At 43.9% G+C, this 53,501-nt stretch carries 46 protein-coding genes and 1 pseudogene; 23 read left to right on the forward strand and 24 right to left on the reverse strand.

Going from position 1 to position 53,501, the window contains the following annotated elements; all coding sequences use genetic code 11:
* Nucleotides 1-279, reverse strand: a 279-nt coding sequence (locus PI95_RS35995; RefSeq protein ID WP_039752838.1) for a hypothetical protein, incomplete at its 3' end; no start/stop codon positions are given.
* Nucleotides 280-438: 159 nt separating this feature from the next.
* Here PI95_RS35995 and PI95_RS17515 point away from each other — a divergent pair.
* The 4 genes from PI95_RS17515 to PI95_RS17530 all read left to right on the forward strand — a co-directional run bounded on the left by PI95_RS17515 (nt 439) and on the right by PI95_RS17530 (nt 6,191).
* Complete coding sequence (locus PI95_RS17515) at nt 439-2,232, forward strand: bifunctional serine/threonine-protein kinase/formylglycine-generating enzyme family protein (protein WP_039752839.1); 1,794 nt, start codon at nt 439-441, stop codon at nt 2,230-2,232.
* 117 nt (nt 2,233-2,349) lie between these two features.
* Nucleotides 2,350-4,350, forward strand: coding sequence for an AAA family ATPase (locus PI95_RS17520; RefSeq protein ID WP_039752840.1), 2,001 nt, complete (start codon nt 2,350-2,352; stop codon nt 4,348-4,350).
* 65 nt (nt 4,351-4,415) lie between these two features.
* Nucleotides 4,416-5,624: a vWA domain-containing protein gene (locus PI95_RS17525; protein WP_039752841.1), complete on the forward strand. Its 1,209-nt coding sequence runs from the start codon at nt 4,416-4,418 to the stop codon at nt 5,622-5,624.
* A gap of 114 nt (nt 5,625-5,738) precedes the next feature.
* Entirely contained in the window at nt 5,739-6,191 is a 453-nt protein-coding gene (locus tag PI95_RS17530; RefSeq protein ID WP_201280498.1) for an FHA domain-containing protein, read from the forward strand.
* A 29-nt stretch (nt 6,192-6,220) separates the two neighbouring features.
* Here PI95_RS17530 and PI95_RS17535 read toward each other — a convergent pair whose 3' ends face one another.
* The 3 genes from PI95_RS17535 to PI95_RS17545 form a co-directional block, all read right to left on the reverse strand.
* Nucleotides 6,221-8,080, reverse strand: coding sequence for an AAA family ATPase (locus tag PI95_RS17535; RefSeq protein WP_039752842.1), 1,860 nt, complete (start codon nt 8,078-8,080; stop codon nt 6,221-6,223).
* Nucleotides 8,081-8,328: 248 nt separating this feature from the next.
* A complete protein-coding gene (locus tag PI95_RS17540; RefSeq protein ID WP_039754000.1) occupies nt 8,329-10,200 on the reverse strand; it encodes an ArsA family ATPase in 1,872 nt (623 codons plus the stop codon).
* A gap of 58 nt (nt 10,201-10,258) precedes the next feature.
* Nucleotides 10,259-12,589, reverse strand: coding sequence for a GvpL/GvpF family gas vesicle protein (locus tag PI95_RS17545; protein WP_163518972.1), 2,331 nt, complete (start codon nt 12,587-12,589; stop codon nt 10,259-10,261).
* A gap of 131 nt (nt 12,590-12,720) precedes the next feature.
* Here PI95_RS17545 and PI95_RS17550 point away from each other — a divergent pair, with 131 nt between their 5' ends.
* Nucleotides 12,721-13,068, forward strand: coding sequence for a hypothetical protein (locus tag PI95_RS17550; RefSeq protein ID WP_039752844.1), 348 nt, complete (start codon nt 12,721-12,723; stop codon nt 13,066-13,068).
* Nucleotides 13,069-13,117: 49 nt separating this feature from the next.
* On the opposite strand, the gene PI95_RS17555 is transcribed toward PI95_RS17550, so the two are convergent.
* Genes PI95_RS17555 through PI95_RS17570 form a run of 4 tightly spaced genes read right to left on the reverse strand, consistent with a single transcriptional unit; the run spans nt 13,118 to nt 15,050 of the window.
* Complete coding sequence (locus PI95_RS17555; RefSeq protein ID WP_039752845.1) at nt 13,118-13,363, reverse strand: gas vesicle protein GvpG; 246 nt, start codon at nt 13,361-13,363, stop codon at nt 13,118-13,120.
* A gap of 14 nt (nt 13,364-13,377) precedes the next feature.
* Nucleotides 13,378-14,112, reverse strand: coding sequence for a gas vesicle protein GvpF (gene gvpF / locus PI95_RS17560; protein WP_039752847.1), 735 nt, complete (start codon nt 14,110-14,112; stop codon nt 13,378-13,380).
* A 23-nt stretch (nt 14,113-14,135) separates the two neighbouring features.
* Entirely contained in the window at nt 14,136-14,606 is a 471-nt protein-coding gene (locus PI95_RS17565; RefSeq protein WP_039752848.1) for a gas vesicle protein K, read from the reverse strand.
* A gap of 12 nt (nt 14,607-14,618) precedes the next feature.
* Nucleotides 14,619-15,050 carry a gas vesicle protein GvpJ gene (locus PI95_RS17570; protein WP_052325761.1) on the reverse strand — a complete coding sequence of 144 codons (432 nt, stop codon included), beginning with the start codon at nt 15,048-15,050 and terminating at the stop codon, nt 14,619-14,621.
* 844 nt (nt 15,051-15,894) lie between these two features.
* On the opposite strand from PI95_RS17570, the gene gvpA reads away from it, so the two are divergent.
* The 10 genes from gvpA to PI95_RS17620 all read left to right on the forward strand — a co-directional run bounded on the left by gvpA (nt 15,895) and on the right by PI95_RS17620 (nt 26,748).
* Nucleotides 15,895-16,113, forward strand: a complete 219-nt coding sequence (gvpA, locus tag PI95_RS17575) for a gas vesicle structural protein GvpA (protein WP_039752851.1) — start codon at nt 15,895-15,897, stop codon at nt 16,111-16,113.
* 57 nt (nt 16,114-16,170) lie between these two features.
* Nucleotides 16,171-16,542 carry a hypothetical protein gene (locus PI95_RS17580; protein ID WP_039752852.1) on the forward strand — a complete coding sequence of 124 codons (372 nt, stop codon included), beginning with the start codon at nt 16,171-16,173 and terminating at the stop codon, nt 16,540-16,542.
* Between the two features lie 2 nt (nt 16,543-16,544).
* Nucleotides 16,545-17,459, forward strand: coding sequence for a gas vesicle protein GvpN (gene gvpN, locus PI95_RS17585; RefSeq protein ID WP_039752853.1), 915 nt, complete (start codon nt 16,545-16,547; stop codon nt 17,457-17,459).
* 4 nt (nt 17,460-17,463) lie between these two features.
* A complete protein-coding gene (locus PI95_RS17590) occupies nt 17,464-17,655 on the forward strand; it encodes a hypothetical protein (RefSeq protein WP_039752854.1) in 192 nt (63 codons plus the stop codon).
* 244 nt (nt 17,656-17,899) lie between these two features.
* On the forward strand, nt 17,900-18,115 hold the full coding sequence (locus PI95_RS17595) for a hypothetical protein (protein ID WP_163518969.1): 216 nt from the start codon (nt 17,900-17,902) through the stop codon (nt 18,113-18,115).
* A 96-nt stretch (nt 18,116-18,211) separates the two neighbouring features.
* On the forward strand, nt 18,212-18,880 hold the full coding sequence (locus PI95_RS17600; RefSeq protein ID WP_052325762.1) for a 4Fe-4S single cluster domain-containing protein: 669 nt from the start codon (nt 18,212-18,214) through the stop codon (nt 18,878-18,880).
* 51 nt (nt 18,881-18,931) lie between these two features.
* Nucleotides 18,932-21,904, forward strand: a complete 2,973-nt coding sequence (locus PI95_RS17605; RefSeq protein ID WP_052325763.1) for a LamG-like jellyroll fold domain-containing protein — start codon at nt 18,932-18,934, stop codon at nt 21,902-21,904.
* A gap of 337 nt (nt 21,905-22,241) precedes the next feature.
* On the forward strand, nt 22,242-23,591 hold the full coding sequence (locus tag PI95_RS17610; RefSeq protein ID WP_039752856.1) for an RNA-guided endonuclease InsQ/TnpB family protein: 1,350 nt from the start codon (nt 22,242-22,244) through the stop codon (nt 23,589-23,591).
* Between the two features lie 15 nt (nt 23,592-23,606).
* Complete coding sequence (locus PI95_RS17615) at nt 23,607-25,427, forward strand: AAA family ATPase (RefSeq protein ID WP_052325863.1); 1,821 nt, start codon at nt 23,607-23,609, stop codon at nt 25,425-25,427.
* Between the two features lie 34 nt (nt 25,428-25,461).
* The gene (locus PI95_RS17620; RefSeq protein WP_039752857.1) at nt 25,462-26,748 is read left to right on the forward strand and encodes a hypothetical protein; all 1,287 of its coding nucleotides are present in this window, start codon (nt 25,462-25,464) and stop codon (nt 26,746-26,748) included.
* Here PI95_RS17620 and PI95_RS17625 read toward each other — a convergent pair.
* From PI95_RS17625 to PI95_RS17645, 5 genes are read right to left on the reverse strand one after another with little or no spacing between them, the layout of a single operon-like run.
* A complete protein-coding gene (locus PI95_RS17625) occupies nt 26,745-27,248 on the reverse strand; it encodes a hypothetical protein (RefSeq protein WP_039752858.1) in 504 nt (167 codons plus the stop codon). The two genes, PI95_RS17620 and PI95_RS17625, sit on opposite strands and share 4 nt — an antisense overlap.
* A 39-nt stretch (nt 27,249-27,287) precedes the next feature.
* Complete coding sequence (locus PI95_RS17630) at nt 27,288-27,887, reverse strand: hypothetical protein (RefSeq protein WP_039752860.1); 600 nt, start codon at nt 27,885-27,887, stop codon at nt 27,288-27,290.
* Nucleotides 27,888-27,929: 42 nt separating this feature from the next.
* On the reverse strand, nt 27,930-29,159 hold the full coding sequence (locus PI95_RS17635) for a glycosyltransferase family 4 protein (RefSeq protein WP_052325764.1): 1,230 nt from the start codon (nt 29,157-29,159) through the stop codon (nt 27,930-27,932).
* Nucleotides 29,160-29,176: 17 nt separating this feature from the next.
* Nucleotides 29,177-29,518, reverse strand: coding sequence for a sugar transferase (locus tag PI95_RS17640; protein WP_039752861.1), 342 nt, complete (start codon nt 29,516-29,518; stop codon nt 29,177-29,179).
* 36 nt (nt 29,519-29,554) lie between these two features.
* Nucleotides 29,555-29,716: a hypothetical protein gene (locus PI95_RS17645; RefSeq protein WP_163518974.1), complete on the reverse strand. Its 162-nt coding sequence runs from the start codon at nt 29,714-29,716 to the stop codon at nt 29,555-29,557.
* A 57-nt stretch (nt 29,717-29,773) separates the two neighbouring features.
* Here PI95_RS17645 and PI95_RS36000 point away from each other — a divergent pair, with 57 nt between their 5' ends.
* From PI95_RS36000 to PI95_RS36005, 3 genes are read left to right on the forward strand one after another with little or no spacing between them, the layout of a single operon-like run.
* Nucleotides 29,774-30,106: a glycosyltransferase gene (locus PI95_RS36000; protein WP_373695711.1), complete on the forward strand. Its 333-nt coding sequence runs from the start codon at nt 29,774-29,776 to the stop codon at nt 30,104-30,106.
* Entirely contained in the window at nt 30,009-31,604 is a 1,596-nt protein-coding gene (gene hepA / locus PI95_RS17655) for a heterocyst formation ABC transporter subunit HepA (protein WP_236117090.1), read from the forward strand. Before PI95_RS36000 ends, hepA begins: the two co-directional genes overlap by 98 nt.
* Nucleotides 31,558-31,731, forward strand: coding sequence for a hypothetical protein (locus PI95_RS36005; RefSeq protein ID WP_236117091.1), 174 nt, complete (start codon nt 31,558-31,560; stop codon nt 31,729-31,731). Before hepA ends, PI95_RS36005 begins: the two co-directional genes overlap by 47 nt.
* Nucleotides 31,732-31,840: 109 nt before the next feature.
* Here PI95_RS36005 and PI95_RS17660 read toward each other — a convergent pair whose 3' ends face one another.
* A complete protein-coding gene (locus PI95_RS17660) occupies nt 31,841-32,770 on the reverse strand; it encodes a GT-B fold glycosyltransferase domain-containing protein (RefSeq protein WP_052325765.1) in 930 nt (309 codons plus the stop codon).
* Between the two features lie 449 nt (nt 32,771-33,219).
* On the opposite strand from PI95_RS17660, the gene PI95_RS17665 reads away from it, so the two are divergent.
* From PI95_RS17665 to PI95_RS17680, 4 genes are all read left to right on the forward strand, one after another.
* Nucleotides 33,220-33,606: a hypothetical protein gene (locus PI95_RS17665; protein WP_039752863.1), complete on the forward strand. Its 387-nt coding sequence runs from the start codon at nt 33,220-33,222 to the stop codon at nt 33,604-33,606.
* A 126-nt stretch (nt 33,607-33,732) separates the two neighbouring features.
* Nucleotides 33,733-35,205, forward strand: a complete 1,473-nt coding sequence (locus PI95_RS17670) for an MBOAT family O-acyltransferase (protein ID WP_039752864.1) — start codon at nt 33,733-33,735, stop codon at nt 35,203-35,205.
* Between the two features lie 12 nt (nt 35,206-35,217).
* A complete protein-coding gene (locus tag PI95_RS17675; RefSeq protein ID WP_063842448.1) occupies nt 35,218-38,406 on the forward strand; it encodes an AMP-binding protein in 3,189 nt (1,062 codons plus the stop codon).
* Nucleotides 38,407-38,591: 185 nt separating this feature from the next.
* A complete protein-coding gene (locus PI95_RS17680; protein WP_039752865.1) occupies nt 38,592-40,154 on the forward strand; it encodes an FAD-dependent oxidoreductase in 1,563 nt (520 codons plus the stop codon).
* Here the strand turns inward: PI95_RS17680 and PI95_RS17685 are convergent.
* The 9 genes and pseudogenes from PI95_RS17685 to cysC all read right to left on the reverse strand — a co-directional run bounded on the left by PI95_RS17685 (nt 40,138) and on the right by cysC (nt 49,665).
* Nucleotides 40,138-41,283 (reverse strand): sulfotransferase family protein, encoded by a 1,146-nt coding sequence (locus PI95_RS17685; RefSeq protein ID WP_039752866.1) that lies wholly within the window; start codon nt 41,281-41,283, stop codon nt 40,138-40,140. The genes PI95_RS17680 and PI95_RS17685 overlap by 17 nt on opposite strands.
* Nucleotides 41,284-41,378: 95 nt before the next feature.
* Nucleotides 41,379-43,019, reverse strand: a complete 1,641-nt coding sequence (locus tag PI95_RS17690; protein WP_039752867.1) for a glycosyltransferase family 39 protein — start codon at nt 43,017-43,019, stop codon at nt 41,379-41,381.
* Between the two features lie 56 nt (nt 43,020-43,075).
* Nucleotides 43,076-44,374: an MFS transporter gene (locus tag PI95_RS36010; RefSeq protein ID WP_268896788.1), complete on the reverse strand. Its 1,299-nt coding sequence runs from the start codon at nt 44,372-44,374 to the stop codon at nt 43,076-43,078.
* Nucleotides 44,360-45,331: pseudogene (locus tag PI95_RS36015) on the reverse strand (chlorophyll a/b binding light-harvesting protein); the annotation flags it as partial. The pseudogene PI95_RS36015 and the gene PI95_RS36010, both read right to left, overlap by 15 nt.
* Complete coding sequence (locus PI95_RS17700; protein WP_039752868.1) at nt 45,318-45,983, reverse strand: methyltransferase; 666 nt, start codon at nt 45,981-45,983, stop codon at nt 45,318-45,320. The pseudogene PI95_RS36015 and the gene PI95_RS17700, both read right to left, overlap by 14 nt.
* Before the next feature lie 268 nt (nt 45,984-46,251).
* The gene (locus PI95_RS17705; protein WP_039754016.1) at nt 46,252-46,788 is read right to left on the reverse strand and encodes a nucleotidyltransferase family protein; all 537 of its coding nucleotides are present in this window, start codon (nt 46,786-46,788) and stop codon (nt 46,252-46,254) included.
* A 20-nt stretch (nt 46,789-46,808) separates the two neighbouring features.
* Nucleotides 46,809-48,032 carry a DegT/DnrJ/EryC1/StrS family aminotransferase gene (locus PI95_RS17710; protein ID WP_052325766.1) on the reverse strand — a complete coding sequence of 408 codons (1,224 nt, stop codon included), beginning with the start codon at nt 48,030-48,032 and terminating at the stop codon, nt 46,809-46,811.
* Nucleotides 48,033-48,114: 82 nt separating this feature from the next.
* On the reverse strand, nt 48,115-49,059 hold the full coding sequence (locus tag PI95_RS17715) for a radical SAM protein (protein WP_163518975.1): 945 nt from the start codon (nt 49,057-49,059) through the stop codon (nt 48,115-48,117).
* 48 nt (nt 49,060-49,107) lie between these two features.
* Nucleotides 49,108-49,665, reverse strand: coding sequence for an adenylyl-sulfate kinase (gene cysC, locus PI95_RS17720; RefSeq protein WP_039752870.1), 558 nt, complete (start codon nt 49,663-49,665; stop codon nt 49,108-49,110).
* 645 nt (nt 49,666-50,310) lie between these two features.
* Here cysC and PI95_RS17725 point away from each other — a divergent pair.
* The gene (locus PI95_RS17725; RefSeq protein ID WP_336507243.1) at nt 50,311-52,536 is read left to right on the forward strand and encodes a GumC family protein; all 2,226 of its coding nucleotides are present in this window, start codon (nt 50,311-50,313) and stop codon (nt 52,534-52,536) included.
* Nucleotides 52,537-52,641: 105 nt separating this feature from the next.
* Here the strand turns inward: PI95_RS17725 and PI95_RS17730 are convergent.
* Nucleotides 52,642-53,501 (reverse strand): calcium-binding protein (locus PI95_RS17730; RefSeq protein WP_163518976.1); only part of this gene is annotated, 860 nt, incomplete at its 5' end.

Genomic DNA, 53,501 nt, shown 5'->3' on the forward strand with positions numbered 1-53,501 from the left:
CCAGACGCGAAGCGCGAACATCCTTTGTGACTCGCTATCGTGTTGAGGATCTTTAAAACAAGCCTGTCCATTTTTGTCTACATGAGTGTGAAACCCCCATTTTTTCAGCCTTGCCTTTGACCTCCCGCTCGGTATGAAGTGAAGTTCCAAGGGCGTGTAACGTATATAGGTAAAAGGTTGCTCGTTTTTCTCTCTTTTTTTCCACGGCGTATTTCCGCCCAAGTCTACTAGTGCTTTTGATGAGGCGATCGCGCACCCGTGTAGAAAATTCTCACCCATGTGGAAGTTGCAAAAAAGCGCAAATCTTCAAATATTCCTGGAAAAAAAATGCTTTCGGGTCTTATAGGGCAAACGCATCAAAATAGGATCTAAAGATGAGGTATAGTAGGGGGTTGTATTTTTGCCAGCATTTCAGGCGATCGCAAAGGAAGTAGATTAATGAACCCGAATCAGTTCTGGCGAATGTTTGAAGACGAGTGGTTTACTCCTAAGTATCGGCTGAAGAAGCTGTTAGGCGCGGGATCGTTTGGTGCTGTATTTCTTGCAGACGATGTGGTTGCCGATCGCATCATCAGAGAAGTTGCGATCAAAATTTTTTCCAATGAAAGCGGACAGCAAGAGCGTCAAATTGCGGAGTTGCAAACTGCTATCTCTCTCAAACATCCTAGCTTACTTGAGGGTTTCAGTCCCGAACAGGGTTGGCTCAAAGGGATTGAGTGTCTCGGTTTAGTCATGGAACTGGCTCAAGAGTCACTGGCGCTGCGGTTGCAACGGGGCAGTTTACCCTTAGCAGAAGTCAAAGCTATGGTGAAGAACTTGGCGGGTGCTTTGGATTATTTGCACGGTCGCGGCATTGTCCATCGAGACCTGAAACCTGCCAATATCATGCAAGTGGGCGGACAATGGAAGCTGACAGATTTTGGGATTTCCCGGCTCTTGGAAAACCACAACGGCAGTGAAACCGCCCCCAGTCATCAAGTGGGGACGATCGCTTATGCACCCCCAGAATCATATACTGGTAAAATTAGTCTGACGTGGGACTTGTGGTCATTGGGGGTGGTCATTGCCGAAACGCTGACAGGCAAACATCCCTTTGCAAGCAATACCATCGAAGAGATGATGCAGCGGGTGACAATTGAAAATTATTACCTCCCTTCAGAACTGCCTGCTCCCTTTGGTTCAATTGTCCAGGGTTGCTTGGTCAAAGACTACACAAAGCGCTGGACGGCTGCTCAGGTTCTCGCTGCTCTCGACCCCACTTCAGATTTAGGCAGAGTAACGGTGTTATTGCCTCTTTCGCCCAGCTTTCGCAAAATTCTCCCTACAGGAGCAGGAGCGCAGGGATACGTCTCAATCCCAAACTCAGGAATTCGGATTGAAGTTGAGGAGTCGCCCAATACTGAGTTAACAGAAGATGTCAGTGTACACAAGCAGGGCAAACAGAAGAGTCAAGCTCGCGCCCTGCCAAGGCGACAAATCAACTACCAAGAACGGCTTCCTGGTGGCGCAATGCTGGATATGATTGCCATTCCTGCTGGGAGTTTTTTAATGGGAACCGCCACAGAAGACATTGAGCAGGTTTTACGCCTGGAAACCTGGTTTAAACGCTCTCTTGTGGAAAAGTGGTTGCGCCCGGAAATGCCCCAGCATCGGGTTAATGTACCTGACTTTTCCATCAGTAAGACACCGATTACCCAAGAGCAATGGCAGGCTGTAATGCAAACCAATCCTTCGCAATTTAGCAGTCCTTTGCGCCCGGTGGAAAATGTCTCTTGGTGGGATGCACTTGAGTTTTGCGATCGCCTTTCTCAACTCACAGGCAAACTTTATTGCCTGCCCACCGAAGCGGAGTGGGAATATGCTTGCCGCGCCGGAACCCAAACCCTCTACAGTTTCGGTAACCGTAAACAGCTGCTCCCAAACTATGCCTGGTACACCTGGAACGCCCGGAACAAAACTCAACAGGTAGGACAAAAGAAGCCAAATGCTTGGGGGCTGCACGATCTGCACGGCTTAGTCTGGGAGTGGTGTGAAGATACCTGGCACGAGAGCCACAATGGTGCACCCACGGATGGCAGCGCTTGGAGCGACGAAGCAGGGCATTCGACGAAGCACGTAGTACGAGGTGGCTCTTGGTACAGCTTGGCAGATGATTGTCGCTGTGCCTACCGTTTTTGTTTTGATGCCAGTTTCCGATACCCTAGCATTGGAGTTCGCGTGGTGGCATCTTAACCTTTACCTATTACCTTATATATAGTAGTAACAATCACATTGGATTTCCGCCCCTGCTTAAAAGACCGAGGAATTATTAGAGAAGACTATCCTTGTCGTATTTTCTGTGTGTTTGCCATGTTCCCAATTTCTGCCCGTTGGATTCAAGAGTTTGAAAAGCACCTGTATCGCCGCCAGCATTTGATTCTATATAGCAACATTCACGATCAATTTCTCTGGGAGGGCACTTATCAGGGCATGGCAGAATTCCTCAATGCCTATTTCCTCAACCTGGGATTTGACCTGATTATTCGTTACGATCCGGTGGATGGCTTGACCTTTCCTCAGTCAGAAATGCGGCAACTGTTTGATGAACTGGCACGGCAGCGATTGGCAGAAAGCAACAAAGAACGCCTGGGACAGTCCTCTACTCCGACGGCACCTGCAATTGCAGATCCCATGCAGCTTCCATCTCGTGCCAATCCAGGAGCAGTGGTGCAACGGCTGACCAGCACTTACTTGTCGCCAGATGTAGCATTTGGTCATCTGCGGGCAGTGATTTCCCAGCCCTTAACCTCAGTGGTGGCGATCGCCGATTTGGGGGATATGCTGACTGCCGATCCAGAACGCTACCTGGTAGATGAACGCCATCTACTCATGTTGCTGAAAAAATGTACCCTGGAAGGAGCGGTAATTCGTGAAGGACATCTCACCGGCTATCGCAACACCCTCATCCTTTTGGCAAGCGATCTCCGGCGAGTGCCTGCCTGGTTTTACACTAGCAATCCCTTTGTCGCCTTAGTGCAGGTTTCCCGCCCCAATAAGGAAGAACGCCTTCAGTTTATCCTACGCTTTGGTCAAAAGGGATTTTATGGAGGAGACCAGATCAATGTCCAACGTTCCAGCCCTCAGCAACTATGCGATCTCGAACTTGCCGCTGAGGAATTTGCTGCCTTAACTGAGGGTTTTCAAACGATGGATCTAGAAGCTATCCGGCACACATCGTGGCGAGAACGCATTCCCTTGGGTCCCAAAACAGTGTTGCGCTTGGTAGACTTCTACAAATTTGGACAACGGGATGAACCCTTTGAGAAGATCAGTGCAGATAAAATTGCTTATGCTAGGGAGGAACTATCCGAATCTGTCATCGGTCAACCTCGCGCTATAGAAGCCGTAACCAATCTACTTACTAGCGCCAAAGTGGGTATCAGCCTGAGTAATGTCAGCGGTCGTAACAGCAAGCCAAAAGGAATTTTCTTTTTCGTTGGACCTACTGGTGTTGGTAAAACCGAGTTAGCAAAATCACTCACGCGCCTGATCTTTGGAGATGAGCAGGCGTTTGCCCGCTTTGATATGAGCGAGTACAAAGAAGAACACGCGGCTGAGAAATTAGCGGGTGCCCCACCTGGTTTTGTCGGTTATGAAGAGGGAGGAATACTCACTAACCGCATCTTGGAGCGTCCTTACAGCATTCTGCTGTTTGATGAAATTGAAAAAGCTCATCCCAAAGTCCTGGATAAGTTTCTCCAAATTTTGGAGGATGGTCGCCTTACTGATGGTAAAGGTCAGACAGCTTATTTCAATCAGACCGTAATTATTTTCACCAGTAACATTGGCGCTTCTGACTTAAGCGATCCTCAAACGGGAGCCATTATCCGTAATGGCATTATGACCGAGGTGCAACGGCAAGGCGTTAATTCCTTCAATTATGGTCAGGTCGAAGCGCATTTTCGCTCGGAAGTTCACTGGCACTTCACCAGCCGTATTGGTCGTGCTGAACTCCTGAATCGTCTGGGTGACAGTATTGTGGTGTTTGACTTGCTCCGTCCGGAGTTTGTCTGGAAAATTGGCGAGAAGTTTCTTCGGCAGTTGGCTGAATCTGCCTGGGACAAATATCAGCTAATGGTGCTGTTTCAAACTTCGGTGCTGGAAGTCCTGAGTATTAATATGCAGGAAGCTGATAATTTACTGTTTGGCGGTCGGCGGATTAAAACTTTACTAGAAACCCTGATTGAACGCCCTCTTAACCGCTGGATTTTTGAGAACTATCCTGATTTCAACGTCCTGGCAGGAAAGCGGTTAATTGTCGGTCTCGGACACAACAGTGTACTATCGGTAACAGAGAGTCTGTCTGGATAAACTATCTGATTTTAGATATTTATTATAATCTAAAATCCAAAATTTAAAATAAAAATCTTATTGATATGTTCAACTTGCAACTTGCCTGGGATCGTCCTGCCAAAATAAATTCGCAATCGGAACACATTTTACGGGTACGGATCGTACCTTCGGGCGTAAGCACCCAAACCTTACCTTTGCAATTGGCAGTTGCTCTAGATACTAGCGCTTCGATGCAAGGTGAAAAGTGGGAACGAGCGAAAGCAGCCTGTCAAGAATTAGTCGCGCAGCTACGACCAGGCGATCGCCTCTCCTTATCAGGATTTGCCGACTGGGTGACTCCTGTTGTGCAAAATCTTCAACACAACCAAGGCGAACTCCAAGCTGTTCTGGACACGCTGGTTGCCGAAGGAGTCACCCGAACTGACTTGGCGCTGAACTGGATAAAGTCTGCTTTGCCGCCATCAAGCAAAGCAAGGGTAGGAATTATAATTACAGACGGGCATCCAACCACTGACTCTGGAGAAATTCTGGAGGATATAAGCCCACTGGTTGAGCAAGCCGAGACGATGGCAGCCGAGGGCATTACCCTTTGTACGGTAGGATTAGGGGATGCTGGCGACTTTAATTCACCGCTTCTGATCGGACTTAGCGATCGCTCTGCTGGCGCATTTATATATGCCGATAACCCTACATTGCTCGCAACCCAACTGCAAGACCGTTTACAGGCATTACAGACGATTGCAGTTGAAGATGTAACCATAAAACTGGACTTAGCTGCGTTCGTCAAATTAAAAAGCTGCTGCCAGTTTCGTCCTGATTACCTCCCTTTGGCAGAAACTGCTACGGGGGAAATTTTTCTGCGAAACTTGCGAGCAGATATCTCAACAGATGTGCTGTTGGCGTTAGAAGTATCTGCCCAGAAACCAGGTCAACTAAGCGGTAGTTACACAATTGCACAGATTCAATTGCAGACATCAGAATTTTCTCTCACGGCTAGTGCAGCGCTGCAATTCACTTCCTCTTATCGAGAGGCACAACAAATTAATCTGGAAGTAGATCGCGATCGCCTAGTATGGGACATCAATCGCTTCAGCACAGAACTAGCTTATGTAAACGATCCTCTGCAAACTGGGGAACTACTCAGCCACATCCAAGCAGCAGCGCTCAAATCCGGGCAAATAGCCATTGCGGCTGAGGTAACGCAGCAACTGGATGACTTGTATAAAACGGGCAAACTGACCGCCCACCAAGCAACAGGCTTGCTCAGAGCAACTCGTCAATATAATTCATAATTAATAATTAATAATTCATAATTGCACTTTCTTTGGAGCTTGAACTCTCCATTTAAAAAGTTGACCACAGCGAGTTGAAGAATGGCTGGGGAACGCAAGTACCCTTTTTTAATTATGAATTATGAATTAATAATTATTTGGTCAATTGGGAGATGTATGATGTTTGGTGGCTTTGGTTGCGATCCGATTCCTGGTTTAGCTCAACTTAAACCTGAAACAACTTATCTGCTTGTCCTAAATGGTCCTAAAGCGAACGAATCCTTTTCTCTGAATCGGTTGCGATCGCTGCTTGGGCGTAACCATCCCCCTCACTTTACTGTCGATATTGACCTGAGTACCTATGAGTTAAGCTTTCCTGCTACAATCTCGCGTCATCATGCGGTTATCCAGTGGGCTAACAGTAAACTTCAGATTATCGACCTCAAAAGTCGCAATGGTACGTTTGTCAATGAGCAGCAACTGACTCCTCAATCAGCCAATCAGCCCTCAGCTTCCGTTGTACTCACAGTGGGTAGTAAAATCAGACTTGGCGATCTGGAGTTTGCAATTGTTGTTGCTGGATTTTGACGCTTATAAGAATCTCCTCTGCGATCGCTCTAATCAGCAACTGAGGCAGGACGTTGTTGGCTCAAAACCAGGTAAGCATAGCTAAAATCGTCAGTAGTAATGCGAATTGCAGCCGGATCGCTCATCCCATTAGAGCGATAGCGACGGATAGCTTCCACAGCAGAGCGATCGCCTAGCAATGCCAAATCTGCGCCGTTCCAACCCTCAGTTAATGCCGCCCAGTATGCTAAATTCACATCCTGCAATGGACGGTCTTGGTTGTGGACTTGCAGAATTGCCAAGCGGCTTTCTAAATTTGGTAAATCCACTAACAACTGTAAATCTAACCGTCCAGCCCTGAGTATAGCTGAGTCTAAGGCATTAGGACGATTGGTGGCAGCAATCACCAGGATGGTAGCGCCTGTTTGCAAACCGTCCAATTCTGTGAGCAATTGTCCCACGACGCGATCGCTCACTCCAGAATCGCCATTGTAACGCCCTCTGGCTGGTGCTAAAGTATCGATTTCGTCTATAAATATAACGCACGGAGCTGCAAGTCTAGCTTTGGCGAACAATTCCCGCACTGCTTGTTCGCTCGCACCCACCCACTTACTTAGTAATTCCGGACCATTGACGCAGATAAAATTAGCTCTAGCTTGGGAAGCAACGGCTTTGGCTAACATAGTTTTGCCAGTTCCGGGTGGTCCCCAAAGTAAAATGCCTTTGGGTGGTCGTGCTTTTGTTTTTAGGTAAAGTTCTCGATGTAGGAGTGCGCCTTCTACCGATTCGCGCAGGGTTTGTTTGATTTCCTCCAGTCCACCAATTTCTGACCAAGCAACGTTGGGGGATTCTACTTCTACCGAACGCAAAACGGCGGGTTTTATTTCTTTAAGTGCTTGCAAAAAATCTGACTGCTGTACTGTCATCGTGTCGGGAATTTGAGCCTCAATTGAGGGGACTTGGCGGCGCAAGGCGCTGTAGGCAGCTTTTTGACAGACAGCTTTCAAGTCTGCACCCACAAATCCGACGGCTAAATCTGCGATCGCTTCTAAGTTTACCGTTTCGTCTAAAGGCATAGCGCCAGTGAGAATTTGCAATATCTCCAAGCGCCCCTGACGGTCTGGAACGCAAAACAGCACTTCCCGGTCAAATCTGCCGGGGCGACGTAATGCGGGGTCAAGATGGTCGGGGCGGTTTGTAGCAGCTAGCACAATAACGCCTTTAGTTTGGGCAAAGCCGTCCATCAGGCTGAGGAGTTGTGCGACTAGCCGTTTTTCCACTTCCCCTTCTACTTTGCTGCGATCTGGGGCGAGGCTGTCGATTTCATCAATAAATATTATGCATGGGGCGCTTTTCGCAGCTTTATCAAAGAGTTCCCGCAGTCTTTGTTCGGCTTCTCCGTAGTGCTTGCCAATGACTTCTGGTCCGACTATGGCGATGTGGTTAACTCCCAGTTCTTCTGCAAGGGCGCGGGCGGTAAGAGTTTTGCCAGTACCGGGGGGACCAACCAATAGAACGCCGCGTGTTGGTTCTAGTCCAAGTTTGGCGAGTAAGTCAGGACGTTTTAAAGGTATGGCGATTAATTCTTTCAGTTCTTTGAGGACTTCTCCAAGTCCGCCCACATCTTTCAAGGAGGAACTTGCTGATGAGGAGTGAGGTGTAACTGGGTTTGAGGATGTAGAACTCGCTACGCCAGTATTATAGCTAGATGGCTGTGGAGTGCGGAAGCTACTTGTGCCTGCATGGACATTCACATTACCAGGACGGGGAATACCACCTGAACGGGGTATACTGCTAAGAGGACGAGTTCGGAACTGCATATCTGCCTTGAGTTCTCCATTTTCAATCTTTTCTTCCAAGGCTTTCGCAAGTTCTAATAACTGCTCAAAACCTTTGAATAAATCGCTCATCAAACTTCTCCCCTTTTTTTGCAGTCACACTTTTACTCGTCAAACTGTGTAGAGTTGCTACTATAAAATCCTACTATTTTTGTACGATTGTTGTACAACTAGGTAGTTGCTGTGGCTGTTTAATATTATTTTTAGTATCAGATTTATGAATGAACCGCAGAGGCACACAGAGAAGCCAGCGCGTTGCTCTGGTTCCCAGAGTTGTAGCGACTGGCGCGACACAGAGAGGATGAATGAAGAGCGCTTACTTAAAATAATAGATTGGCTGCTCCTTTAATTCGGTCTAGCGGTTCCACAGAACGAGGTAAAATTGGTAAGCGAATAATAGTTTGCTCAACAAATAAACTATCATCAAGTGAACTATCTTGACTGTAACGGTTATGCACTATATAACGCTGTGGAACTCTCATGTTTTGCAAAGACTGAGTTAACCGCACTTGTTCGGCAATAATTGCAGCTTGAGCTTGGATGACACCAATAAATTCAGTATGGTGGGGATCTTTTAATTTCTTCTGCGCTTGTACAACTTGTTGTCGTAAATTCCGCAGCCTTGCCATAAAATCTACTCTACCTAAAATATTTTGATACTTCATCCACAGTTTGAATATCCAGGCTAGCCAATCTGCCAATGCAGATGGCATTTCCAGAAAGCGTAGAAGATGACCGGTAGGGGCAGTATCCAAAATAATTAAATCTTGCTGTTTGCGCTCTAATAAATCCATCACTCTAATCAGAGACAGCATTTCATCAATACCAGGTAAAGCTTGGGCTACAATTTGTCGCCATGCTTGGGGAGTGTAAGCGATTTTTACAGCTCCTGCTTCAGGTCTTTCACCGCTCATCATTTCGGCTAATTCCCAGAGATAGTCATTTCGGAACTGTTCTAATACTATCTCGGCATCGATTTCTTGACCACTTAAATTGGCAGTTATCTGAGTGGGTTCGTGTTTTAATTTTGCCCCAAAAGCATCTCCCAAAGAATGGGCGGGGTCGATGGAAATGAGGCGAATATTTTTATCAGGATAACGACTTGCTAACGCCCACCCTATAGCAGCTGCTACTGTCGTTTTTCCAACTCCTCCTTTGCCGCCAACAAGGATAAGTTGCCGTCCTTCTGCGATAAAATCGCTGAAACTGGGTAGGACTTTAGCTGACCATTGTATAAGTGGTGGTGGCGCAATTGCAACTGTATCAATTTTTTTAATTTTGCTAATAATATTATCTAACGCTGCACTGCCAAGGGGTTCTAATGCTTGTTGCGGTACAATAAAAACAGCTTGTTTTCTTGGTAGTTTTACGAATTTATCTAGTAATTTTTGTTGTTCGCTATAGCGATCTAAATCTGTATCGGCATCTGTTAAAATCCGGTTAATGAATAAGCCACTGCTCGGAATTTCTAATACTTGCAAGCTTTCTAGAAATCGTTCTGTTTCCAAGAGGCTCATAGGTTCAGCTTGCGCCACCACCAAGCAAGCGCTTATATCTTGATTTTGCAGCAGGCATCTGCCTTCTGCTAATTCATGTTTCATCTTGAGCAAAAAGTCATCGACTTTATCGGCGGTATAACTTCGCTTAAAAGTTTGGGTAATAACCCGATGTTTTTCTTGGAATAATTCTAAAGAATTTAAAACTATATCTAAAAAATCTTTGATTCCCAATAAGTTTAATGTGTGACCGGAAGGAGCCATATCTACTACTACGCGGTCTACCACTTTTTCTGTCAGCAGGCGTTGAATTTCCAACAGACCCATAATTTCATCTAAACCGGGCCAGTCTAAATCCCAAACAGGTGTTAAGTCTTCGCCCTCAACAAAACTTCCCCGCTCAACTAATACCTCTAAAAACTTGCCGTATTTTGCCTTAAATTCTAGGAGTAATTCTTTAGCATCTAACGCCCGAACGCTCAAGTTAGGTAAATCAGGTAAGGGTAAAGCGTTGTCTTGCACTTTTATTTGTAACACATCGCCTAAAGAATGTGCTGGATCTGTAGATATTAACAGTATTTGTTCGTTGGGAAATAATCTCGCCCAGCGCCGAGCAAAACCGCAGGCAATGGTAGTTTTTCCTACTCCACCTTTACCGCTAAACATTGCTAGGTGAAGCGAGTCGTACTTTACCATATCATCCATCTCTACACCTCCTGATATTTTTTATATTGAAAAATTCCAGATATAACTTTTAGATAAAATGGTAAGGAGGTAAGGCGAGTCCTAACTGTAATTCCCAACGAGAACACGCTTTTTGCCAAGCTAGAAATTGTTCTGCAAGTAAAGGTTCGTCTTGACAACTGACTAAAAGATAAATCCGCGCTTCTTCACCCTGCGGTTGAACAACAATTGCCGACTTATATATCTGGGTAATTAGATGAACTGCATTTTCCCATTCCGCAGTTTGAGCTATTTGAAAGTCTTGCTGTGTTTGATAACGTTGTTTCTTTGCTAAAAAATACTGTCTTCCTCCTGATTCAGGCGTTATAACTGGTTCATCTATTCGGGGAATAAACTTCAAGATATATTCGGCTTTACCATTTAGTTGGCGTAGCTTTTCTAGATATTTCTCAGCGTGGGATTCTAGATGAGTCAGTAAGCTTTCTTTTGAGGCAAAGGAAGTGCCGAACCGCAAGGGTAAAATTGTAGTCTGGCGAAATAGTTCGCAAATGACTTGATCGTGCGACAAAACTGCTTGGATTAATCGTTCGTCATCGTTTTGCAATGATTCTAAAGACACTTCTGGTTCCACCAAAGCTGAAACGCCAGCATGACTTATAAAAAGTACGCGATCGCTAATGCCCTTAGGTAACTCCAAAACGGTGGCTGGTGTCAAGAGAAAAGCGTAAGTGTAAAAGTTAGACAGTTCCACGCTTAGTCGCAAAGGTAAAACTTTTTTATCAATTGGCACTTCAACTTGTTTCCAGGTTGCTCCAGTTATCTGACCGTGATTGGCATTTTTGGTTTTGTCAGAGACTGTATCACCATTACCTTCATTCAAGGGCCAGTAGCCCACTAATCCGGGTTCGTTGCCCACGAGACGACGCGACATATCGGCTTGGATTTCCACTTGGGAACGAGCTGAATTCCAAATGCGAAATTCAGCCATTTGCCCTTTAAAGAAATGCCGCCCCCCTCCCACTGCCCCTCGACTTAAGTAGAGCGGTGAATTGTTCTGAGTTGTTCCTATGGTTGTGTCATTTGCGCTTGCCACTTCGACACCATCTACATACAAGTACAGTTGCGAACTTTGCTTAACAAACGCAACGTGATGAAACTGTTGATCGTTAATCGGTTCCAAACAGGAGACTGCTGGATTCTTTTTCTCATCATCATACCGAGACGCATAGAGGCGACCATTCTTACTGCTGTATCGGATGGCGTATGGAAATGGGGTTCCTACCCATTTTTCGAGGACATTGATATCGAATATTGTTTTGCTCTTACTTTCCTCCATAGGGTCTGGCTTCAGCCAAACTTCGATCGCAAAATCTTGCGCTTGGGCAAAGTCTAAAGTAGGTGAATATGGGATTTCTACATAATCATCTTGCCCGTCAAACATCAATACTGGCTGTAAAGATTTCTCTGGCTCTTTAGTGGGCGATTCTTCAAAAAAGGACTCAGGAGGAGTTGTAACAGGAGGCTTTACAGGTACTTCTGGTTGCTTTACCTCTAAAGGTGGAGTCGGGGTGGGTGGAGTGGTAGGTACTTCTGGTTGCTTTGCCTCTAAAGGTGGAGTCGGGGTTAGTAGAGTGATAGGTACTTCTGGTTGCTTTACCTGAGAAAGGGGAGTCGGGGTTAGTGAAGTGATAGGTACTTCTGGTTGCTTTACCTGAGGAAGTGGAGTCGGGGTTAGTGAAGTGATAGGTACTTCTGGTTGCTTTACCTCTAAAGGTGGAGTAGAAGTGGGTGAAGTGGGTTCGGCAGTTTTAGGCGATCGCTCAATAGCAAGAGTCTGAATTTCAACTGGGGAAAGCGCTTTCGCCCAAATCCGCACTTTAGTAATACTGCCGTGAAAAAAACACGAACTTGCTCCAGCTTCGGTTGCTCCTGCGCCCACGTGCAATGGATGGCGATCGTTTGGTTTAAACTGAATTCCTGTGTATTGCCCCACTGCTCGACCATTAATATAGAAAGCCATTGTTTGGGATAGTGAGTCATAGGTTCCTGCTAGATGAGTCCAGATGTCTTCTTTAGCTTTCGAGCCTGTAAGAATAACCCAAGGAATTCCTATCTGACCGCTACCGAGCCAAAACTGCCACTGTTGTGCTGCGTTCACACAGAAGACATACCCTCGACGCCCAAGGCTTGCAGAACCACTGACGGAAGTCAAAATCGCTCGATAGCCTCTACCGCCCTGAAACTGAACCGACATCTCGACCGTAAAGCTAGTGGGGTTGATATCTGCTGCGTAGGGAATATCAATCTGATCGCTAGTGCCATTGAAGTAGGGAGTTGCCGAGGCAGGATAACCAAGGTCAATATCTTTTGGTTGTCCGGCAACAGTTTCTTGCTGTTTCATCGATCGCTCACTCCCCTTGACCGGCTTTCTATTAGAGGTTCTACTAAAAATTTTGCCCAGCTTTAGTAATAGTATTTACGAACGCTGATTGCTAATTATAGTATTATTTATAGGTTACTTATAAAGTATATATGAAAAACATTCCCCCGCGCCGCACAATTCAGCCTAAAATCAGCACCATCCATCGTCAGAAAAGTGAAGCTGCTGAACAATTAGATTTGTATAAAATGGTAACGAAACGACAGCGTATCCAGCAAGAATTGCAGTTTATGGAACAGCGTCTTCAACTATTGAGACAACAACTGGGCATTCTCGATAGCCAAATAGAGAATACAGAAAAAACTATTCAGAGCTTGCGTCAATCAACTCCTAGTTCTTCTCAAAGTGCAAACAATAATACTTGTTCTCCTCAAAATACGACCAGTCCTAATAAGAGTGTTAAGTCGAGTTCTTTCCAAACTTTCTATCTTGAATATTAATTTCTGACTTCTGACTTTTGTACAAACGCCCTTAGAGCGTTTGTACCTTTCATTCAGATTCTTCTGCTGCTTCTTCCAAGGCTTGAATTTTCAGCAAAAGTTCTTCTTCTTGAATTTCAAAGTCCTCTTCTGAAATCTCACCTATATCAAAGGCTAACTGTAAAGTTAATAACTGTTTTTGCAAATTTTGTGCATCATCTAATTCAGCATTAGCACGCTCTAGAAGTTGCTCTCCTATCCAGATGATTCCACCAAGGGGTCCGGAAATAGGAAAAGTTAATAGATCCAGAAACATAATATTAGCTTTCTTTAAGAAAGCTGGGCAAATGTATAAGGAGCCGTAAAATTGTTGTAGCGAATTCGCAGGCGATCGGCAAATTTCTGGTCGATTGCTTCTACTTTGTCGCTAAAGTTAGATTCACTTTCCCAAGGAATCAAATAAGCCGCATTATAAATCATCTCTTCCGTCATCGTATCGTTTTCCACAAATTCCTCTGCTAAAGCGTTCAATTCAGAACGGAAAACATCAATGACTGTTTGCTTGCGAACTTGCAATCCATTTTCAATCAGCTTGCCAATTTCAATGATTTCCGACCTACTTAAAGCTTTACCTTCCATCGCATCGCGCTTTTTTTTCAAGCTGACATTTGACTCTAATAACCCCTGAATCTCCGATTGGCTATTCCAAAATACCTTGACGCTAACTTCTCTGCGTCCTTCCAATTTTTGAAATAACTCTTCGAGTTTTTCTTTATGGGGACGAGTCAATTGATCGGTGACTGTTTCCCAGGTTTTCACTACCAATCCAAAGCGAAGAGGTAGTAAAGTACGGAACCCCTCACTCATGGCGAGTTCCAAAACTTTTTCGTGGCACAATAAATTGCGTCGGGAAGTGAGATATTTTTCTTTTTTAGCTTCTGAGTATAAAAAGTTGAACCCGTCAACACTATAGCTCTGAACTGGTTGTTGATCTAGTCCTTCGAGGACTACTTTTTCGGAAATAGGTGCGGGTAAAATGCCGTAAAGATAAAGACCATTACTCATAATTTTTTTAAATAAAAGAACATTTATATCGATTTTGATGTTAAAATCACCCGCAGCTTTGCGTGAATCAAATTTAGGTTACCCAAGCCTAAATCAACATCGCCATGCACCACAATTCCAACATTTAAAAGTCTGTCTAGCAGTTCCAAGATAGAAGGACTGTTGCTAGTTTCCCCCGGATAGTAAGTTCCAGGCGGTGGTAAAAGGGTGCCGAATTCTCCCAGATTGACATTCAAGTCTGCTGGATCAATTTCAAAAATCTCGCATAAGCGTAGCACTTGTTCTTCCAGTTTTTGCAGACTTTCTGCTGCTTGATCTAAGTCTGATTCGTCTATAAGTTGCTGTTCCATGCGGCGAATGACTTGCGCTTCCATTAACTGGCGAATTAATTCCACCACTGTTAACAGTAAAGAAGCCAGTCCTGCCTTACTGTTCAATTGGTTAGGGGTACTTGCTATCTCAGGATTTTCAGAGGGTGTGCCAACTAATGTCATAATGCCAATTTTTTACCTTTCATCTGGAGGGTTAATGCCCTTTTCAGCAGAGGGAGACTTTTTCGGCATAGAATAAGGATTCGTTAGTTCACTGGTAGCTAAAGCTTTGAGCGATCGCATTTCTGCTTCTATACTTTGCAACCGTTCCTGAAGTTGGCGATTTTCGTCAATTAACGTCTGCGCCTTGCTGCTGAGATAGGGGTCATTTTCCCACCAATTTATTCCCATCTCCCGCGCTTTATCCACTGAGGAAATCAACAAACGAATTCGGATATGCAAAAGTTCGGTGGAGGCGACAGAAACAGAGATATCACCTGCAATCACAATTCCCTTATCCAAAACTCGTTCGAGAATATCCGCCAAAGTTGAGCCTTGGGTAGATGTTGCAATTGCTCGACTAGCGTTGGATTGAGAATTTTTCGGCAGGATAGGCGTAGAAGTCACGATTGTTTAGATTTCTCTATAGTATTTGACGCTTTCTTATGTTATACGAGAATATAAAAAATTTTTCTTTTTTTGAATCCCCTAAATTTATCTGGATTTATTTCTTCGGAATTTATTTCTCAGGATGCCTTTTTAGACCTAGCATAGCTGTGTCAACAGCATTTCTAGGAGGAAATGTGAGAAATTTCTCTTTTATCTTAATAATTTGTCTTGGAGTTTAGCGATCGCCCTTGCTGAAAATAGCGCTCCTTTGCTACTGCCTAGCTTCTTGATAATAAATCGGATCTCGTGTTTTTGGTATTTGGGATATTTAAATAATTATTAAAACGTTTGCAAACTCAGAAAAAGTAGGAAAAGTACATTTATCCTTTCAGATAAAATCTATTTTGTCAATGATCGATTTGACTTTTTTTTAGATAGATTATACTAATATTTTGCTATATACTGAAACTTCAGCGCCAAAGTGAATCATGAGTAATTTGGTTACGCCTTAGCGAAGGCGTAGCTTGCGCCTCTGGTACGAGGCTCCTTTTTTGTCGGCTCGCTCCCACAAAAATTACGTTTTTTACCACGTTCTTCCAAAATAATTAAGTAATATTGCTTATTTACAAAATTTCCAAAACCTTTTATAAGAATGAGAAAATTACTGGAATTTAGACTAAGCTTTGCCAGATTTGGCAGCAATAAGTCATTAAATTTTCTTTTTCAAAAAATTAAATTTTGGACATAGATACAACATTTGGATTTGAAAATTTCTCTTTTGGGATTAAGATAAAATGGCTACTCAAAAAGTCTGTCGCCAGTAGGTGGTTACAGAATTTTATATATATCGAGAGAAGTAATTATGGCAGTTGAAAAAGTAAACTCATCTTCTAGTCTGGCTGAAGTCATCGATCGCATTCTTGATAAGGGTGTTGTCATCGATGTGTGGGTACGGGTATCCCTTGTGGGAATCGAGCTGTTAGCAGTGGAAGCACGGATTGTAATAGCATCAGTAGAAACTTATTTGAAGTATGCAGAAGCTGTTGGCTTGACCGCTCAAGCTGCTGTACCAGCGATCTGAACGTTTATAGCGTACCTTTTTATTTTTGGTAGGTATAGCGCCAAAGGAGCCTAGATAGTGTCTCTTAGAGAACAATGGAACGCTGCCCGAGTGCAACGCCAAGAAGAAGTCCGCGAACGTCAACAGGATGTGCTGGAGTATCGTCAGCAGATTCAAGCAGAGATGGCAGCACTGCATCAGTATCAGCGGACAATGTTGAGTAACTTCCGCAGCACTTTGCAAGCCGATGTAGCTGCTTTCCTAGAGGAGACGCGATCGCATCAGCAGGAAGTCTGGTTCGACCAGCGACAGCAACGAGCGGCTTACGTAGCAGCGATACAAAATTATGTATGGGGGACAACGCCCATTCCTGAAAATGGCAGTTATGCAACAGGTGTTTCACCTTCGCAACCTTCTACTGTTATCCCAACAGATATGAGGCGAGATTAGTTGTGACCACAGTTCTGCAAGCCAACTCCCATAATTTTGTCGATACACCAGCAATCAATCGTCTGACTGGGCGTGCGCTGCGCTATCTTCACGCTGGTTTCTCTGTCCACCTGCGCGGTCCTGCTGGAACCGGCAAAACAACATTGGCAATACATTTGGCGAATCTTTTGGAGCGTCCAATTTTGCTGATGTTTGGAGATGATGAACACAAGTCTTCCGATCTGATTGGTAATCAACGGGGCTATAACCGCAAGAAAGTTGTTGATAATTTTATTCACACTGTTGTCAAGCTGGAAGATGAATTCCGCCAGACCTGGGTCGATGCCCGCCTGACCACTGCCTGCCGTGAGGGTTTCACCTTGGTCTACGATGAGTTCAATCGTTCCCGTCCTGAGGTGAATAATGTGCTGCTCTCCGTATTGGAGGAAAAGCTACTGGTGCTACCAAGCGCTGCTCAACAACAGGAATATATTCGTGCCCACCCCCAGTTCCGAGTCATCTTTACCTCGAATCCAGAGGAGTATTGCGGAGTTCATGAAACTCAGGATGCACTGATGGATCGCCTGATAACGATTGATATTCCAGAGCCAGACGAACTGACTCAGGAGGAGATTGTTGTCCAAAAATCAGGATTGACACGAGCAGATGCCTCAGTGATTGTGTCTCTTGTCAAGAGGTTTCGGGAGCGCACACAGCAAAAAGAAAAGTCCTCCGGTTTGCGAGCGTGTCTAATCGTTGCTAAAGTCTGTCACAGCAATAATATTCCTGTTGTGCCGACTGGCGCTGACTTTCAAGATATCTGTGCAGATGTCCTGCTGTCGCGTTCCAAACTGTCCTGGGGTGAAGCAAGCTTGATTCTTGGGGAACTGTTTGCCGAAGTTCGGTCAGCAAAAAAACTTTCTGCTAAACGGAGGTGAAACAATGATCCTTATTCGTACCGTGCGGCAAATTCGTACTGGTGGAATGATTCCTAGTTTCCGTGCTTGCCAAACTTTAAGCGGTTTGGATTTGTCGAAGAGCGATCGCGCCCGTTGCATTGGTGCATCAGCAAAAATGCTGGCAAGTGAAGCTCGCAGACAGTGGCACATTAGACAATGGAAAAGAGGTTCCTAATAAAAATTAGGATTTGAGAATCTTTGAGTAGACATAGTTAGTCTCGGCTAGCTACGATAGCGTAGCGTGGCGAAGCCATAGTTACGCCTGTAGATTGTTGGATTTGTCTCCCTAGGATGAAGTGCTGAAATAGACAAGTAGTTGTATTGTACAACTATGATAAGTTCTATGTAGCAGGTTTCTACTCATGGCGAATCTTGATAATATCCCAGTACACAGGCTTGACAGCGAACATTATCGTCAAATGCTTGTCCGAGACGGCGAACGTCGCTTTCGGGAATGGCATGGCGAGTTTCTCAGGTATCAAGGCGAGTTTCTCAAAGATCAGCATAATCGAATTCGTGAGCTTGAGAACTTACGCAAGAGCATCTACGCAGATCACAAACGTCGTTCTCAGGAATCGCGCGATGAATTTTTGCGCTACTACTACAAATTCCTTGCTGAAATGCGTCGCTACTAGAAGCTCATCCGAGTGCGATCGCCGTTTGGGCGATCGCACTCTAGCAGAGCATCGCTCATTTGTTTGGCGAACTATTAGGAATTCGCAAAGGATATTATGAATGAGAAAATTTTACGCCTATTTAGTCGTCAATCCCCCGTGAGCGTACTCGGTCCTGGGCAAAGAGCCGTGATTTGGGTACAAGGTTGTAGGTTCGCTTGTAAAAATTGTATAGTGCCTGAGTCTTGGGATGAGTCAGCAGGAGAACTGGTGAGCGTGGCAGAAATGGCAGCTTGGGTACTAGCTCAACCTGGAATTGAGGGGATAACCTTCTCTGGAGGAGAGCCGATGCTGCAAGCAAAGGCACTGGCTGACCTGATAGACTTAGTTCGGGCGAAGGCAGATATGGGAGTGGTATGCTATACAGGCTATCGTCTGGAGCAGCTACAACAGCAAGGTACACGAGAACAACAAGAGCTATTGCAGCGAATCGATCTGCTGATAGATGGTGTTTACATCGAACAACAGCACGCAGATTTGCTCTGGCGTGGTTCGGCTAACCAGCGATTGTTACCTATGACAGAGCGTTATCAAGCTTTGATTATAGACCAATTGGCGCAAAAAGAGCGATCGCAAGGTTTACAGTTTTTCATGGAAACAACCGGACAAGTCCAGTTTGTAGGGATTCCCAAGCAACCAGGTTTTCGTCAAGAATTTGAGTCTCGAATGTTGAGTCGTGGTGTGATTATGAACCCAGTAAAGGAGCCTTGTACAAATCAACCATAATGTGCATTAGCGATCGCCACGTTTACGTATGCTTAAAGTAGCACCAAGCAGATGCTGACAATCGACAAGTTAAGGGTTGGAGTTGCAGGAATTTCCATTAGCACCCTGCGACGCGGCAATCCTCCCATTGACCGTATGGCACAGCAAACTGCGCTCTCCCAAACAACAATGCAGGAAACGCCTCAAAATGACTCTTTCCCAACTGCTCTTAGCTTTAATGGAGTCAGTGACAAATTGGATATGCCCTATGCTTCCGAGCTAAATCCTACCAGTTTCACAGTAGAAATGTGGGTCATGGTTGGTGGCGGCACGGGCTATCAGTCTATTGTAGCCTCGGTCGGAGGCTCACCCCTTGAAGGACGCAAGGGCTACCTTTTCTGCGTCACGCCTTCCCAGCAATGGCAGTTCTGGTTGGGGAATGGGGAGCCACGGGCATTCTGGCGAGTCCTGACTGGACCAAAGGTAAGACCTGGTGAGTGGGCACATCTGGCAGGAACTTATGACCGAAACGAAGAGACAATGACGTTCTATGTCAATGGGCAGGAAGTAGGACGACAAATTGATGTGCAATACTATCCTAATGACCGCAATCCCATGCGCGTCGGCGCAGGCGCTACAGAGCAGTTGGGGGCAAGTCCTTGCTTTTTCTGCGGCAAGATTACTGAGGTTCATATTTGGGACAGAGTCTTGAGTATCACTGAGATTGAAGCACTTTCAGTCCAGCAGTCAATCGAAATTCAAGCAGAACCCATTAGCGAAATCGACTCTCCTGAGTCTGCTTCTGTGAAGCAAGATATCCACGGCACTGTCAGACCATTGCCAAGTAAGGATACTCCCGCCCCAGATTTATCAAAGCCGGGTACTGGTACTGTGCCGAGCGTCACCCCTACTCCCTCAAATCTAAATAAAAATACTGTTACCCCAGATTCATCAAAGCCGGGTACTGGTACTGTGCCGACAGTCACCCCTACTCCCTCAAAGCCAAGTATTGAAAAACCTATTACTCCGCCAGTTGTCGAACAACCTCTCGCTTTGAAGCAACCCAGCACAGTTACTTCTATGTCTGACCCCCCACTCCTTCTCTGGCAAATTGGTAGACCTGGTCAAGGCGGAATACCGATTCCAACAGGTGCTTGGACACAAGTATATAATTATATTATTAGCACAGACCCTGACCCCGTTAATCGTCCGGTCATTCCTTCTTGCCTGGTTCCTCCTAGTGCCAGCAAAATTCCTAACTCAACCAGCCAGCTGAACATTCATTTTGTCCTGCTAGATAATTATACTGAAGGTCAATTAGTTCTTTGTTATGACCGCTACGGTTCTGGGGAAGACAATATATTTCTGGACGGGCAACTCATTGCCAAGACACCTGGTGCAGATAAAGTCCAGCTGAAGCAAACTCAAATACCATTAGGAGTCGTCCTCAAAGGACTTCACACGCTCTCCATTACAGTATCAAACAGTGCGGATAGCGCACACGTCATCGACTACCTGCAACTCCAAACCTCTAAACCTATGCTTTCCAACCTCACGTCCCAACTTTCGCCCTCAGGCAATCAGCCCCGTAGAGGCAATCGACCAGCTTCTCAAAACGCCCAAGCTCAAGGCGGTCAAGGAGGTGGGCTGCTAGGCGGATTGGTATCTCCAGTAACAGGTATCGTCGGTCAGGTGGCAGGTGCTGCCGGAAACCCTGCCGAATTGGTTGGTGGATTGGTCGGTCAGGTGGCAGGTGCTGCCGGAAACCCTGCCGAATTGGTTGGTGGGTTAGTCGGTCAGGTGGCAGGTGCTGCCGGAAATCCTGCCGAATTGGTTGGTGGATTGGTCGGTCAAGTGGCAGGTGCTGCCGGAAACCCTGCCGAATTGGTTGGTGGATTGGTCGGTCAAGTGGCAGGTGCTGCCGGAAACCCTGCCGAATTGGTCGGTGGATTGGTCGGTCAGGTAGCAGGTGCTGCTGGAAACCCTGCCGGACTGGTCGGTGGATTGGTCGGTCAGGTGGCAGGTGCTGCTGGAAACCCTGCCGGACTGGTTGGTGGGTTAGCCGGTCAAGTGGCAGGTGCTGCCGAATTGGTTGGTGGATTAGCCGGTCAGGTGGCAGGTGCTGCCGGAAATCCGGCAGGATTGGTTGGTGGATTGGTCGGTCAGGTGGCAGGTGCTGCCGGAAACCCTGCCGGACTGGTCGGTGGATTAGCCGGTCAGGTGGCAGGTGCTGCCGGAAACCCTGCCGGACTGGTCGGTGGGTTAGCCGGTCAGGTGGCAGGTGCTGCCGGAAACCCTGCCGAATTGGTCGGTGGATTAGCCGGTCAGGTGGCAGGTGCTGCTGGAAACCCTGCCGAATTGGTCGGTGGATTGGTCGGTCAGGTGGCAGGTGCTGCCGGAAATCCTGCCGGACTGGTCGGTGGATTAGTCGGTCAGGTGGCAGGTGCTGCCGGAAACCCTGCCGGACTGGTCGGTGGATTAGCTGGTCAGGTGGCAGGATTGGCGGGCGGATTACCAGGGCAATCTGCCGCAGGTTCAGGAAACCATCCTGCGGTCGCAACTGCCCTATCCGTCGAAGTCGTTGTCCAACTGGCTGGATTAGTCAATCAGTTGAGTGCGTTAATCGCCCAGCTCGGTCAGATGCTCAATCAACTTGGAATAGTCAATCAATCTGCCGCAAGGGGGATGTTACCACCTCAACAGCTTGCTCATTTATCACCTCAACAGCTTGCTCATTTATCACCTCAACAGCTTGCACAAGTGTATGCAGCAGCACAGCAAGTGCCCGGAACGACACCTCAAGTTGCATCCCCAATGCCAGCCCTATCACCTCAACAGCTTGCACAACTGCATGAAGCGGCACGGCAAATTCTGGGAATTGTACCTCAAGTTCCCTCCCCAATGGCTGGTCTATCACCTCAACAGCTTGCACAAGTGTATGCAGCAGCACAACAAGCTCCCGGAATGGCATCTCAAGTTCCACCCGGAATGGCAGCCCTGCCACCGGAACTGCTAGCTCAACTGGTGTATGGACTCCAGCGGTAGGTAGCCAAGCAAATTGTGTAGGGGCGAACTGTGAGTAGGTTATAAGGACGGCAGGCTGAAAACCCTTGAGGAATAGCAACGTAGTTGCGAATTCTGTACTAAAGGTGCGGGGACGGCAGGTGCTACAACTTTCTCGGCACGTTTTGGGGGGAAGCGGAGGAACATAAGCTGACGAGTGGAAAATACGCAACGCACTGCCTCATGAAAGCCGATGTAGGCGTTTACGCCAATGCGAGTGCAATCTTTTTAATATCTTCTCCCAAAGGGAGACGCTGCACGAACAGATACGTTATGTAATTTGTGCTAACATAAGCATAGTAGTTGGTTAGGTCGAGCCATGATAATCTACGAGTTCAAGGTTAAAGGCAAAGATGAGCAGTATCGTGCAATAGACGATGCTATTCGTGCCAGTCAATTTATCCGAAATAAGTGTTTACGCTATTGGATGGACAATGAAGGCACAAGTTTAAATCGATACGACTTAAACAAATATTGTGCTGTGTTAGCTGCTGAATTTTCCTTTGCGGATGAACTCAATTCAATGGCTCGACAATCTGCGGCTGAACGTGCTTGGAGCGCAATAGCTCGGTTTTACGATAACTGTAAAAAGCGCAAAGTTGAGCCAGCGCTGCGTCCGGGTTTCCCTCTCCTTACGGAGACGCTACGCGAACGTGCTGGCTCTGGCGTTGGAGCGGAGGCTTCCTCCGCTCCAACCTTTGTAAGAGGGAAAGTTAAAGGATCGAGCGGGTATCCAAAGTTTAAAAAACACTGTCGTTCTGTTGAATACAAAACAAGCGGTTGGAAACTTTCTGCTACCCGCAAGGCAATAACTTTCTCGGACAAGAAGGGAATAGGAACTTTGAAGTTAAAGGGAACCTATGACCTCAACTACTATGACATCAAACAAATTAAACGTGTCCGTTTAGTGCGTCGCGCCCAGGGGTACTACGCTCAATTTGCGATTGATGTTGACCTGAAAATTGAGACACAGCCAACAGGTCAAGTAGTAGGTATTGACTTGGGATTGAAATATTTCATTGCTGATAACAGAGGTAATGTAGAGCAATCTCCTCAGTTTTACCGTAAGTCTGAAAAACAGTTAAACCGTGCTAACCGCAAAAAATCCAAGAAATACGATAAGGCAAGGAAGAAAGCCAAGAAAGCGCAATCAACCAACTACCACAAAGCCAGAAACAGGTATGCTCGGAAACATTTAAGAGTAAGTAGGCAGCGAAAAGAGTATTGCAAGAGACTAGCGTACTCCGTCATCCAATCTAACGATTTGGTAGCCTATGAAGACTTGAATGTGAAGGGACTGGTAAGAAACCGACATTTGGCTAAATCTATCAGTGATGCTGGTTGGTCAACTTTCAGGTCATGGTTGGAGTATCTTGGTCACAAATATGGGAAAGTCACAGTAGCTGTACCTCCCCACAACACAAGCCAAAATTGCTCTAACTGCGGCAAAAAAGTGAAAAAATCTCTGTCTACCAGAACTCATGTTTGTCCGCATTGTGGTTTTGTAGAAGATAGAGATGTGAACGCAGCTATCAACATCCTAAAATTAGGACTTAGTACCGTGGGGCACACGGGAACTTACGCTTGGGGAGATTTGCCCTCTTGGGCGATTGGTGCAAACCTGTCGTCTAACGGCAAGTCATTGAACCAAGAATCCCCGTCTCAATAGATGCGGGGAGTGTCAATGCGAGAATTTGAACAATTATTCATACTGGCAAAAACTCTGGAGAAAAAGGCTGAACGGCAAGTGTCGATCGCAAATGCCCGTACTAATCCCAAATCTGAAGAACCGTCGGTCAAAGCTATGGGTCGTCCTAAATCTGCTGGGCAGAAACCTCAATCGCAAGCTGATAATCACACTTTTCAGCCAAAGCCTGCCATGCGATCGCTAGAAGCCGTTGGGGGCTTAAGTGAAGTGCTTGCAGAACTCCGCGATTTGGTGGCTCTACCGCTCAAGCGCCCGGATTTACTAGAAAAACTAGGATTAGAGCCGACGCGGGGAGTGTTGTTAATCGGTCCGCCAGGGACTGGTAAAACCCTGACCGCTCGCGCCTTGGCAGCAGAATTGGGTGTGAATTACATCGCAATTGCAGGTCCTGAGGTAGTGGGTAAGTACTATGGTGAAGCAGAGGCGCGTTTGCGGCAGATTTTCCATAAAGCTACGGGATCGGCGCCTTGCCTAATTTTTATTGACGAGATTGACAGCCTTGCACCGGATCGCGCAAGCGTGGAAGGTGAAGTCGAGAAGCGCGTCGTTGCTCAACTCCTGAGTCTCATGGATGGCTTTGCTCAACTCAATGGGGTGATGGTTCTAGCAGCAACTAACTGTCCCGGTCGCGTAGATCCTGCCCTGCGTCGCCCAGGTCGCTTTGACCGCGAAGTGTATTTCCGCGTCCCCGATCGCAACGGTCGGTTGGAAATTCTCAAGATTCAGACTCGCTCGATGCCAATGGATGTATCTGTGGATTTGGAGGCGATCGCAGATTTGGCAATCGGATTTGTTGGTGCTGATTTGCGAGGACTCTCTCAGAAGGCAGCGTATAATGCCTTGCACCGCTCTACTCTGTCTCTGGACTCACCAATACCTAGCGATTTGGGCATCAGTCAGCAAGATTTTTTACAAGCATTCAAGGATGTCAAGCCCTCCGTCCTGCGTCCAGTGGCAATTGAAACCCCCAACATTACTTGGGATCAAATTGGTGGGCTAGAAACCATTAAATCCATCTTACAGGAATCTGTAGAAGGTGCATTGCTTTATCCCGAACTCTACCGCCTGATGAGAGCCATATCTCCACGCGGTATTCTACTTTGGGGACCGCCGGGAACTGGCAAAACTCTGCTGGCAAAAGCTGTAGCTGCTCAAGCAAGGGCAAACTTTATTGCTGTCAATGGGGCAGAACTGCTCAGTCGTTGGGTGGGTGTATCGGAGCAAGCTGTGCGGGATTTGTTTACTAGAGCAAGGCAAGCAGCGCCCTGTGTCATTTTTATTGATGAAATTGATACCTTTGTCCCTGTTAGAGGGGGTTATGACAGTGATGGTGTGAGCGCTCGTGTCGTTGGTCAACTTCTTACAGAGATTGATGGTATCCAATCTTGCGATAACGTTCTGATTATCGCCGCAACCAATCGACCAGATATGCTTGACCCTGCTCTCTTAAGAGCTGGTCGCTTGGATTTGCAACTTAAGGTGGATCTGCCGGATCTCACAAGTCGTCTGGAAATTTTACAGGTTCACAACCGCGATCGCCCCTTGGCAGAAGATGTAAACTTGGCAGCTTGGGCTGTGCGTACAGAAGGTTGGAACGGTGCCGAACTTGCACTCCTTAGCAATCAGGCTACTCTGCAAGCTATTCGACGCTATCGCATCCAAGGATTCACCAACCCAACTGTTGCGAGCATTATCGCTGCGGATTTTGAAACTGCCTATCAATCTCTGCTAGAACGGCGGTACAGTCCGGAAAACCAGGCAGCTATGCTGAAAAACCAACAGCAGTTAAAAGTTTAAGAATTATTTACTTTATTGACAAGAGAACGGTTTTATGAGTGGCAGCCCCAAGTTTTCAGAAGCTGAAATTGCGGAGTGGAAGCAAAAAATTCTGGAAGCAGAGCGACAGCGTCGTTCAGAAGCAGAAGCCAGACGACGGCAGGAAGCCGAGGAGCAGGAGCGACAACGACAATTGGAAATGTCTCGTAACCAAACCCATATACAGGTAAACGTGCTGCTGTCAGATTTACACTGGCAATGGGCAAATTTTTATCTTCAAGAAGCAGTGGCATTGCAATATCGTTGTCAGAATCAGTTGGAAGCGATCGCCTCCGCAGAGTCACCAGAAAAACTGCTGGCTATATCAGAAGAACTAGTGAGAATTGAACTGGCAATGCAATTCGCTATCAAGCGCAAGCGGTGGGATGAGGCAGAAAATAAACGACGGGCAGACATCGAGCGACAACAGTTTGAACTAGAGGAACTCCAACTCAGAGTGGCGCAAATTCCAGAGGCAGAAGCTTTGAAGTTCGATGCTGCGGGTCGGCAACTCTTGCAGTGCGCCCTCCAAAATGTGCTTGAAGCGATCGCCGTAGGCAACCCGGTAGCGGTGCGCCGACCTCTGGCAGAAGCAACAGCGTTGGTGCAGAAGCACGTCCGTCAAATTGTCCAAGGGCAGGCAGACAGCCGACAGCTACAGGCACAGGCAAATCAACAGCTGGCAGAACTCCAGGTGATTTTGGCTGGTTTGAAGGCTGACCCCGTAGTGATGCGCTGGCAAACAGAAGCAGTGACAGAATTAGAGAATCAGACGAATGCAGCGAAACTGGCGATCGCGTCCGGTAGGCTCAAACAGGTTATTTCCTGCTTAAGCGATCGCCAGCAACGCTCTCAAATAATTATCGAGACTGCCAACACAGCTCAAATACAGGCAGAGCGCCGGGATTACATTGCTGACAGCATTGCCGAAACATTGCAGGAAATGGGTTTCAGTATTACCTTTCATCAACCAGAGCATCCAGAGCATCCAGCCAGTGCTATGATTCTAGGAGCCACCACTCAGACGGGCAAAGGGATTAGTGTCAGCGTCCCTATAGCGGGACAGGTGTTTTATGACGTAGACGGCTATGTCAAGCACAGCGTCGCTACGGTTGACGGCAATACCGCTGCCGTCTGTGACGAAGCTGAACAGGTGCTTACCCAAATGCACACCTCCTTAAAGGACAAATTTGGTGTCATGATGGGCGAAGTGCTATGGCAGGGGAAAGACCCCAACCGCGTTCTCCGTCAAGCCGAACGGTTGCCAAGCGGTCAGCGCTATCAAAAACTTAGGCAAATTTAGGTACTCAGTTGCAACCCCAAGCGCATCCTATTAACCCTATCATCTTCAACTGACATCGCTAGAATACTGACGAAAAGAAAAGGGCTAAGTCCTTGTAATCCGGTGTGCAGGAAAAGACAGAAAAATAAATATGGGAAAATAAACTTAAAATTTTCTGGTTTATAATATCCGCTAACTACTCTTAAAATAACAAAAAAATAAAGAATACCAAGCGGAAGACCAGTATATGCAATCACCTCCAGAAAGGAATTATGGATAATAGCACCAATCGGTCTAAAAACAGATTCATAATCAGCCCCATAGCCTTTTAAAGCTAAATCCCAATTATTAGAATAAGATTCAATCAACAATCTATTGGCTTCAAATCTGAGTAAATTAGATTTATCATTAAAGGAAAATAATCGACTTGAATCTGTGTTATAGCCAATGCCAATTTCGACATTGTTTAAAAAGTATTCTCCGACGAAAATACCAATTAAATTAGAAATAATAAATAACAAAACAAAATTTATTATGCTTGCTATTTTAGTAAACGGTTTTTAAAAATTCATAATTAAAAAGAAAAATATCAGGCTGAAAAAATAATTTCTGCTAGCAAAAAGTAACGTAGAAACTAAAGCTATAATGATACCCGGCTTAAACTTGATTTTCACGCAAAGGAAAAAGAAGAGTAACATGAATAGTCCGGAGATATTTGGATCTCCAACACTTAAAGTTATTCTTTCACTTCCATCAAACTGTACTAATCTATATACAGCCATTTGATAAATAATTGCTGCATTTGTACACCAACACAAGCCTACTAAATAGCTTCTTTTGATGCTAATAAACTGAGAACCACTAAAGCCTATTGCCATTAAACAAATTGGCAAACTATATCTAAATAAGTGATAGCTATAAAAATTCAGAAAAGTTTCTATAATAATCAAGCAAACAGCGAGAATATCGATATTTTGCAACTTGCTTCTGTAATAATAGAGTTGCCAAAGTAAAATTATCGTTAACAAAGGTAGACCGAGTTTTACATGTGGCAGTTGTAGTTCATAAGGTATGATATATATAGCAACTATGCTGTAGAGGATGAGTCCATAAAAAAAGTAATTTATTTCTCCTTTTGCGATGTTTGCGTTGATATTCACTTTGTTGCCTCTACTATTTATTTGAACTATATTATTTTTATCTCACGCAAAGTCGAGGCAGCGCGTTGCGGAGCCAGTGCGTTGGGCGGGGATGCCGACAGTCGCGCATCTGGCGTTGGGGTTCCCCCCGTTGTAGCGACTGCCGTCGCTGAGACGCAAAGGAAGAAATGAAGAGATAAGAGTGTGGTCTAAATATATGAAAATTGCTGTAAGTGTGCCAAGAATTTCTGCAAATAGTTTGGAGTAACGTTGAGCTTGCAGTTCTAAAGAGAATTCTTGTTCGACTTTTTCACGAGCGCGTTGTTGCAAAGATAAAGAGCGATCGCTATCTGATAATACCCAGTCGATACCAGCTGCTAAACTTTCTACATCAATTGGTTTAGCCAAATAACCGTTGCGCTGATGTTCAATCATATCAGGCATTCCGCCAATATCAAAGCCGACGCAGGGAGTACCGCAAGCTAGCGCTTCCATCACAGTATTCGGCAAATTATCTTGAGTTGAGGGTGCGACAAAAACATCCGCAGCTGCATAAATTAGAGCTAGGGAGACATCATCGTTGAAGTTTCCCAAGTAGTGACACTTAAAGCCGAAGTTGCTTTGCTCCGTTGGTTGAGAAGCACCAAATACAACTAATTCTAGATTGTCTTTTTCTTTGGTTTGACTTAAGTTTTGTAAAGCTGATTTTAGTAAGTGAAACCCCTTTCTTGGCTGAGTAGTTGACGCAGCACCAAAGAGAATTAATTGTTTATCTTGAGGAAGATTCAGCCATTCTCTTGCTAGAGAACGGTTAATTGGTTTGTACCTTTGAATATCAATACCGTTGGGGATGACTTCTACGCGATAGTTGCGTAATAAAGAACTTTTGCGAACACACTCAGCTAACCATTTACTTGGTGTGACAATTGTCAAGTTGAGATGCTTCCATGCTTTAGCTTTGCGTTGCCATACCCAGCGGGATAAATCCTGCTCTTTTTGAGAGTGAAGTTGAATACATGCACCGCAAGAATTGAGATAGCGATCGCACTCTAAACTATAATGGCATCCTCCGGTAAAAGCCCACATATCATGAAGAGTCCAAATCAACGGTTTAGCAAATTTTGCCATACTCTCAATTTGGACGTAACCACAAATCCAATGAATATTAATAATATCTGGAGATAATTGCTTTATCTTTGACTGAATTAGATCGGGAAACCATTGTGGCGAAAACGTAGCATAATTATGTTTAGGATAAAAAGCAAGTGGTAAGTTATCTAAAGTGGGTCGCATTCGATTAATCCACTTTTCTAACTTATTTTGCGAACCAATTTGAGTACATTAAATAACTGGGGCAACTTTTCTAAATTATACGGGAGCATTCCAAATTTTCGGGGCAATTGCTTAATGCTATTATTAGGCTGTTGCAATTGAAAGTTAGAAATTTGGAAAAGTCTGCCTTGTTTGCCGACGCACCATTGTTCGGTAAAGATTGGTTTTTTTAAGTAGATACTTTTCAGCGCGATCGCTCCGAAAACAGGACTGAGTATAATCAACAATACAAAGGCAATAATCCAATCGAGCGATCGCTTCACCAACCAAAGAATCGGGTGACGATATTCTGGTAGTTCCCGGTTTCGCGGTATCCACAAAAATATCTTTTTGTCAAAACGTTTGCAAAGCTTTGCCTATGTTTTCAGTTTACACTCACCAAAAACTGGATCTATCCGAACCAAACGTGCGCGACAATATTGCAACCACTCAGCTAAAAACTGTTCGTTTCGAGAAGACAGCAGATGAATTTCTTCAGCTATATTTGCTTGCCTAACTAACAGTTGCCCAAGTCGCAATTTGATTTTGTTTGTAGACGTATAATCGCGTTTACATAGACAGGGGTTTCTAGAATAATTAAAACTGATGTAACGTTTGTAACTGTTTCTTATAACTCTGGCAAAAGTTTGCGGGGTGCAATTGAATCTTGCTTAACAGCAGTTGAGAGGTACTATCCCGACACAGGCAAGGTTGTAGTTTACGATAACGCTTCTAAGGATAGCTGTCCGCAAATTATCGATGATTTTGCCAAAAGATATCCAAAGTCGTTTATAGGTATTAACTGCAATCATAGCTGTAATATTAACTTTATTGGGAGCAGTTATAGAAGCTGGAGGAATTGGTCTGATTGCATCTTTACTGCAAGGATTAACAAATTCCAACCAGCCACCTTTACATACAGGAATTGACTTTTTGGATGTTTGGTTATTAGGAACAAATGCGGCTGCATCTGAGCGCATATATCGCATATCTAGATTGATTTTAGTCACGGTTTGGTTACGCGCTGTCTTCAGCTATTTCGGACGTTATTTTGCCAAAGTGTGTGAAGTTTATTTAATAGATAGTCTTTGCAAACGGCTGTTTGAGCAATTTCAAAGACTTAGTTTGAGTTACTATACGCAAAGCCGTTCTGGAGAACTAATTAATACGTTTTCTAATGAAGTGACTTATATTAGTTATGCTTTTAATGAAATAATTAATTTTGTCACTAAAGCCTGCGTTATTCTCGCATATGCGATCGCCATGTTTGTCATCTCTTGGCAACTGACGCTGTTCACAGTACTTTTATTCAGCTTGCTTGCCGCAGTCGCATCAAATTTAGTTCGACGAGTTCGCGAAACCAGCTTTGAAATGACATCCGCAGGTGGAGAATTGACTTCAAAAGCGATAGAATTTATCGGGGGAGTTCGCACTGTCCAAGCTTTTTGGACTCAAGATTTTGAAAATAAACGTTTTCATAAAGTAGCTGAACGCTTCGCAAAAGCTTGGCTGAAAGCTTCCGCAATTAGTGGAATAGTCCAACCATTTGTTGAGGCAGTTGCGACGACAATTTTAATTGCGATGATTTTGGTGGCAGTCTCGACTCTTGTATCTAATGGCAGCTTGCATGTAATTTCATTATTAGCTTTTTTGTTCGCGCTGTTCCGCTTGCTGCCAATTATTGCTCACATGAATAGTTCTTGGGGGATAATTGCGATGCATTACGGATCGGTGAAAAATGTCCACGAGATGTTGCGGACTGATGACAAGATTTATTTGAGAGATGGAGAAGTGAAGTTTTCTACTTTAAAAGAGGCGATCGCCTTCGTTGATGTAGACTTTGGCTATGACGATAAATTAGTATTACAAAATATTACCTTGACAATCGAACGCGGTCAGATGGTAGCGTTGGTGGGTGCTTCTGGTTCTGGTAAGACAACTATGGCAGACTTACTGATGCGCTTTTACGATCCTACCGCTGGTAAGATTTTGATTGATAAAGTTGACTTGCGGCAATATCAACTAGCTTCACTGCGTTCTCAACTTGCGGTGGTGAGTCAAGATACTTTTATTTTTAATACGTCTGTTCGCGATAACATTGCTTATGGGTTAGAAAGTGTAGACGATGCAGCAATTGAAGAAGCAGCAAGACTTGCCAATGCTTTAGAATTTATTTTAGATATGCCTCAAGGATTTGCGACTCAATTAGGCGATCGCGGAGTGCGTTTATCTGGTGGTCAACGTCAGCGAATTGCGATCGCAAGAGCGCTACTACGCAACCCAGAAATTTTGATTCTTGATGAAGCAACCAGCGCTCTTGATTCAGTTTCCGAACGCTTAGTTCAGCAGTCTGCGCGAAAAATTAGCAGTTGGACGAACAGTGATTGCGATCGCTCATCGACTGTCCACCATTTTTCGCGCAGATAAAATCGTCGTACTTGAACAAGGTCGCATTGTCGAACAAGGAGGATATCAAGAATTAATCACCCAAGGTGGCAAGTTCTGGCAATATCACCAAATGCAGCATGAATTAGGTCAAGTGAACTCTAATTAAAAACATTCACTTGCATTTATCAGATGTTCCATTTCCGCAAAATTCATACCAGAACTTCCCCAAAATTGATGACTGAAAACAGCAACGGGGTTGCATTTGGGGAAGTCCCTCAAATTGGCATACCGTTAGAAGCAGTCCAGTGTTTTGCAAAATACTCAAAGAGCCATTGATACTTTTGGGAACTTCTATCAAGATTATTTAAACTGGCTAAAGATTTATCTAAACCATTATCCCTGAACTTGTTAGAATTAGTGTAATGAATTGATACTAGGTTATCAAAACTTCTAATTTGCTCCGATTCGGGAACTCTATTATGTAAAGAAATAGGGTAATTGTACTGTGGAGATAAAGTCCATACATTTTCTGTCATTGCACATATAGTAGCAGCCATTGTTGTTTGCGAAACATAAAAAATTCCTCCATTTCTTGGTTGTATTTTACTCTCCAGAACTTTCTCTAAATTATTTTTCCAATTAGAAAACAAGCCCAAATTTCTTTTGACTACAACCAGTCCTGCATTCCAATAAGCCCTAATATTTTTTTTATCGACTGTAGTAGTCACAAACATATTGTATCTGTTTCCTACTATTTCATAGAGTTTCTGCCAATACTCTTCATTTGGGTCGTTTTGTCCTTCAGAACCAACATTTTTAATAAAGACAGGACGTACTCCAATATCATATTCTGAAGGTAATAAAACCTCTTCAGGTTCATTAAATAAAATTTGATCGCTATCTAAAAGAACTAAAATATCCGCATCTAGGTTTTCCTCTGCCCAAGTACCAAGACAAGGTTGATTAGCAAAAGCAAAATCTGGATATTTATTATTTAAGAATTCTCTGACATGAACAACATCTAAAGCTTTCAAAGCTTTGGAAGTTTTTTGAGAAATATCTGGAGTATTTCTCACCTCAAAACTATATATGGGAGCATCTTTTAAAGAACCGCCAAATTTCCGAATACTCTCCACAAGCAATAGAGAATAATCTTCTATAGGACCTGCTTCTGTACAAATTAGAAAAGCAATGGATGTTGACATAAGTTTAAGCCCCTTGGTTTATATAACCTCTTGTATGAAGAAATTTTGCAGATACTGATTAATACATTTCAGACAATACTGAATAGACAAGATTGCATAAATAAATATTTTTTGCTTCACGCACAAGCACAGCCGACGCTCAGACTGTCGGCTGACGGCAATCAGAACGCATCCTCGACAGAGGCACAGACAAAGAGTATAAAATTATGACTTTTGCAATAAGTGTAATAAGTATCTCGATAAAATTACAATACCATATCCTCAACGCTCTTAACAGTGAAGAACATAATAAATCTACCATTATAAAATATTATTTATAGTGGCTATTTAGGAAATTATTCTAATATATTATGGTTGTTTGTTTATTATATGAAAAAGTGTTTCAGTTGTTTTGAGAATGAACAATTTTTAGTATATTATATTCCGGACATGGTAATAGAAAAAGCTATATGAATAGGCGAAGCCTTTTAAAACTCAGTTTCCTCACTACTGTCTCTTGGTTCTTTTTCGAGTCATCAGTCAAAGCTTGTGTCAGTAATCGCGTTCTTGCTCAATTACATCAAAAGCTACTGAATTTACCACAGCTGAAGAATTTCCAAGTCATTGGAGAACGCTACCTCAAGTTGTATCCAGAGGAGACTCAACTGAAGCACCTGATTGCTGGGTTTAGCGAACTAGTTGTCATCGCAGGAGACTCACAGCTAGAAAATGATTGGTATCGGTGGCTGCACTTCAAAATTAAACAAGACTTCAAGCACCGACAAACGGTTCAAATTGATGGGTGGATTTTTTCTAAGACAGAAGCTCAGTTATGTGCTCTAGCGACACGCTTGTAGCCTTCGGCAGTACCTGTTCTCTGCTAATTCTAAATCGATTTTTAGAAAGTTAAATAGTTTCTGGCTTACCTTATTTGCAAGTTTTCTTATGCCAAACAAACTTGCAATCATCAAAGAAGAACATTTATGCTATTTAATTCTTACGCTTTCATCTTTGTATTTTTACCGATAACACTTATCCTCTTCTTTAGTTTAGCTAGTTTACGTCTAACGCGGGGGTCTCTTGCCGTCCTCACGCTCGCCTCCCTAGTATTTTATGCTTACTGGAGTTGGGTTTATCTTCCCCTGCTGCTGATTTCCATAGTGTTTAACTATCTTATGGGCAAGCGCATAAGCAAAGCCGATCGCGGCAGTAAGCTTTCTCAAATCTTACTGTTAGTGGGGATAGGGGTTAACCTAGCCCTGCTAGGATACTACAAATATGCGGGCTTTTTTATCAGCTCAATCAACCACTTTAGCCACAGTAACTCGCCTATTCCTGACATCATCCTGCCGCTGGGCATTTCCTTTTACACCTTCACCCAAACCGCTTACCTAGTAGACACCTATCGCAGTGAAATACAAGATTCCAACTACGACCTGTTAACCTATAGCCTGTTTGTCACTTTCTTTCCCCACCTAATCGCAGGTCCCATCTTGCATCACAAGGACATGATTCCCCAGTTTCAAAGGCTGCGGAACTTTGTTTTTTCTCATGAAAACCTGATGCGGGGTTTAACTTTATTTGTTCTAGGGTTATCCAAGAAATTATTAATTGCCGATAACCTATCGCCTTGGGTAGCGCCTATATTCGATCATTCTAGCCACACTACCTTCAGCGAAGCTTGGGTAGGGACTCTCTCTTATGCCTTTCAACTATATTTTGACTTTTCTGGCTACTGTGATATGGCAATTGGCTTGGGTTGGATGCTGAATATCAACCTGCCAGCAAATTTTAACTCTCCCTACAAAGCAATTTCAATCAGTGACTTCTGGCTGCGTTGGCACATCACCCTATCCAACTTCCTGCGCGATTATCTCTATATCCCCTTGGGGGCTAATCGCTTGGGAGAAGTTCGCCAGTATCTTAATCTGATGATTACCATGCTGCTGGCTGGACTGTGGCACGGTGCCAACTGGACGTTTGTGGTGTTTGGTGGTCTGCATGGGGCGTATCTGTGCGTTGACCAGTGGTGGCGCAAGCAGGAGATTTCCTTACCGAAGTGGTTGGCGTGGAGCGTGACTTTTGTAGCTTTGTTGTTCAGCTTGGTGTTTTTTCGAGCGCACACCGTCGGGGATGCGATCGCACTTTTGCAAGTCATGATAGGGTTTAAAGGAATTGTGTTGCCGTTTAACCCACAGGGCTACTTTTCTGTGTTAACCCACTTTGGGGTGCAGTTGCAGGAGTGGAGTTTTTTCGCATACCTGCCACCTCCTGAGGAACAAAGCATTGGGAAACTGATCGGACTGTTGCTAGTGGTAACTTTGTTGCCCAATACGCTGCAAATTATGGAATGGGTTCAACCGACTTGGCGGTGGGCAACTGTGGTGGGTATTCTCAGCGGATTTTGTTTTCTGTCACTCAACCACGTAGCTGAATTTCTTTACTTCCAGTTTTAAAGCAGAAAATCGATGTTAGCAAAACCCGTACTCAAATTCTCGACATTAGTAGAGCTATTGCACAAAAGAGCCTTTGACCAGTCTGACCGCACAGCTTATACATTTCTAGAAGATGGAAACACAGAAGCCGGACACCTAACATATCATCAGCTCTGGCGACGCGCCCAATCGATAGCCGCTCAGTTGCAGTCCCTTACCGCCACAGGCTCTCGAGCCTTGCTGCTTTACCCGCAGGGGTTGGAATTCATTGCTGCCTTTTGCGGTTGCCTGTATGCAGGAGTCATCGCCATCCCCGCGCCGCCACCCGATCCCACGCGACTGAAGCGAACCTTACCCAGACTTGAGGCGATCGCCCTCAATGCTGGAGCCACCCTGGTGCTGACCACTTCCCACCTCATGACTCAGCTTGAGGAAAACTCCTCACAGATAAAAGAATTCCCAGCCGACCACTGGCTTTGCACCGACAAGATTACAGAAGAATTAGCCCAAGAATGGCAACAACCAGAAATCAGCAGCGACACCCTAGCCTACCTCCAGTACACCTCCGGCTCCACCTCGACCCCCAAGGGAGTGATGGTCAGCCACGGCAACCTGATGCACCATGCAACTTCCCTCCAAAAAGCGTGCGAATACACATCGGACAGCATCACCGTGACCTGGATGCCGTACTTCCACGATTATGGATTGGTTCAAGGCATGATCTTACCGCTTTACACAGGTACTCCCTGCTACCTGATGTCGCCCTTTTCCTTTATCAGGCGTCCGTTCCACTGGCTATTAGCAATTTCCCGTTATCGAGCAACCCACAGCCAAGCACCGAATTTTGCTTACGACCAGTGTATTCGTCGGATTACAGCCTCCCAACGCACTCAACTAAATTTGAGTAGTTGGCAAGCCGCAGGCAACGCCGCTGAACCCATCAATCCTCTAGTGGTGCAAGAGTTTATTGAAACCTTTGCACCCTGCGGTTTCCGTGCTGAAGCCTTTGCACCGGCTTACGGACTTGCGGAAGCTACTCTGTTGGTTTCCAGCAGTCCGATAAGTTCACCTCCCGTGTATTGCACCCTTGAGGCGGCATCCCTAGAAAAAAATCGGGTAGTTGAGGCAACCGAACCTCAGGAAATGGTACGGACGATACCAGGATGCGGTCGCTTAGTAGGCGATACGAAAGTAGTCATTGCCAATCCTGACAATTTGACTCAGTGTGAGCCGGATGAAGTGGGCGAGATTTGGGTGTCAGACCCCAGTGTGGCACTAGGCTACTGGCAGCGCAACGAAGAAACCGAGAAAACCTTTCGAGCACAACTGCGAGACACACAAGAAGAACCCTTTTTGCGTACTGGCGACCTGGGATTCATCAAAGACGGTGAGTTGTTCGTCACGGGGCGAATTAAAGATTTAATCATCATCTTGGGGAGGAATTATTATCCCCAGGATATTGAATTCACTGTAGAACGAAGTCACAATGCCATTCGACCCAATGGTGGGGCGGCATTTTCCGTCGAGGTGAATGGCGAAGAGCGACTGATAATTGTTCAAGAAATCGAACGCGGTCAATTGCGGAATCTGGATACGGATGAAGCGATCGAGTCAATCCGTCAGGCAGTGGCACAAGAACACGAACTGCCAGTTTATGCCATAGTGCTAATTAAAGGTGGAAGCATTCCTAAGACTTCCAGCGGTAAAATCCAGCGCCGCGCTTGTCAGAGTGCGTTTCTTAGCGGTACTCTCGATGTCGTAGCTCAGTGGATGTCCAATCTGAACGGCGTTTGTGCAGAAACAGCGGCTACTCGTGAAACGGTCGAGTTGTTGCCAAAAAGCACCCCCATACAAAAAAAAATCGCCGCGATTTGGGCAAATTGCCTGGTTTTGCCACAAGTTGGACTTTATGACAACTTCTTTATCCTGGGGGGACATTCTCTTCATGCGGTGCAAATTATCTCTGAAGTGGGTGAAGCCTTCTCCATAGATTTGCCCCCAAGCCAACTGTTGGAATCCCCTACCGTAGCCAGTCTATCAGCGCAGGTAGAGGCAGCTGTCACACGCAAACGGCAACAGACTCAACACAAGAAAAAAGGCTTGAGAACTTACCAGCAATTTTATTGGGTTGTGGTGAGTGTTGTCTTGTTGCTTGTCTTGTCGATCGCCTCGTTCAACTGGGTAGTTGACCCCTATGGAGTGTTGAATAGCCCAATTGTTCAAGGATTTAATCAGTTAAAACCAGAACAGATACACCATGAAAGACTCTTTAAAGCGATCGAGATTATCCACCTCAAGCCCCAAATAATTTTTTTTGGAACATCCAGAACTAAGCGGGGCTTAGATCCGAGGCATCCAATTTTTCATGACCAAAATGCCTATAATCTCGCAATGGCTGGAGCAACCATGTATGAAATCAGGCGTTATTTTAACCACGTACTGGCTAATCAACCTAATCTTAAGCAAGTAGTTCTCGGACTTGATTATATTTCATTTGCTATGAATGAAAAATTTCAAGATGATTTTGATGAGGGAAGATTAGAGCAAAAAAGGATTACCCTGAAAGACTTAATCAGTGTTCTGTTTTCCACAGATGCTTTTGAAGACAGTCTTAAGACCCTAGCTAAAAACTTGAGCCACTCAAAATCACAGAAGTATAGCTTTTTCAAAGGCTTAGAAATTATTGACGATCAAAAAGAGCTTCCCGGTTCTTTTCAAAATTTTATTCAGGGGGGAGTTTACCCTTTAAGAAAAAAGGATAAATATCTGCTATCAAAAGAACAATTAAAGGAATTGAAAAGTTTAATTGAAATCTGCCAGTCAATAAATATAGACCTAAAACTATTTATTTCGCCGATTCATGCAACACTGTTAGAAGTTTATCGCGTAAGAGATGAGTGGTCAGAAATTGAACGCTGGCTGCGATCAATTGTTAAACTGACTGATGTTTGGGATTTCTCTAGCTACAACAGCATCACGACAGAAGAAATCAAAAACCAGATGCAATATTACTTAGACTATTCCCATTATCGAAAAGAAGTGGGTAATTTAATACTGAACCGTATATTCGATTTTCAACAAGAAACGGTGCCAAGAGATTTCGGAGTTATCATCACTCCTGATAATATTGAGTCTCATTTGGCTCAAATCAATACTGACCATGCAGCGTGGGCAAAAAACCATCCCCAACTAGTAAAGTTAGCGCAGGATTTACAGAAATAGAACATAAAAACCCCATCTTTTAAACTAAGACTTACGCACTCTTTCAGGGAATAACGAACCGCAAAGGCACGTTCGCGAAGCGTCTCGTTCACGAAGTGTCTCCGAAGGAGAAGAGAAGGACACGAAGTAATAAGAGTTTGAGAGAGTTTTTGCGTAAGTCCTATAAACGTAAGGTAATAATTATTATGCATATTGATGCAAGAACATTAGAGAATAACACTTTGATAAATGGCGATTTATGTATCATTGGTGCTGGTGCGGCAGGAATTAGTATTGCACGCGAGTTCATAGGTACTCCTTACAAGGTGATTCTTTTAGAGAGTGGTGGGTTTGACTATGATGAGGAAACCCAGTCTCTTTATGAGGGTAAAAACATTGGCTTGCCCTATTTTTCCTTAGATCAAGCTCGGTTACGCTTTTTTGGTGGAGCGACAAACCACTGGCAAGGAATGTGTGCCCCGCTTGACCCGATTGACTTTGAGAAACGTGACTGGATACCATACAGCGGCTGGCCAATCAGTTGGTCAGATTTAGATCCCTACTATTCTCGCGCCCAGAAGGTGTGTGAATTGGGACCCTATCGGTACGACATGGAATTCTGGGAACAGCAGGAGCGAGACTTAAATAGGCTGCCGTTAGATCCATCAACAATTTCTTACAAAATTTTTCAATACAGTCCGCCAACGCGCTTTGGTCAAGTGTATCGAGAGTCCTTGCTCACAGCAAATAATATAGTGCTGTGGACTTATGCTAATGTCACAGCAATTGAGACAACTACTAACGCAGCAAGGGTAACGGGATTACGCATTAAGTGTCTCAACGGCAAAGAACATCAAGTTGTTTCCCGGTACTACGTGCTTGCTTGTGGGGCGATAGAGAATGCGCGGTTATTGTTAGTTTCAAATCAGATTGAACACCAGGGATTAGGAAATCGGCACGATCTAGTGGGGCGTTTTTTTATGGAACACATCCACGTAGGTTCTGCCCGTTTGCTGGTGTCAGCCTCGTTTCCTTTACAATATGTGGCTGATATAGGGTTCCAAGAGAAGGTACACTTAAGAGTGAGCGAGCAGTTGCAACGAAAACGTAAACTGTTGAATTGCGCCTTTGATTTGTACGCAACAGACCTTTTCCCAGCTGACTACTTCGACTATTCACAACATGAGGTATCGAAGGAAGAGATAAAGCTTTATTTGTCAGCACTACAAACCCTCAAAGATAGTTTTTGGGTGGATAAACGCGATCGCTTGCAGTCTCTAGACGATCCGATTGGGGTAGGGACTCGCGAACTGATTGTTTTTGCTGCACTAGAGCAGGTTCCTAACCCGGCTTCACGAGTCACTCTAGATCGAGAGAAAGATAAGCTAGGTATTCACAAGAGCCAGTTAGATTGGCGTTTCACAGACCTAGAACGACGGACTATAGAAGAAGCCACTCAACTCATGGGTTATGAAATCGGGCGATCGCAATTAGGGCGTCTGCAAATATTTGACTGGCTAACTCAAGAAACTCATTCTTGGCCTCAATTTCCTGAAGTTTTGAGAGGAGGATACCATCACATGGGTACCACGCGCATGAGCGATAATCCTCATAGTGGCGTTGTCAACTCTAACTGTCAGGTTTATGGAGTTAGCAACCTATATATTGCTGGGTCATCTGTGTATCCCACTGCTGGTACAGCTAACCCAACCCTAACCCTAGTTGCACTGGCGATCAGGCTAGCGGAGCATCTCAAGGGGCTGCTTTAACGGTAAGCTCATCTGGTACATCATATTGCCATTTTTCAATTGTAAATCTCCATTGTTCAGTAATCTTTTTTATCGTTTCTTCATCTAAAGTGTACTTATTTGTTTCATAGTTAGCCTGAGATTGAATATATTTTTTGAATTCAGCTTCTGCTTGTTCAAAGCTAGGAAGGTTAAATTGAGCATATACCTGCTTGAGGTATTCGATTTCGTTGCCAATAAAATCTTCATATTTAATTTCAATCAAGTTTTCTGGCGGGAGAGAATTCTTATCAACTAGAAATTTTTGCATCATTTGTTTATAGATAAAAATTATATTTTCCTCTAGTTCCGCTTCATTTATCGTCTGAAACCCAAGAACTCGCACGAGTTTTTTATACAGTGTGTTTGTGGAAGCATAAATACTGTATGGATTTCGGTAAAGGTGAATGAATTTTGCGTCTGGAAACATTTCCAATAAAATTTTTATTCTGGCTGTATTTATGGGATTTTTGAGAATAAGTCGTTTTCCATTAACAGCCAATGTTATTCGCTTTAAATTTTTTATGTATGCTCTTTTCCATTCAGTTTTTATCCGGTCATCAACACCTTCAAATAATACAAATTTCTGGAAAATTTTTCTCATATTATTAGGAAAATAAAACCACGTATAAAAAGAATAAGGACAGGCATTTGCTAAAGGAAATTCTTCCTCCGCAGGAGAATTAGCATACATCATTACCTCGTCAGATATTCTTTTTCTGGGATAGTTTGAGTCTGCCCAACGTTTAGCTAATTCTGGGCTGCTCAGAAAGATTTCCGATCCCCTCATAGCTTGCCAATTTTCTAGATATCCTAGATTGGGATCTCGACTCATTAAATATTGGAAATAAGTTGTTCCACTGCGGGGATGCCCAAGAATAAATATAGGCGGTAGCTCAATTTCTAATTCGGCAATCTTTTGAGAAAACTTGACGTTCTCAAAAATCTTTAAAGGAATGGTCAAAAAACTTGCAGTTGCTGCTGATAACGCTTGGGGTAAATATTCTCTATCTACACCCCCATTCCAGAGAAACAATTTCATCAAACTAATAAACGAGCTACCTGCTAGGGGGTGTTGTTCAACGGCAGTAATACGTTGTTTAGATTTCATCAGATTGCTCTTCTTCGCTCACGAATAGTGGGTCTAATTGTTGATAATTATAAGTTTTTTCGCTTAACTTACTTCTCCAATTTCAAAAAAATTTTCTATTTTTTATGAATTTTTTCGACTTTCCACAGTTCTGTTACTGGCTCGTCAATCAACCTGAATGAATAGGTTTTATCCTCCTTAAATCGAGCAATCAAGTTTTTGCCAATAGTACTATCATTCAAAAAGATATTGCTGGCTTCTTGGGGGAGGAGTGGCAGATGGTCACGTTGTGCAGTTAGTAAATTTATTTTTGAATTTAAAAGATGACTTAAAGTTAGCATGTGTCCGATATTATAAAAATCGTTGCTACTTAATAATAAAGTATTCTCGAATTTATTGATATATTTAGCCGTTGCTACCAAAGATTGACTACCTTCTTGTAGCCACCAAGTATCAGCTTTAAAAAAACTCACATCTGAGACTAGTCCAGCCAACAGAAATCCAACCATTAAACATTGCCCAACTTTTTGCTTCCAGTGCTTCTCAGAGAAGATATAGACACCTAAAACATAAGCCAAAGCAATTTGGATGCTGAGGTATAAAGGCATTTGATACCGAACATTAGTAGAGCGAATTCCCCCCGCAATCAGGTCGGGTAGCAGCAAGCAGAGAGATGGAACCGCTCCTAACAAAATCAGAAACAAACTAACTCTATTTAATCTTTTTTTAGATAAAAAATACACTAATATTATTAAAACTAGAGAAAATATTCCAGCCATAACGCTGTAATATGTATGACTTGTTTCCCAAAATAATTCATTCCTCCAAGGCTTATACGAACTAAAGTTAATATCAAAAAATATTCGAGTGATGTGAGTCATAAAAATAGCAATTAAATTGAAAGGATTATCTAATTTATAGAATGAGAAATGGGACGTTTGCTGTTGGGCTGTGCTGATATGAGTAATGAGGACAAATATCCAAGGAAGAAAAATAAATAACCCAACTGTAGTTCCCAAGAGATAATTGGCAAGGGTTTTGTTAAAGCGAAAGCGTTGTTGAGAAGCCACATAAATGCCATGAGCCATTGCTACTAAAGCAGTGAATAAATGGGTATACAATCCCACAGCTAGGGTCAGGGCATATATTGCCCAGTTCAAGAAAGTTTCCCGTCGGATACTTCGCAACAAGGCAGCACTGCATACTAGAATTGTTACCATCCACAAACCGTACTGGCGTGCCTCTTGAGCGAAGAAAATCTCTAAGGGAGAAACAGCCACAATTGCGATCGCCACCCATCCCACAATTGGGGACTCGAACAACTCTAGACACAGCCAATACACGCTCTGGAATATCAACAGACCGATCGCCGCTGATAAACTCCTCAGTCTGGCTGGTGAATCTCCAAATAGTTGCGCCCACAATCTCACCATCGCATAATACAAAGGGGGATGCTGCGGGTCTGAGGTCATTAAATAGCGAACCGTGTCATTGATGCCTCGGTCTGGATCAAGGTGTTGATATTTATCCAAGGCAGCAACAGGAATTATGCGCTCATTAAAGACTTCGTGTCGAACCTCGGATACGGTATGACCTGAAATTGCCAAGGATGTAAAAGCTTCATCGTACCATATAGCTTTTTGTCCTAGATGTGCAAAGCGAAAGAAGATGCCTAACCCGATTAGGAAAATTACCAATATTTTTAACCAAATCGGGGGAATTTGCTTAACTATTGTGGACGGTTTTTCTGGGTTCATTGCTAGGTTTCCATCAAGAAAATTATCAGGGGGGTTACCCAGGGCGAATAGTAAGTCTAATTTTTGGGAATTTTAAGTTTTTTCGCCGTCTCTAACGCATAGAAATCTGGTTGACGACCTATGGCAAACCTGAGGGAGCTAGATAAGTCTTTGTTAATCAGAGTGATAAAAAAGATAAGTGTTAAGAAGGCTATGCCTGCACACAGCGAGTAAACACCTCGGTAACCTAGGCTCTCGGCAACAGAACCCATAACGTATCCAGCTAGGACAACTCCCAAGTCCAGACCACTAAGAGCGGCTGAGTAAGCCCTGCCACGTTCTTCGGATGAACAGCGATCGGCAACTAAAGTATTTAGCATTGGTGGCCAAGTTGCTGCTGCTGCTCCTTCAAGGAGAGCCGCGAATAAAAAAGCTAGTGTACTTTGAGCATAGGATAAGACCGCAAGGGACAGTCCGGACAAGACGAGACCACAACTAATAAACAGTCCCCGTCCATAGAGATCCAAGACTCGACCGAAAATGAGGCGCATAGCAAGATTGGCAATGGCTGCCGTGGCAAAAAACCAGCCTACATTCAGGTTGACTTGAGTTTCTCTGATGAACAACCCCACAAAGATACTTGACGAACTAAAAACTAAATTACCCAATAGGAAAACTAGAAAAGGAACCCGGAACCGAGGGCTGATTAATAGCTGCCAAAACTCACTGAAGGCAAATGCAGAAGTTTTGGGTTGAGAAACCTTCCTCTGTTCGCGAATTTGGGCAACACATAATAGACCCAGCAAACCCAACGCTCCAGCACTGAAAAACAAGGTTGTGTAGCCAAACTCACTCATCAAAAAGCCACCTAAAGCAGGACCTATAAACAACGCTATGGGTCTTGCCATACTCAGAGAGCTAATTAATTGACCCCGCTTTTCTACTGGCGACAAATCGGCAACCAGAGCAGCGTAGCTCGTGCCGAAGGCAGCAATAGCTATGCCGTGGAAAGCTCGGATGAGTATCAGCAGTGGAATCGAATCTACAAACCTATAGGCTAAAGGTGCGATCGCCACTACACTGGTAGCGATGCCCAATACCAACTTGCGACCGCGCTGGTCAGAGAGAGCGCCCATTGAAGGTTTAAACAACAACAGCCCAAAGGTCAAGCTGCCCATCACTATCCCAACCTGCTGATTGCTACCTCCGACATCCGCAATATATTGAGGCAATGTGGGCAGCAGAGTATCGAAACTTGACCAAAACAGCAGCGAGGTGGCACCTGCAAACAGCAGCGAACGATTGGTATCGGAGAGGTTCTCTACAGAGGAGTAAACTAGCTGGACTACGGGTGGGCGATCGCCTACAGCACGCAGCGCATGAAATAGATGTCCTCCCAAAAAGACAACACCTAGCCACAAATTTGCATTTGCTAGCCAGATGCGAGAAGTGAGAATTGTTCCATCCCCACTGTATAAAGCCGGAAAGGGGTGAAAGCCAAAACTCAGCGTTGGTCCAAAGAACTCTGGTGGACAAGCGATCGCGTTGACACTAACAAACAAAGTGGCAATAAAAGCCATCAAACTGAGTGCGCCGATACTGTAAGATAAGTACGCTTCCGCTGACCAAACAAACAACGGTTTGACCACAAGCCACGGTTGGGTGAGGATATGCCAAATGCCACCAGCGATGCACATGATGCCAACATAAATATGACCCCCAATTATGTCTTCCAAATTATCCACGCTAGCCAACCAAAATTTTCCCTTCAGTCCGACTAGGTAGCTAAAAATAGTTGTTGGGTTCAATGTGGGGTCAGTCACTAAACGCACTTGGCTAATTGTTGAGTCGTAAATGCCACCAAAAAACATGGCTTTACTTACTAACAACAACGCTCCCACACCCAAGAAAATCAGGTGAATGCCCAGAATTGTAGTTATTTTGTTGGCATCATCCCAGCCATAGCCATAGAATTTATCTTCTATGACATCTGGACCTTTAAGAGCATGAAACAGACCTCCAGCACCGAGAAAGGCTGAACTAATTAGGTGTAAAGCCGCAATTACAAAGTAAGGGTAGGTATCAATGACTTCACCTCCCTCACCGATACCAAAGCCCAGCCGTGCCAGATTAGGCAGAACAATTAAACCTTGCTGGTACATTGGCTGCGCTGGGTTAAAGATGTGCAATTCAAAGGCGGCGATCGCACCTACACAAAATACCATTAAACCAGCATAAGCAACATGAGCGCCCAGCAACTTTCCTGACAAATTGGGCAAACGAGCATTGCCTGACCACCAAGGAATATCCGACGAACTTTTAGGAAAATTCATACACTTGATTATTGAAAGATTCACTTTTTTCCGTCAATTTAACCTTCACTTGATACCCCAGTAACTCTGCCGTTCTCTTTGGGTTATTAATTTCATCTCCTAAATCCGAATAATTCATCAAAATTTTGCCATCTGATTTGAGGTAATTTCTAGCTTGTCTGAGAAATCTTTCGTTAAGCGGATGACCTTCATCTGAGCTGGCGTTAAATGGACCACCTGCATAGTAAAACGGTTGATTGAAAACTATCAAATCAAACTGAATTGCTTGATTGAGTTGTGCAAATAAATTGCTGTGTACTACCTCAATTGGAGCTAAATCGTTATTCAGCTTGATGTTTTCTTTTGTACACTCAACTGCTGCTGGATTTATGTCTGCTGCCCAAACATTTGGCACTTTGTTTTGGCGGAGAGTCAATGCCAGATACCCGCTACCGCAGCCCAGATCCAGTGCTGTGTTGACCGAGTAAGTTTTTAGAACCTTTGCCATTAGTTTTGTTGTGTATCCCTGTTCTGGGGGGAAAACACCCTTGCCAATGTTAAGTTTTATTCCATCTAATTCTATTAAGTACGGTTGACGTTGGTAAACTTCATACATTTTAGCGGTTCTTTCTTTTTGATCTGGCGAAAGTTCAAGTTTGTTTTCGCTATTCATTTGGTTAGATCATTTACTTAATTTAAACTACGTGCGAAGCATTTGTATATAACCTTTGGTTGACAATCCAACCTTTTCGGCATAATATCATGTCCGCATAATCACTTACTAAACCCGGAGAACCCCACCCCGCCAAAGCTAGGCTTTGCCTCCCCTCCCCGCAAGCGGGGAGGGGATTAAGGGGTGGGGTGCAATGACTATGGGAATCACAACTAATTACCCGGACATGATATAAGTGATTCACCCCTACTGGAGATTGACAAAACACTTATGCCAAACGCAGTCGAGGACAATTTTCTAGAAACGAAGCCGCTTTATTTTTAGCTTTCGGGTTATCAGTATGCGCTCTCGTGGGTCGGATAATGCCATTGAGCAAATCATCCAAACCATAAGGAGTAAAAAATTGCCATTCTCCAGAGGCATTTAGCCTCACTCCTACAGCGGTTGCGGTATGCAGCCAGTCTGCAATTCCTTCCTCGGTGCTATTGTAACGGGTAGAACCAGAACGCCAAATAGCAAAACTGGCTTGATTTTTAACATCAAACTCGTAGTCGGGAAATTGAGCCGAGAGGATTGCCTTTGCCGCGAGTTCTTGGGAGCGATCGCCTTGTGCATCAAAAAAAGCAATATCAAAGTCTTTGATGAATAATTGACAATCATCCCCAAACAGCGATCGCCAAACTGTATTTCTTACTGCACCTCCTGCCAACCACCAACAAGATAGATTCAGTTGAGCTATCGCAGGTAATACAGTGGCAATGGGAGAGTTAATCAAAATCTTTTGCACTCGAACTGTACTATCCATTTCTTTCTCTAATTTTGGGTTCAAGAAAGTTTTTGGCTGATAGATAGCCCATGTTCCAAAACAAACCGGATAATTCTTGTGATTTTGCTGATGTCTTCCGGTATTATTGCAGTTCCAGTAGGCAGAGTCAAAATTCGCTCTCCCAGACAATTGGTGTAAGGAAGCTGCTCTTGTGATAAGGGAAACAGCGAGCGGTAAGGTTCCATTTGGTGGCAGCCAGGGTAAAAGTATCGTCGTGCCAGAATGTTTTCAGCGTGTAATATCTGCATTAGGCGATCGCGACTAATTTGAGTAATCTTCTCGTCAATCTCCAAAACGATGTACTGGTAGTTGTTCTTCTCGCTTTCATTGAAGGTAAAAAAACGAACTCCGGGGATACCTCCTAGTTCTTGTTGGTATAGTTTGTAATTACGGTGGTTGATAGTAATGAATTCGTCTAGGCTTTCCAACCCGGTTAAGCCCATTGCTGCACAGACTTCGTTCATTTTGCCGTTGGTGCCTATAGACATGGCATTGTCGTAGCCTGCTGCAAAGCCAAAATTCACCATCAGGCGAATCGAGTTAGCTAACTCGTCATCATTGGTGACGACGGCTCCCCCCTCAAAGGTATTGAGAAACTTGGTAGCATGAAAGCTGAGAACTTCTGCCTGACCAAAATTGCCGATCGCTCGTCCTTGGTATGAACTGTAAAAAGCGTGTGCCGCATCAAAGATAAGTTTGAGATTGTGACGCTGGGCGATCGCGCTTAGGGCTTCGACATTGCACGGCTGCCCCCAAACGTGGACACCAAGAATTGCGCTGGTGTCTCTTGTAATCAGCTTCTCGACCATTTGAGGATCGATTGTATGGGTATGGGGGTCAATATCGCAAAAGACAGGGGTAAGTCCTAGCCATTGTAAAGCATGAGCCGTGGCAATGAAGGTAAACGATGGCACTATGACTTCGCCTGTAAGGTTAGCAGCTTTAGCCGCAATCTGTAGAGCAACTGTGCCATTGCAGGTGGCAATGCAGTGCTTAACACCAAGAATCTTCGCGATGCGAGATTCAAACTCTTGGACATATTTCCCACCATTAGATAACCACTTTCTGTCCAAAATATCGTTAATGCGATTTAGCAGGTGCAAGCGATCGCCGATATTAGGACGACCTACATAAATTTTATCCCCAAAAGTAGGAGTGCCTCCGAAAATAGCAAGTTTCTGATTGAGTCTAACAGAAGTTTTTTTTACCGAAGCTTGTACCAATTGTTCTATCCTGTATTACTATTTTGATGGAATTATCTCTTTTCTGCACTATCTTGTGAACTCCAGAGTCATCAAAGATGAATTAATTACGAATTGCTGCTTTTTGTTCCTTTTTTTCAATGTCCAATTTCTGATTTGTGATGATATCTTGACACAGCCCTATCCCAAAACTATGGTCGAATTCTTCAAACTTTTGCTGAAGGCTTTTCAAGTCTCCATTCATCACAGAGTCATAGATGGGTATAGAGAATTCTTCATAAATACAGGGTTTGATTTCTCCGTTTGGAGTTACATACAAACTTCCCTGTTCTCGACATAACTCTTTGGCATCATCAACATCCCCAGTCATCACTGCTGCCCTACAAAGACAGCGCATTGTAGTAATGGTATTATTACCCTTTTTCCAAGTTTTTTTCAAATCTCCTTTCTCTAAAAAATAACCATTATCCTCTAGAAGACTTTCTAGCTTGATTATCTCTAAAGATGGATCGGAAAATCCTCCTAGTTCCAACACTTCAATAAACTTAATTTCTACTTTTGTTGATTCGGAAAAATTGAGTAGTTCTTGAGCATTGGCTAGGCTAATAAATGGAGTGTTCAATTTTGTGTAGATTCCCGCATTATAAGCTGCCATAACATTCTTAATGGTAGCTTCAAAGGGTAATTGCTTAATAGCTTCGTAGGCTTCTTTGCTTAGGGAATCCACATTAAATTTAATCTCGTCCAAGTAGGGGAATAGCTTATATAGACGGTCAGTGAGAGTACCATTCGTGGTTATAGATAAGTATATTCCTCTCTCTTTAACCGCCTTAGCAATTTCGACAATATGAGGATTTAGTGTAGGTTCTCCACCACTTAGAATGACTTCTTCTGTCGGGACGATATCAAGTAACTTTCCTACAAACTCCTCATTCATAGTGCTATTAACTGGTACTGCCTGACCTTCATTATGGCAGTAAGGGCATTTGGCATTACAGTAGAAGGTAGTTAAAAATCTGATCCGTCTCGGTTTAATATGTAATTTCACAACATTTGCTCCTAATTTTGGTAAACAATCGTTAAGATTAGCTTGCTGTTATCCTTTTTCTATTACCTGCCTTATCTTCGGAATATATTTGTATTCTTCTAAAGCTTGTATAACTTTATTTATACTTTCTCTAATATTTAAGCATTGAGTATCGCAAATGATTTCTGGACTTAATGGTTCTTCATACGGGCTATCAATACCTGTGAAATATTCAATCTTTCCGGCTCTAGCCAATGCATATAACCCTTTGACATCTCGTTGTTCACAGGTTTGTAAAGATGCTTTAATGTACACTTCAACAAAGTTCTCTGACATGTGTCGAACTTCTTCGCGGACATCTCTATAAGGACTAATTGCCGCCACAATCGCGATAACTTGATTGCGGCTTAACAGGCTGGCAACAAATCCAATGCGACGAACGTTTATGTCTCGGTCTTGTTTGCTAAACCCTAACTCTTGTGAAAGGTGTGTCCGGACTACATCTCCATCTAAAATTTCTACGGGACAACTTCTTGCCTTTAATTCCAATGCCACGCCATTTGAAATTGTAGTTTTCCCAGCACCAGAGAGTCCTGTAAACCATAACGTAAATCCTGAATAGTTCATGATGGAATATTACTAATTGCACATGAAGTTTTAGAAATAGAAGGTGACGCTAGCTCAAAAGATAGCGCAAATTCCACCGCGCACATAGCAAGATGATATTACATGAAAAGGTCAAGTTTAACAATAGTGGAGATTTGGTTTCTCTGATTAGCGTTTTTTTAGACTACAATTCGCCCGATCTATAAATCCAAAAGGCTTGTATTTAATGGCGTTTACATGGTAATTATCGTCTCTAACAGAATTTTTACTGCTTGAACTTTTAAGTTTTATATATGAGCATAGCTGAAATTTCTGCCATTTTGGCAAGAGATATCATATTGTAATTGTTAAAATTAGCATGAATATAAACAACGTTGTCATACTGAATGAGTTACTTAAAGAAGAAGTCAGAATTCAGCTTGGACAATCAGTAGGCTATTTTGACTTGCCTACTACGTTCTTCGCAAGGGTTTTCAGGGATAGAGCCGCTTACTACGTTCTTCGCAGGTTGATTAAAGTAAAAATTAACACTCTCGTTAATTTACATACAACATATTTTTTTTTCCCGGAATCATAAGCGCGTGTTGTCGCGTCATCAAGAAGAGTAAAATTAATATTCCAAAAGTTTTCTTGCTCAACATCTGTCGAGATTAAAGGACTTTAATAGTGGCTAATACTAGTCTGAATCAGGGGCAATTAATTACTACTTCCCCACACGCGGTTGACATCAGACAACTATCGGCAATTTTGTTTCGCCGACGCTTTCTCATCCTTGGTGTTTCTGGCTTAGTTATGTGCGTTGCCATTTTTCTGGCAACAATTGCTAAACCAAAATACCAAAGCTCTATGCAATTATTGGTAAGTTCCAATTTGTATGAAGGCTTACAATCTAGAAATATTCAAGGAAATACAGATAGCCAATTTACCGACCCAAATTTTCAAGTTGTTGATTATACTGCTCAGTTAAGGCTAATGCTGAGTACTAAGTTAATCCAAAAAGCTGTAGATTTACTCCGTCCGGAATATCCAGATATTCAAGTAGAAGATATTTTAGGTAAGAAAGGTAAACAAGCTAAACCAGGTTCTTTAGTTGTGGCTCAACTAGAAGGAGGGACAGGAGTTAATAAAGTTCCCAGTCAAGTATTTGAAATCACCTTCAAAGACGAAGATCCAATTAAAGCGGAAAAAGTACTGCAAGCATTAAAAAAGGTTTATCAAGATTACAATATAGAGCAACAAAAGCAACGTCTGAATAAAGGACTTTCTTTTGTTAACGATCGCCTACCGAAAATTAAACAAGAGGTGATTAAATCTGAGAATAATTTAGAACAGTTTCGGCAAAAACATAACTTACTCGATCCGGAAGCACAAGGTAAAATTATCCTCGATTCTCTAGCCGATACGCAAAAGCAACTCCAAAGCACTCGTGCCCAGCTGCAAGATGTCCGCGCTCGCTACAATAACTTGCAGCGAAAAATGGCTGCCTCACCACAAAATGCGCTTATTTCTTCTCGTTTGAGTCAGTCAACTCGCTATCAAACGCTATTAAACGAGATTCAAAAAACAGAATTGGCTTTAGCTCAAGAACGATTGCGCTATACAGACACCTCGCCGGCGATCGCCAAATTGACGCAGCAACGCTCCAATCAAGTATCATTATTACGACAAGAAATTGGGCGATCGCTCGGAGATAAAGCACCCAAAACCCTCGAAAATGGAAAATCACTTCTCACGCAAGGGCAGATGGGAGAAGTTGACCTCAAGTTGCTGGAAGAATTAATACAGGTACAAACAGCAACTCTTGGATTAGTTGCCAATGAACAAAGTTTAGCTAAGTCAGAACAGCAACTTCGCTCAGAGTTAGCCAAATACCCCACCTTAATCGCAGAATACAATCGGCTGTTGCCAGAAGTAGAAACTAATCGCAAAACATTAGAACAACTTCTGCAAGCGCAACAATCTTTAGGAATGCAAATTGCTCAGGGAGGATTTGATTGGCAAGTCTTGGAAGAACCCCAACCGGGAATTTATATCGGTAGCGGTAGAACATTGCGTTTAGCTGGGGGAGCGGTAATCGGACCGATTTTAGGGATTGCGATCGCCCTAATTTGGGAAATGTCTAAAGATGCAATTTATTCTGAACAAGAGTTACAAAATTTAACAAATCTGCGTTTACTTGGTAGAGTCCCGAAATTATCTTTACCGCTGAGGAAAAAGCGGCTTTCAGCGCTGTTTTTCCATGAAAAGGGCAGCTTAACTCCCAGGTATCGTGACAAACAACTTAGTGTCTACACTCGGTTGCCCTTTCACGAAAGCCTGGATATGATCTACCAAAACATTCTTTTATCAAATCCCTACGCCTTCAAGTCACTGATGGTGACTTCAGCACGAAGCGCAGAAGGTAAGACAACTATAGCGCAGGGGCTGGCGGTGAGTGCGGCAAGAATGCATCAGCGAGTTTTGCTGATTGATGCCAACATGCGCGAACCGCACCTGCACAACATTTTGGAGCTTTCTAACGACTGGGGACTATCTCTGCTATTAGTCGATGAGACAAATACCCCCCCCGATTACATCCAGCCAATTCACCCGGCGATCGATGTTTTGACCGCAGGACCGACACCAGAAGATACAGTGAAATTACTGAGTTCTCGGCGGATGAAAGAACTAATCCAAATCTTTGAGCAAACCTATGATTTAGTGTTGATTGATGCCCCAGCAATTTTAGGCACAGTTGATGCCAGGATTTTAGCAACCTACTGTCATCAGATTGTATTGGTAGGAAAAATCGGTCTAGTGACTAGAAATGAATTGATTCAAGCTACAGAGATTTTAGGCGAGTTGAATGTAGTGGGCATCATCGCTAATGAAGCGAATACAGCAAAAGCTTAACGAAAGACCTACATCTACAATTTATTGTAGAGACGTTCCCTCGGAACGTCTCTACCGAAAACGCGCTTAGATTGGTAGGGTGCGTTACGAACAATAATGCATCAACTATGCAAATAAGAAATTGGCTTTATTAGTAGAAGCCAAATTTGCACCAATGTTATCTGCTGTGAATCCAGTTGTGCCATTGAGCGTAAGTAGCACATCGCCAGTACCAAATCCATTATTACCCTGAAGCCTAAACCAAGTACTACTACCATTTACCACAACGTCAATATCCGCAGTATCCGTAAAACTGAGTAAATCGCCACCCCCAGCTTGAGTAAAGTTGTTTACAGTATCTGTGCCATCACCACTGTTATAAACTACCGTGTCAATACCCTGGTTTCGGGTCAGGTCAATCGTATCATCACCTTTGCCACCAACAAAGAAATGAGTACCCCTTCTGCCAGACAAAAAGTCATTACCGTCACCACCGTTTAGGGTATAGTTACCGTTACCACCTGACAAAATGTCATTCCCAGCGCCACCCTCAACAGTACCATTAGTAGCTCCTCTGTTAGTGTTATAAATATCGTTACCAGCACTGAGGAGAACATCACCGTTGATTGTCCCTTGGTTGTTAACCCTGACCGAAAGTACAGCATCACTAGCATCAATCGCCAGTTTTCCATTATTAAACGCGCCACCCTCAATAGTTCCCGTGTTGATGATCGAACCATTAAGTTGAACATTCGCTTGAATGACGACAGCTGCATTATTCTCAGCTACCAAAGTGCCGGAATTATCAATGTTGCCATTGAACACTGCATTTGACTCAACATCATCACCCCGGAACAAACGCACCGCTGCCGATCGATTAGTCCCAACTGCAACACCTCGACCTTGAAGTAACCCAGAGTTGACTAGCGAACCATTAACATTTGCCCCTAATTCCAAGGAAACAGCATCGCCATTGTTGCCGACAC

The organism is Hassallia byssoidea VB512170, assembly GCF_000817785.2.
Lineage (GTDB): Bacteria > Cyanobacteriota > Cyanobacteriia > Cyanobacteriales > Nostocaceae > Hassallia > Hassallia carrinoi.

Coding starts and splice junctions, on each gene's coding strand:
- PI95_RS17520 (WP_039752840.1), top strand. CDS start 2,350: ATGTTCCCAATTTCTGCCCGTTGGATTCAAGAGTTTGAAAAGCACCTG.
- PI95_RS17540 (WP_039754000.1), bottom strand. CDS start 10,200: ATGGTAAAGTACGACTCGCTTCACCTAGCAATGTTTAGCGGTAAAGGT.
- PI95_RS17610 (WP_039752856.1), top strand. CDS start 22,242: ATGATAATCTACGAGTTCAAGGTTAAAGGCAAAGATGAGCAGTATCGT.
- PI95_RS17600 (WP_052325762.1), top strand. CDS start 18,212: ATGAATGAGAAAATTTTACGCCTATTTAGTCGTCAATCCCCCGTGAGC.
- PI95_RS17670 (WP_039752864.1), top strand. CDS start 33,733: ATGCTATTTAATTCTTACGCTTTCATCTTTGTATTTTTACCGATAACA.
- PI95_RS17685 (WP_039752866.1), bottom strand. CDS start 41,283: ATGAAATCTAAACAACGTATTACTGCCGTTGAACAACACCCCCTAGCA.
- PI95_RS17635 (WP_052325764.1), bottom strand. CDS start 29,159: ATGCGACCCACTTTAGATAACTTACCACTTGCTTTTTATCCTAAACAT.
- PI95_RS17550 (WP_039752844.1), top strand. CDS start 12,721: ATGAAAAACATTCCCCCGCGCCGCACAATTCAGCCTAAAATCAGCACC.
- PI95_RS17675 (WP_063842448.1), top strand. CDS start 35,218: ATGTTAGCAAAACCCGTACTCAAATTCTCGACATTAGTAGAGCTATTG.
- gvpA (WP_039752851.1), top strand. CDS start 15,895: ATGGCAGTTGAAAAAGTAAACTCATCTTCTAGTCTGGCTGAAGTCATC.
- gvpF (WP_039752847.1), bottom strand. CDS start 14,112: ATGAGTAATGGTCTTTATCTTTACGGCATTTTACCCGCACCTATTTCC.
- PI95_RS17530 (WP_201280498.1), top strand. CDS start 5,739: ATGAATTATGAATTAATAATTATTTGGTCAATTGGGAGATGTATGATG.
- PI95_RS17515 (WP_039752839.1), top strand. CDS start 439: ATGAACCCGAATCAGTTCTGGCGAATGTTTGAAGACGAGTGGTTTACT.
- PI95_RS17620 (WP_039752857.1), top strand. CDS start 25,462: ATGAGTGGCAGCCCCAAGTTTTCAGAAGCTGAAATTGCGGAGTGGAAG.
- PI95_RS17700 (WP_039752868.1), bottom strand. CDS start 45,983: ATGAATAGCGAAAACAAACTTGAACTTTCGCCAGATCAAAAAGAAAGA.
- PI95_RS17565 (WP_039752848.1), bottom strand. CDS start 14,606: ATGACATTAGTTGGCACACCCTCTGAAAATCCTGAGATAGCAAGTACC.
- PI95_RS17590 (WP_039752854.1), top strand. CDS start 17,464: ATGATCCTTATTCGTACCGTGCGGCAAATTCGTACTGGTGGAATGATT.
- PI95_RS17555 (WP_039752845.1), bottom strand. CDS start 13,363: ATGTTTCTGGATCTATTAACTTTTCCTATTTCCGGACCCCTTGGTGGA.
- PI95_RS17605 (WP_052325763.1), top strand. CDS start 18,932: ATGCTGACAATCGACAAGTTAAGGGTTGGAGTTGCAGGAATTTCCATT.
- cysC (WP_039752870.1), bottom strand. CDS start 49,665: ATGAACTATTCAGGATTTACGTTATGGTTTACAGGACTCTCTGGTGCT.
- PI95_RS17665 (WP_039752863.1), top strand. CDS start 33,220: ATGAATAGGCGAAGCCTTTTAAAACTCAGTTTCCTCACTACTGTCTCT.
- PI95_RS17705 (WP_039754016.1), bottom strand. CDS start 46,788: ATGGATAGTACAGTTCGAGTGCAAAAGATTTTGATTAACTCTCCCATT.
- PI95_RS17545 (WP_163518972.1), bottom strand. CDS start 12,589: ATGAAACAGCAAGAAACTGTTGCCGGACAACCAAAAGATATTGACCTT.
- PI95_RS17595 (WP_163518969.1), top strand. CDS start 17,900: ATGCTTGTCCGAGACGGCGAACGTCGCTTTCGGGAATGGCATGGCGAG.
- PI95_RS17690 (WP_039752867.1), bottom strand. CDS start 43,019: ATGAACCCAGAAAAACCGTCCACAATAGTTAAGCAAATTCCCCCGATT.
- PI95_RS17535 (WP_039752842.1), bottom strand. CDS start 8,080: ATGAGCGATTTATTCAAAGGTTTTGAGCAGTTATTAGAACTTGCGAAA.
- PI95_RS17660 (WP_052325765.1), bottom strand. CDS start 32,770: ATGTCAACATCCATTGCTTTTCTAATTTGTACAGAAGCAGGTCCTATA.
- PI95_RS17615 (WP_052325863.1), top strand. CDS start 23,607: ATGCGAGAATTTGAACAATTATTCATACTGGCAAAAACTCTGGAGAAA.
- PI95_RS17680 (WP_039752865.1), top strand. CDS start 38,592: ATGCATATTGATGCAAGAACATTAGAGAATAACACTTTGATAAATGGC.
- PI95_RS17525 (WP_039752841.1), top strand. CDS start 4,416: ATGTTCAACTTGCAACTTGCCTGGGATCGTCCTGCCAAAATAAATTCG.